Annotated in this window: 45 protein-coding genes; 38 read left to right on the forward strand and 7 right to left on the reverse strand. The window is 45.0% G+C overall.

Features of this window, described 5'->3' with window-relative positions; genetic code table 11:
* From CSQ88_RS11860 to cpsG, 27 genes are all read left to right on the forward strand, one after another.
* A partial coding sequence (locus tag CSQ88_RS11860; RefSeq protein WP_143449471.1) for an IS3 family transposase occupies positions 1 to 203 on the forward strand: 203 nt, incomplete at its 5' end.
* Between the two features lie 121 nt (positions 204 to 324).
* Positions 325 to 516, forward strand: a complete 192-nt coding sequence (locus CSQ88_RS11865) for a hypothetical protein (protein ID WP_099398308.1) — start codon at positions 325 to 327, stop codon at positions 514 to 516.
* Positions 517 to 677: 161 nt separating this feature from the next.
* Positions 678 to 1,850, forward strand: a complete 1,173-nt coding sequence (locus CSQ88_RS11870; RefSeq protein ID WP_099398309.1) for an outer membrane beta-barrel protein — start codon at positions 678 to 680, stop codon at positions 1,848 to 1,850.
* 169 nt (positions 1,851 to 2,019) lie between these two features.
* A complete protein-coding gene (locus tag CSQ88_RS11875; RefSeq protein WP_099398348.1) occupies positions 2,020 to 3,471 on the forward strand; it encodes an undecaprenyl-phosphate glucose phosphotransferase in 1,452 nt (483 codons plus the stop codon).
* Between the two features lie 34 nt (positions 3,472 to 3,505).
* Positions 3,506 to 4,402, forward strand: a complete 897-nt coding sequence (locus CSQ88_RS11880) for an EpsD family peptidyl-prolyl cis-trans isomerase (protein WP_099398310.1) — start codon at positions 3,506 to 3,508, stop codon at positions 4,400 to 4,402.
* Positions 4,402 to 5,187, forward strand: coding sequence for a polysaccharide biosynthesis/export family protein (locus tag CSQ88_RS11885; RefSeq protein ID WP_099398311.1), 786 nt, complete (start codon positions 4,402 to 4,404; stop codon positions 5,185 to 5,187). Before CSQ88_RS11880 ends, CSQ88_RS11885 begins: the two co-directional genes overlap by 1 nt.
* Before the next feature lie 106 nt (positions 5,188 to 5,293).
* Positions 5,294 to 6,691, forward strand: a complete 1,398-nt coding sequence (gene epsF / locus CSQ88_RS11890; protein WP_099398312.1) for a chain length determinant protein EpsF — start codon at positions 5,294 to 5,296, stop codon at positions 6,689 to 6,691.
* A complete protein-coding gene (locus tag CSQ88_RS11895) occupies positions 6,688 to 7,542 on the forward strand; it encodes a polysaccharide biosynthesis tyrosine autokinase (RefSeq protein WP_099398313.1) in 855 nt (284 codons plus the stop codon). The genes epsF and CSQ88_RS11895 overlap by 4 nt, the downstream gene beginning before the upstream one ends.
* Before the next feature lie 3 nt (positions 7,543 to 7,545).
* Positions 7,546 to 8,421 carry an exosortase B gene (gene xrtB / locus CSQ88_RS11900; protein ID WP_099398314.1) on the forward strand — a complete coding sequence of 292 codons (876 nt, stop codon included), beginning with the start codon at positions 7,546 to 7,548 and terminating at the stop codon, positions 8,419 to 8,421.
* Positions 8,421 to 9,092, forward strand: coding sequence for an exosortase-associated protein EpsI, B-type (gene epsI, locus CSQ88_RS11905; protein WP_099398315.1), 672 nt, complete (start codon positions 8,421 to 8,423; stop codon positions 9,090 to 9,092). The genes xrtB and epsI overlap by 1 nt, the downstream gene beginning before the upstream one ends.
* 24 nt (positions 9,093 to 9,116) lie before the next feature.
* Positions 9,117 to 10,244 carry a GDP-mannose 4,6-dehydratase gene (gene gmd, locus CSQ88_RS11910; RefSeq protein ID WP_099398316.1) on the forward strand — a complete coding sequence of 376 codons (1,128 nt, stop codon included), beginning with the start codon at positions 9,117 to 9,119 and terminating at the stop codon, positions 10,242 to 10,244.
* A 55-nt stretch (positions 10,245 to 10,299) separates the two neighbouring features.
* Positions 10,300 to 11,271 (forward strand): GDP-L-fucose synthase, encoded by a 972-nt coding sequence (locus CSQ88_RS11915; protein ID WP_099398317.1) that lies wholly within the window; start codon positions 10,300 to 10,302, stop codon positions 11,269 to 11,271.
* Between the two features lie 19 nt (positions 11,272 to 11,290).
* Positions 11,291 to 12,760 carry a lipopolysaccharide biosynthesis protein gene (locus tag CSQ88_RS11920; RefSeq protein WP_099398318.1) on the forward strand — a complete coding sequence of 490 codons (1,470 nt, stop codon included), beginning with the start codon at positions 11,291 to 11,293 and terminating at the stop codon, positions 12,758 to 12,760.
* A 9-nt stretch (positions 12,761 to 12,769) separates the two neighbouring features.
* Positions 12,770 to 13,960, forward strand: a complete 1,191-nt coding sequence (locus CSQ88_RS11925) for a glycosyltransferase family 4 protein (protein WP_180273640.1) — start codon at positions 12,770 to 12,772, stop codon at positions 13,958 to 13,960.
* Positions 13,957 to 15,048: a glycosyltransferase gene (locus CSQ88_RS11930; RefSeq protein WP_099398320.1), complete on the forward strand. Its 1,092-nt coding sequence runs from the start codon at positions 13,957 to 13,959 to the stop codon at positions 15,046 to 15,048. Before CSQ88_RS11925 ends, CSQ88_RS11930 begins: the two co-directional genes overlap by 4 nt.
* 45 nt (positions 15,049 to 15,093) lie before the next feature.
* Complete coding sequence (locus tag CSQ88_RS11935) at positions 15,094 to 17,106, forward strand: right-handed parallel beta-helix repeat-containing protein (protein WP_099398321.1); 2,013 nt, start codon at positions 15,094 to 15,096, stop codon at positions 17,104 to 17,106.
* Positions 17,107 to 17,136: 30 nt separating this feature from the next.
* Positions 17,137 to 18,012 carry a glycosyltransferase family 2 protein gene (locus CSQ88_RS11940; protein ID WP_099398322.1) on the forward strand — a complete coding sequence of 292 codons (876 nt, stop codon included), beginning with the start codon at positions 17,137 to 17,139 and terminating at the stop codon, positions 18,010 to 18,012.
* A 27-nt stretch (positions 18,013 to 18,039) separates the two neighbouring features.
* Entirely contained in the window at positions 18,040 to 19,251 is a 1,212-nt protein-coding gene (locus CSQ88_RS11945; RefSeq protein ID WP_099398323.1) for an EpsG family protein, read from the forward strand.
* 24 nt (positions 19,252 to 19,275) lie between these two features.
* Positions 19,276 to 19,989 carry a polysaccharide deacetylase family protein gene (locus CSQ88_RS11950; RefSeq protein ID WP_099398324.1) on the forward strand — a complete coding sequence of 238 codons (714 nt, stop codon included), beginning with the start codon at positions 19,276 to 19,278 and terminating at the stop codon, positions 19,987 to 19,989.
* A 42-nt stretch (positions 19,990 to 20,031) separates the two neighbouring features.
* The gene (locus CSQ88_RS11955; RefSeq protein WP_099398325.1) at positions 20,032 to 21,186 is read left to right on the forward strand and encodes a glycosyltransferase family 4 protein; all 1,155 of its coding nucleotides are present in this window, start codon (positions 20,032 to 20,034) and stop codon (positions 21,184 to 21,186) included.
* Positions 21,186 to 22,361, forward strand: coding sequence for a glycosyltransferase (locus CSQ88_RS11960; protein WP_099398326.1), 1,176 nt, complete (start codon positions 21,186 to 21,188; stop codon positions 22,359 to 22,361). Before CSQ88_RS11955 ends, CSQ88_RS11960 begins: the two co-directional genes overlap by 1 nt.
* A gap of 106 nt (positions 22,362 to 22,467) precedes the next feature.
* Entirely contained in the window at positions 22,468 to 23,622 is a 1,155-nt protein-coding gene (locus CSQ88_RS11965) for a glycosyltransferase family 4 protein (protein WP_099398327.1), read from the forward strand.
* A complete protein-coding gene (locus CSQ88_RS11970; RefSeq protein ID WP_099398328.1) occupies positions 23,610 to 24,395 on the forward strand; it encodes a WecB/TagA/CpsF family glycosyltransferase in 786 nt (261 codons plus the stop codon). Before CSQ88_RS11965 ends, CSQ88_RS11970 begins: the two co-directional genes overlap by 13 nt.
* Positions 24,396 to 24,414: 19 nt before the next feature.
* A complete protein-coding gene (locus CSQ88_RS11975; RefSeq protein ID WP_099398329.1) occupies positions 24,415 to 25,749 on the forward strand; it encodes a UDP-glucose/GDP-mannose dehydrogenase family protein in 1,335 nt (444 codons plus the stop codon).
* A gap of 225 nt (positions 25,750 to 25,974) precedes the next feature.
* Positions 25,975 to 27,393, forward strand: coding sequence for a mannose-1-phosphate guanylyltransferase/mannose-6-phosphate isomerase (locus tag CSQ88_RS11980; protein ID WP_099398330.1), 1,419 nt, complete (start codon positions 25,975 to 25,977; stop codon positions 27,391 to 27,393).
* Positions 27,377 to 27,862, forward strand: coding sequence for a GDP-mannose mannosyl hydrolase (locus tag CSQ88_RS11985; RefSeq protein WP_099398331.1), 486 nt, complete (start codon positions 27,377 to 27,379; stop codon positions 27,860 to 27,862). Before CSQ88_RS11980 ends, CSQ88_RS11985 begins: the two co-directional genes overlap by 17 nt.
* A gap of 248 nt (positions 27,863 to 28,110) precedes the next feature.
* On the forward strand, positions 28,111 to 29,475 hold the full coding sequence (cpsG, locus tag CSQ88_RS11990; RefSeq protein ID WP_099398332.1) for a phosphomannomutase CpsG: 1,365 nt from the start codon (positions 28,111 to 28,113) through the stop codon (positions 29,473 to 29,475).
* Positions 29,476 to 29,533: 58 nt separating this feature from the next.
* Here the strand turns inward: cpsG and CSQ88_RS11995 are convergent, their stop codons facing one another.
* A complete protein-coding gene (locus CSQ88_RS11995; protein WP_099398333.1) occupies positions 29,534 to 30,277 on the reverse strand; it encodes a molybdopterin-binding protein in 744 nt (247 codons plus the stop codon).
* Between the two features lie 264 nt (positions 30,278 to 30,541).
* On the opposite strand from CSQ88_RS11995, the gene CSQ88_RS12000 reads away from it, so the two are divergent.
* The 5 genes from CSQ88_RS12000 (at position 30,542) to CSQ88_RS12020 (ending at position 35,345) form a co-directional block, all read left to right on the forward strand.
* A complete protein-coding gene (locus tag CSQ88_RS12000) occupies positions 30,542 to 31,036 on the forward strand; it encodes an adenylyltransferase/cytidyltransferase family protein (RefSeq protein ID WP_099398334.1) in 495 nt (164 codons plus the stop codon).
* Entirely contained in the window at positions 31,033 to 32,346 is a 1,314-nt protein-coding gene (locus CSQ88_RS12005) for a mechanosensitive ion channel family protein (protein WP_099398335.1), read from the forward strand. The genes CSQ88_RS12000 and CSQ88_RS12005 overlap by 4 nt, the downstream gene beginning before the upstream one ends.
* A 72-nt stretch (positions 32,347 to 32,418) precedes the next feature.
* Positions 32,419 to 33,606, forward strand: a complete 1,188-nt coding sequence (locus tag CSQ88_RS12010) for a fatty acid desaturase (protein ID WP_099398336.1) — start codon at positions 32,419 to 32,421, stop codon at positions 33,604 to 33,606.
* Between the two features lie 279 nt (positions 33,607 to 33,885).
* On the forward strand, positions 33,886 to 34,236 hold the full coding sequence (locus CSQ88_RS12015; RefSeq protein WP_099398337.1) for a RidA family protein: 351 nt from the start codon (positions 33,886 to 33,888) through the stop codon (positions 34,234 to 34,236).
* Between the two features lie 56 nt (positions 34,237 to 34,292).
* Positions 34,293 to 35,345 carry a glycoside hydrolase family 18 protein gene (locus CSQ88_RS12020; RefSeq protein ID WP_099398338.1) on the forward strand — a complete coding sequence of 351 codons (1,053 nt, stop codon included), beginning with the start codon at positions 34,293 to 34,295 and terminating at the stop codon, positions 35,343 to 35,345.
* A 206-nt stretch (positions 35,346 to 35,551) separates the two neighbouring features.
* On the opposite strand, the gene CSQ88_RS12025 is transcribed toward CSQ88_RS12020, so the two are convergent.
* Positions 35,552 to 36,409, reverse strand: coding sequence for a PIG-L deacetylase family protein (locus tag CSQ88_RS12025; protein ID WP_099398339.1), 858 nt, complete (start codon positions 36,407 to 36,409; stop codon positions 35,552 to 35,554).
* 157 nt (positions 36,410 to 36,566) lie between these two features.
* Positions 36,567 to 37,931 carry a UDP-N-acetylmuramate:L-alanyl-gamma-D-glutamyl-meso-diaminopimelate ligase gene (gene mpl, locus CSQ88_RS12030; protein ID WP_099398340.1) on the reverse strand — a complete coding sequence of 455 codons (1,365 nt, stop codon included), beginning with the start codon at positions 37,929 to 37,931 and terminating at the stop codon, positions 36,567 to 36,569.
* Between the two features lie 36 nt (positions 37,932 to 37,967).
* Between mpl and CSQ88_RS12035 the strand changes: the two genes are divergently transcribed.
* Positions 37,968 to 39,017 carry a GGDEF domain-containing protein gene (locus CSQ88_RS12035; protein WP_099398341.1) on the forward strand — a complete coding sequence of 350 codons (1,050 nt, stop codon included), beginning with the start codon at positions 37,968 to 37,970 and terminating at the stop codon, positions 39,015 to 39,017.
* Between the two features lie 9 nt (positions 39,018 to 39,026).
* Here the strand turns inward: CSQ88_RS12035 and CSQ88_RS12040 are convergent, their stop codons facing one another.
* Positions 39,027 to 40,418, reverse strand: a complete 1,392-nt coding sequence (locus CSQ88_RS12040; protein WP_099398342.1) for a diguanylate cyclase — start codon at positions 40,416 to 40,418, stop codon at positions 39,027 to 39,029.
* A 121-nt stretch (positions 40,419 to 40,539) separates the two neighbouring features.
* The gene (locus CSQ88_RS23400) at positions 40,540 to 41,847 is read right to left on the reverse strand and encodes a M3 family metallopeptidase (protein ID WP_257212577.1); all 1,308 of its coding nucleotides are present in this window, start codon (positions 41,845 to 41,847) and stop codon (positions 40,540 to 40,542) included.
* Between the two features lie 1,174 nt (positions 41,848 to 43,021).
* Between CSQ88_RS23400 and CSQ88_RS12050 the strand changes: the two genes are divergently transcribed.
* From CSQ88_RS12050 to CSQ88_RS23170, 5 genes are all read left to right on the forward strand, one after another.
* Complete coding sequence (locus CSQ88_RS12050) at positions 43,022 to 44,818, forward strand: monovalent cation:proton antiporter-2 (CPA2) family protein (protein WP_099398343.1); 1,797 nt, start codon at positions 43,022 to 43,024, stop codon at positions 44,816 to 44,818.
* Positions 44,818 to 45,960 carry an elongation factor P maturation arginine rhamnosyltransferase EarP gene (earP, locus tag CSQ88_RS12055; RefSeq protein ID WP_099398344.1) on the forward strand — a complete coding sequence of 381 codons (1,143 nt, stop codon included), beginning with the start codon at positions 44,818 to 44,820 and terminating at the stop codon, positions 45,958 to 45,960. The genes CSQ88_RS12050 and earP overlap by 1 nt, the downstream gene beginning before the upstream one ends.
* A 36-nt stretch (positions 45,961 to 45,996) precedes the next feature.
* The gene (efp, locus tag CSQ88_RS12060) at positions 45,997 to 46,557 is read left to right on the forward strand and encodes an elongation factor P (protein WP_099398349.1); all 561 of its coding nucleotides are present in this window, start codon (positions 45,997 to 45,999) and stop codon (positions 46,555 to 46,557) included.
* A 140-nt stretch (positions 46,558 to 46,697) separates the two neighbouring features.
* Positions 46,698 to 47,888, forward strand: coding sequence for a GAF domain-containing protein (locus CSQ88_RS23165; RefSeq protein ID WP_099398345.1), 1,191 nt, complete (start codon positions 46,698 to 46,700; stop codon positions 47,886 to 47,888).
* Positions 47,786 to 48,619 (forward strand): sensor domain-containing diguanylate cyclase, encoded by an 834-nt coding sequence (locus CSQ88_RS23170; RefSeq protein ID WP_099398346.1) that lies wholly within the window; start codon positions 47,786 to 47,788, stop codon positions 48,617 to 48,619. Before CSQ88_RS23165 ends, CSQ88_RS23170 begins: the two co-directional genes overlap by 103 nt.
* Positions 48,620 to 48,703: 84 nt before the next feature.
* On the opposite strand, the gene CSQ88_RS12075 is transcribed toward CSQ88_RS23170, so the two are convergent.
* Positions 48,704 to 50,776: a prolyl oligopeptidase family protein gene (locus CSQ88_RS12075; protein ID WP_099398347.1), complete on the reverse strand. Its 2,073-nt coding sequence runs from the start codon at positions 50,774 to 50,776 to the stop codon at positions 48,704 to 48,706.
* A gap of 162 nt (positions 50,777 to 50,938) precedes the next feature.
* The coding region (locus CSQ88_RS23175) for a hypothetical protein (protein ID WP_218963074.1) at positions 50,939 to 51,135 on the reverse strand (197 nt) is incomplete at its 5' end.

The raw sequence follows: 51,135 nt of genomic DNA on the forward strand, positions 1-51,135 counted from the left end.
ACAATGCGCCAATGGAAAGTTTTTGGGGCTCATTGAAGAATGAATTGGTTCATCATCGTAGCTATAAAACACGAGCAGAAGCGCAGGAAGAAATCACCGAATACATTGAAATATTTTACAATCGGATCCGTCGCCATTCGCGTCTGAACGACGAAGCACCAGCGGTATTTGCTAAGCAGTTTGAGCTAGCAAATCAAGAATAAACCCAAAGCGTGGTGTCCGTGATTGACGCAGCCCTCATATTTCTTGCCTGCTGCTATCTTATCGCATCCTTTACATCTATCAGCGCTCTGCAGCACGCCCATGTGGCAGAGGCAATGATCAATGGCCCTGCAAGAACTAAACAGATTACAGATCGAAACGGATGCCTCCGGCAGGCGGATTGTAAGCCTTCCTGCGGCACAAATGCATGCATTAGACGTGGCCGCCGCCTTTTTGATTGTTTCTTTAGAGCTTTTAAATGGCAACCAGCGGACCTGCATAACAAAAACAAGCACAGTAAGGATTTATATATAAGCATTTTGTAATATTAAGCAACAATGCAGTAAGTTCAAAATAAAGGTAAACTCCTTGTCATGACATGTAGAAAATATGTCATATAAGCTTCCAGTAGGAAGTTTGAAATACAAATCAGGTATCTTCTTAGCCGTAAAAGCTCAATAAGTAAGGATTTTGTGATGTGGTTTCGCGTTTGCCTGCTGGGTTTGTGTTCTTTGGATTATGCACAAGCTGCTTATGGGCCAGAAGACACATTAAAATTAAATGCCAATTTAGCTTCTCAGTTTGATAGCAATTTATTTAAGTTGGATGAAGATTCAGAAAACACACAAACAAGAAAACATGGGCATAAAGCAGATCTGAATTTAGAAACAAAAGTAAGCGGGAGTTTGGATTTAAAGCTGTCGCGTCAGCTATTGCACCTGAATGCGGATGTGAGCCAGATTAATTATCATCATTTCAGCGAGCTCGATCACCAAGAGTGGAATGCTGGCCTGGCATGGGACTGGTTTATAGGCAGCCGTTTCAGTGGACAGCTTAGTGCAACGACAGCAAGCAAAATGTCGTCTTTTGAAGATAATCTTTTTGCGGGCGAAGGAAATAGTGCGCTGGATATGCAGCGCCAGAACAGTATTGCATGGCAAGGCGTGTTGCAATTAAAAAGCACAATTGCAATTATTGCATCTGCGGGAATCAGCACTGAAGAGCATGATTTAAAAAAATATATAGATGCCAAAAATAATACGGCAAGTTTAGGCCTGCGTTATCAGACAACGAAGGGTAATTATATTTCGATCCGGCATGGCTGGCGAAAATACACCTATGATATTGATTTGCCTTTCAGGGCTGGTTTTACCGAGCAAACCAGCTCAATTGATCTGGGCTATTCCCCAAGTTATAAGCTGATGCTCAGCACCTCAGTGGGGCTGAGCCGCTGGGTCTCTGCATTTAATGATCAAAGCCAGAATACGCCGCAATGGGATCTTGGGCTGACATGGCAAGCTACAGATAAAACAACTCTAAAAATGGGCTATGGGCAAAGCTTTTCAGAATTCACCAGCGGAGCAGGGCGTAATTTAGATCAGCATTTTAATGCCAATGCAAAATGGCTGATGACAGATAAGGTGGCCTGGAATATTGAAGCCAACAGGCGTGAGCGCAGTTTTGAAGTGGCCAGCGGTAATGTGCAGAAAAATGAGAATATCAGCAGCTTACGTCTTGGATTAAATTATAAAGCGCTGCAACCTTTAACCATTTCAGGCTATGCTCAGGCAGAGCAAAGAAATAGTGAAGTGATCAATAGTAATTATAAAGACTATCAGTTGGGCCTGAATGTGAGGTTTGATTATTGATCAGCGATAAAACATAAGTAGTGCGTCACTGAAAAATACATTTTTTTTGTGAAAAGCAGTGTTTTTTTGGCGCATTATTTATGCTTTAAAACTTGCATATATTTGAAACAGTTTGCCTCCAGAGGCTTTGAATATTTTGAATGATTCAGTAAAAAATATCGATCAATATATGGATAAAAATACTTTAGAAGCAAGTCTTGTTTCTGCCCCCAGCTTGCTTGCGGATCGTTTTCGTGAATTTTCTAATGCAGCGCCTTTTATTAGTTTTTTTAAGCTTTTTATTGACCCTATTATCGTTGTAGCATCACTATACTTACTGTCTGTCCCTTTTAATGTGGCGATGGATGGTTATGAGTTTGTTCTTGCAACGCTGTCTTTTTTGCTCACAGCCTTATTGCTGGATGGTATGTTTTTATTTATGCCGGGGTATTCAAGATCCTGGCTGGGGCTCGGGCGGTTTATTACCGAGTGGCTGGCAGTTGTTGTTGCTTTGGTTCTGATTGGCAGAATTTCAGGATTTATAGATTATTATTATCCGCCATTTATTATTACCTGGTTTATTGTTTCACCCTTAGTATTAATTCTGGTTCATGTGGCGATACGGGTTTATGTATTAAGGGTAGATTCGGGCGAAAATGCAGAACGCAGTAAAGTAGTCGTAGTCGGAATTAATCAGCCCAGCCAGATTCTGGTTAAGAATATTTATGATGAGCCATTTTTAAAAATGGATTTCATGGGCTATTTTGACGACAGAGCAACCAGCCGCTTACCAAAAAGTGCTGCTCAGCACTTAAAAGGCTGCCTTGATATGCTGCCAAAATATATTAAAGAGCACGGCATAAAAAAAATATTTATCTCATTGCCCATGAGCTCTCAGCCCAGAGTGCTTGAATTAATTGATGAATTAAAAGACAGTACTGCTTCAATATATTTTATTCCGGATTTGTTTGTTTTCGATTTAATTAATGCCCGGTTTGATAACGTGGCAGGAATGCCTATTGTTGCTATTTGCGAGAGCCCGTTTATGGGCCTGAATGGGGTAATAAAAAGAATCAGTGATATTTTATTATCACTGCTCATTTTATCCATGATCTGGCCCGTTCTGTTCATGATTGCTTTAGCTGTAAAACTAACCTCTGCCGGCCCTGTATTTTTTAAGCAGCGCCGTTATGGCGAGAATGGCGACAGCGTACTTGTATATAAATTCCGATCCATGACTGTAATGGAAGATGGCGATCAGGTTGTACAGGCCACCAAAAATGATCAGCGCTTAACGCCAATTGGCAGTTTCTTACGTAAATCATCATTGGATGAGCTGCCGCAGTTTATTAATGTATTGCAGGGAAAAATGAGCATCGTTGGTCCGCGGCCACACGCCAATGCACATAATGAGCAATACAGAAAACTGATCAAAGGCTATATGATCCGCCATAAAGTAAAGCCGGGTATTACCGGCTGGGCACAGGTCAATGGTTTCAGGGGAGAGACAGATACCCTGGAAAAAATGCAAAACAGAATTAAATATGATTTAGACTATCTGCGTAATTGGTCTGTCTGGCTGGATTTAAAAATCATTATATTAACGGTTGCTGTTATTTTTCGTGACAGAAACGCATACTAAAACTCACCTCAAAATAATTCTTAGGGGATTCACCGTGTTTAAAACAAAAATGAAACCACTGGTTTTAACGATTACAGCTGTAGCATTATTGGCAGGATGTGGTGATAAAGAAGAAAAAAAATCCCCAAGCCAAGTCTTGGCAACCGTTAATAAAACAGAAATTACAGTGCATCAGTTAAATACATTACTGGGGCGTGTACAGGCAGCAACACCGGCAATGAAACAGCAGATGCTGGATCAGCTGATTGATCAGGAATTACTGGTGCAAAAAGCCGCCGAGCTTAAATTAGACAGAGAGCCTAATGTTTTGCAATCGATAGAATCAGCAAAACGCCAGATTCTTGCTCAGGCCGCGGCAGAGCGTGTATTGGGTAAGCCAGAGGCTTTAAAGCCGGCTGATATTGATAAATTTTATAATGATAATCCTGCCCTTTTTGCAGAACGCAAAAACTACGAATTTGTAGTATTTAGCGTAGATAAAAAATCATATAACGAAGATTTAACCAGGCAGCTGGATAAGGCGGGTAATGCACAGCAGGTTAAAAGTATTTTTACCTCTGCACAGATTAAGTTCAGTGAAAACGAAGTAAAACGGACCGCCGAGCAATTACCTCTTACTTTATTGCCAAAATTTTCAGCGATGAAAACAGGCGATATCATCACAATGCCGGAAGGCGATAAAGTTGTTTTACTCTTATTAAAAGAAAGCGTTTTAGCACCGGTGCCTAAAGAGAACGCTTCACCATTGATTCAGCGCTATTTGCAAAATGATAAAGTGCAAACCGACGCTAAAATTAAAATTAAAGCATTGCGCGATGCTGCAAAAATTGAATACACACAAAAATTTTCAGAGCAGGCACCCGGCGCGAGCAGCCCTGCAGCAGCTGCTGCTGATGATGGCATCAAAGCGGGATTGAAAGGACTTAAATAATGAAAGTTACCCGAGTAATTGTTTTTGTCTGGGGTTTATTCATCAGTTTTTTTGCAATGGCCACGCCTAATGCAGAGTACCGTCTTGGGCCGGGTGATATTGTAAAAATAAGTATCTATGATCACCCCGATTTAAGTACTGAATTGCAGCTTAATGATAAGGGAGCTGTTTCATTTCCTTTATTAGGCGATATCAAGCTTTTAGGCTTGCAGTACACAGAGGCAGAGGCTCTTATTGCGGGTAATTTAAAAAAAGGCGGGTTTGTAAATAACCCTAATGTCAGCGTAATGATTTCTCAATACCGCAGCCAGCGAATAGCGGTGATTGGTGAGGTCAATCGGGCCGGCCGCTATGCACTTGAAGGTGCGACTGGCCTCGTTGATTTAATTGCAATTGCAGGGGGGCTGAATTCGAATGCCGGCGATACCATCGTGATTTTGCGCGGATCAGACCGGATTGAATATAGCTTAAGCCAGTCGATGAAATCATCCGACGAAACAAAGCGCAATATGGCGGTGGTTAATGGCGATGTTATTTATGTGCCGCGTGCTCAGCAATTTTATATCTATGGTGAGATTAATCGCCCTGGTGCATTTCGCATGGAGCCTAAAATGACAGTCATGCAGGGGCTGGCTCTGGCGGGGGGCTTTAATCCCCGTGCATCGCAGCGTAATTTAGAAATTCACCGGGTAGATCAATTTGGTGTAATGACCACAATAGAAGCAAAACTGACAGATTTTTTGCAGGAAAACGACACTATTTTCGTTCAGGAAAGTCTTTTTTAATGAAACAGCTCTTCGCAATTTTAAAATCGCCACCGATTACCGGCCAGGGTGAATGGCGTGAATTCAAAAGCAAATATGTACTTATTATTAAAGAGCTTAATTTAATATGACACTTGAACAATTTATCAATATTTTGCGAGCCAGAAAAATAACAGGTATCAGCATATTTTTCGCTATTATTTTGGCCACTCTGGTCATTAGTTTTCTATTACCGAAGCAATATACTTCAGATGCCGCGCTGGCCGTGGATGTTAAAGCAACAGACCCTGTTACTGGCCAGCAGGTTGCAGGTTTTTTAGCGCCTAGTTTTATGGCAACGCAAGTTGAAATGATTGCCAGCCAGAATGGTGCACTTAAAGTTGTGGATGCTTTGGGACTGGCCAAATTGCCAGAAGCACAGGCGCAATTTATGGAAGCCACCAAAGGAAGGGGCGATATTCGTAATTGGTTTGCCGAGTCTTTATTAAAAGGTTTAGAAGTAAAGCCCAGCCGTGAAAGTAATGTGATTAATTTATCATACACAGCAACTGATCCACAATTTGCAGCAGCTTTGGCCAATGCTTTTACTCAGGCCTATATCCGGACTACGGTCGATATTAAAATGGCATCTGCTCAGCAAAATAATATTTTCTTTCAAGAGCAGTTAAAAACATTGCAGGCTAATTTAGAAAAAACGCAGCAAAAGTTATCTGAATATCAGCAGGAAAAAGGCATTGTAGCGACGGATGAGCGGCTCGATATTGAAATGCAGCGCTTAAACGAAATATCCAGCCAATTAGTTGGGGCACAAGCACAAACTTTTGATGCACAAGCGCGCGCCCGTGGCGGGCAGACGGCCCCTGATGTATTAAATAACCCTCTGATTTTGCAATTAAAGGGCCAGCTTTCTGCACAGGAAGCAAAGTTAAAAGAACTGGCTGTTAAAAATGGCCCCAATCATCCGCATTACCGGCAGGCTTTGGCAGAAGTCACTGCAACACAGAATCAGCTGAATGAATTAATGCTGCAATATTCAGGCGGATTAAGCGGTGTGGCGGGGAATTCTCAATCACGGCAAGCTGCTTTAAATCAGGCGATGAAAGCGCAAAAAGAGCGGGTACTGGAGCTTAAATCAGGCCGCGCCAATATCGATGTATTGCAGCGCAATGTGGATAACGCTCAGCGCAGCTACGATCAGGCACTGCAGCGCTTTAGCCAGACCATGCTGGAAAGCCGTGCGGATCAAAGTAATATCACCATTTTGAAATCGGCAATTGCGCCACTCACTCATTCAAAACCAAGAACTTCATTAAATATGCTGCTGGCAGTTTTTGTTGGTGCATTACTTGCTGTGGCATCGATATTAGCGCTTGAATTTTTAAACAGAAGAATACGTACTAAAGTCGATATTGAAAGCTATTTAGGCCTGCATGTATTGGCAGAGCTGGGTAAGGAAGATGCAAAAAAATTATTCGGTAATCAATACCAGGGTAAAAGAAGAGCAACTGCAGGAGATATCGCATGATGGCTGCTCAGATTGAAAAAACAAATTCAAACAGTAATATTGGTAAATTATTATTAGATAACGGTAAGCTGGATAGTACTCAGGCGGAGAAAGTTCTTCTATTGCAAAAAGAAGAAGGAATTCGTTTTGGTGAGGCAGCAATTCGTTTAGGTTATATCAGTGAAGCTGATATTCAGCAGGTTTTGGCTTTACAGTTTTCATATCCTTATTTGCAAAAAGGGCAATCAAAGCTGAGCCCCAGCCTTGTTGCCGCATATGATCCTTTTGATAAAATTGTTGAAGAAGTACGTTGTTTGCGCAGTCAGATTTTATTACGTTGGATTAGTCTTGGGCATAAAAGTGTTTTACTTGCATCGTGTGGTGAAGTGGCTGGTGAATTAATTGCTAATTTAGCCATTGTATTTTCGCAATTGGGTGAAAAAACTTTACTTGTCGATGCAAATTTACGCCAGCCGCATCAGCATGATTTATTTGGTCTGCAAAATCGTCAGGGCTTCAGTGAGGTTTTGGCAGGACGCGTATCTATAAAAGCGGCTATTCAGCATGTTGATGGCTTATTGGATTTAAGCGTATTAACTGCAGGAACTAAAGCACCTAATCCCCAAGAGCTATTATCAAAAGGGGATATGGGGGAGTTTACGGCCGAATTAGAATCTATTTATGATGTGATTTTATATGATGCGCCACCCAGCGCAAAAGCTGCCGATGTGCAATTGCTGGCTGCAAGAACAAAAGGCGTTATTTTAGTGGCAGTACGTCATAAAACATCACTCAAAGATTTAGCTCAGTTGCGTGATCAGTGTGAAATGGCGGGTGCCGAGGTATTAGGCTGCGTTTTATTAGGATCATAAAAGATGAGTTCTTTGCTTGCCCGTTATATTCCGGAATCAATTGTGCAGTTTATCCGGCAGAATTATTTGCTCATCTTAGGTTTTTCTATTCTTTGCATACCTACTATCGCAGATTTAAGTCAGGATTTATGGCAAACCCCTGAGCAGGGGCATGGCCCATTTATTCTGGCGATTATTCTGTGGCTTTTCTATAAGACCAATACAGAAGGCCAGCCAGCAGAGGTGCGAAGCAATAATATTTCGGGAGCCATTCTATTTTTTGCGGGGGCTTTGTCTTATATTCTCGGCAGGTCACAGGAAATCTGGTTGTTTGAGGTTGGGGCCTTCATTCCCATGCTCTGCGGGCTGATCTTACTTATGGCCGGAAGTGCAGCTTTAAAGAAATACTTTTTTGCTATTTCATTTATTATTTTTTTAATTCCATTACCAGGCGTAGTGGTCGATGCATTAACCAGCGGCTTAAAAAGCCAGGTTTCGCATTGGGCAGAGGTTTTGCTTTATGCGGCTAATTATCCGGTTGCCCGCTCAGGGGTCATGCTGGTGGTAGGGCAATACCAGCTGTTAGTTGCAGATGCATGCTCGGGTATGAATTCTTTATTCAGCCTGTTTGCACTGGGATTGTTATATATCCACATTGGCGGATATGGTTTTAGCTGGCGCGGTATTGTGCTGTTTTTATGTGTTGTGCCGATTGCATTTATAGCCAATGTAATCCGCGTGATGATTTTAATATTGGTGACGTATCATTTTGGCGATGCGGCAGGCCAGGGCTTTATACATGGCTTTGCAGGTATGGTGGTTTTTGCGGTTGCTTTGATTGCTTTTTTTATAACAGATTTTTTACTAGGGCTGATCTTCGTTAAAAAGGTCGCAAAATAATGGTAAACAAAAGAATTATCCTTTTTGTCCTGATGGGCTTAACAGCACTCTTTACGTATATGGTTACCCCCAGAATTGTGATGGCGGATATTCATCATATTGATTTAGAGAAAATGGTTCCGCTCAGCTTTGATGGATGGAAAAAAGAAGATGCAGCCGTTGCATTGGTGCAGGCTCCTGATGTTGAAGCGGCTTTAAGTAAACTGTATTCAAATTTATTAATGCGCACCTATGTAAACAGCAAGGGCGAGCGGATGATGCTCTCAATTGCCTATGGCCCGGATCAGAGAGATAACGGCGGCAGACAGGTCCACAGGCCTGAAGTTTGTTATCCCGCTCAGGGTTTTAATATTTCACAAAATAAAGAGGCTGTTTTTAGCTCGCAATATGGTGATATTCCTGTCCGCCATTTAATTGCCAGGCAAAACCAGAGAGTAGAGCCCATCACCTACTGGCTGACTGTTGGATTAAAAGCGGTAAACAATACAAGCAGCTTTAAATTGAATCAATTATCCTATGGGGTTAAGGGCTATATCCCTGATGGCATGCTCATTCGTGTTTCAAGTATTGATGAAAACGTCGATGATGCATATAAAAAGCAGGAAGTCTTCTTGAAGAGTTTTGGTGCAGCAATCTCTGAAAAGAATAGAAAAAATTTTGGATTTAATTGAAATATACTGACTGGGATTTTCTTGATGGCTCAAAAAAAAGTTGCACTGATTACAGGCGTTACCGGCCAGGATGGTTCTTATCTTGCTGAGTTTCTTTTAGAAAAAGGCTATGAAGTGCATGGCATTAAACGCCGTGCTTCATCGTTTAATACCCAGCGCGTTGATCATATTTATCAGGATCCGCACCATGGCAATAACAGCTTTAAATTGCACTACGGTGATTTAAGCGATTCATCTAATTTAACCCGCATTCTGCAGGAAGTGCAGCCGGATGAGGTTTATAACCTTGGCGCGCAATCGCATGTGGCAGTGAGCTTTGAATCGCCTGAATATACGGCCGATGTGGATGCAATGGGTACATTGCGCCTGTTAGAAGCCATTCGCTTTTTAGGCATGGAAAAGAAAACCCGTTTTTATCAGGCATCTACTTCAGAGCTGTATGGATTAGTGCAAGAGACTCCGCAAAAAGAAACGACGCCATTTCATCCGCGCAGCCCCTATGCTGTGGCAAAGATGTATGCCTATTGGATTGTGGTGAATTATCGCGAAGCCTATGGCATTTATGCATGTAATGGCATTTTGTTTAATCATGAAAGCCCGCGTCGTGGCGAAACATTCGTAACACGCAAAATTACCCGTGGTCTCGCTAATATCGCCCAGGGATTAGAAAAATGCCTGTTTATGGGCAATATTGATTCCCTGCGTGATTGGGGCCATGCCCGTGACTACGTCAAAATGCAATGGATGATGTTGCAGCAGGAAACGCCGGATGATTTTGTAATTGCCACAGGTGTGCAATACAGCGTACGCGATTTTATTCGCATGGCGGCTGCCGAGCTGGGAATAACGCTTTCTTTTGAGGGAAATGGCGTTGATGAAAAAGGCATTATTGCCAGTATTGAAGGCGATAAAGCACCGGCTTTAAAAGTGGGCGATATCATTATGCAAGTAGACCCGCGCTATTTCCGCCCGGCAGAGGTTGAAACACTCTTGGGTGATCCGACAAAAGCCAAAGAAAAATTAGGCTGGACGCCAGAAACAACCTTGCCGGAATTAGTTAAAGAAATGGTCGCACATGATTTAGTGCAGGCACGCCAGCATGCTCTGCTTAAAACGCATGGCTATTCTGTAGCTGTTTCTACAGAGCAGTAAAATTAACCCGGGCGATTATGCCCGGTTTTTCACCTTGATAAATTGAATAAATAAAATGTCCTATATTTTACCTGAACATAAAATCTATATTGCCGGTCATCGTGGCATGGTGGGATCTGCCATTGTGCGTGAATTAAATAAGCAGGGGCTGAGCAATATTGTTACACGCACGCATGCAGAATTAGACCTTACCAATCAGGCTGCAGTTGAAGCATTTTTTGCTGCAGAGAAACCTGATTTTGTCTTTTTAGCTGCAGCAAAAGTAGGAGGCATTCACGCTAATAATGTTTATCGTGGCGATTTTATTTATCAAAACTTAATGATACAAAATAATGTGATTCATGCGGCCTATCAGCATGGCGTTAATCGCCTGATGTTTTTGGGCTCCAGCTGCATTTACCCAAAAGATTGTCCGCAACCGATTAAAGAAGAATATCTCTTAACAGGCCCGTTAGAGCAAACTAACCAGCCCTATGCCCTGGCTAAAATTGCCGGTATTGAAATGTGCTGGAGCTATAACCGTCAGTATGGCACCCAATATCTGGCCGTTATGCCAACCAATCTTTATGGCCCGGGGGACAATTACCATCCGGAAAACAGCCATGTAATTCCTGCCCTTATTCGCAAAGCACACGAAGCAAAAAAAAGTGGTGCAAAAGAAATGATGGTATGGGGCAGCGGCACTCCGCGCCGCGAGTTTTTATATTGCGAAGATATGGCAGAGGCCTGCGTTTATTTACTGAATTTGCCCGATACTGAATATACAAAGCAGTTAAATGATCAGCACCCGCCCCTGATTAATATTGGCACGGGTGATGATATGACCATCCGTGAATTAGCCAGTACGATTTGTGATGTGGTGGGCTTTAAGGGCGAGTTGGTATTTGATGCAAGTAAGCCTGATGGCACGATGCGTAAATTGCAGGATGTGAGCCGCTTAAATGCCATGGGCTGGAAAGATAAAATGGAATTTAAGCAAGGCTTAGCCATTGCTTACCAAGAGTTTATGAACAGATCAGGCATTTAGTACTTTAAAGGTATATTTAATGTCTGATTTAAGTAAAGTAAAGTTGGGAATGAGTTGGGGGACCGCTTCGACTGTAGCAGTGGCAGGCTTTCAAATTATTTTTATGGCCGTTTTAGCCAGATTAATTGATCCTGCCGCATTTGGATTAGTTGCTCTTGCAAATATAGGCTTGAGGTTTTTAAGCTATTTTGCTCAGCTGGGTATTGGCCCGGCGATTATTCAGCGCCAGGAAATTGACGATAAAGATATTGCTGCAGCACTTTATGTTTCATTGAGTGTGGCTTTGTTTTTTTCTTTATTGGCTATACTTCTGGCGCCATTATTTTCATTATTCTTTGCCATGCCAAAATTAACCCTGGTATTGCAATGCCTTGCTTTAAATTTTGTTGTGGCTGGTTTTTCTGTCGTTGCACAAAGTTTGCTGCGAAGAGAAACCCGGTTTAAAGCGATATCGATTATCGATGCAGTGTCTTATATTGTATCGTACGGTGTGGTCGGCTTATCAATGGCCTATCTGGGTATGGGCGTGTGGTCTTTAGTTGCTGCAGTCAGCACACAAATTTGGATGAGCGCTGTTTTATCTTATGCACTGACCCGGCACCCTGTTATCAAAGTGATCGATTTTGAGCGTTGCAAAAGTTTTTTACTGTTTGGTTCAAAGTATTCTCTGATTGGTTTTGTAGAGTTTTTTTCTTTGAATTCAGATTCACTTTTAGTGGGTAAATTACTGGGCGACTCTATTGCCGGACAATATAACCGTGGCCAGCTTATTGCACATCTGCCGGTGCAGAATGTCGTCAATATTTATTCAAAAATAATGTTTCCAATTATGTCCAGAGCCAGAAATGCCGGGGCAGATATTGCTGATTATTTTTTATTAAGTATTCTGGCAGTCGGAATTTATGCGTTTCCTGTTGGTTTCTTTATATCTGTTTATTCCAGTGATATTGTATTTATTTTACTTGGGAAAAACTGGCAATATGCCGGGATGGTGACTGCATGGTTCAGTTGCATTGTTGGCTTTGTGTATTTAAATCAGATTTGTGGTATGACTCTGGATTCATTAAGTGAAATAAATGTAAAGATGAAAATACAAATATCGATGTTTGTATTTTTACTGATTTTGTTTTTACTGCTATATCCTCATTTTGGCCTGCAGGGTTTAATCGCTTCTTTTTTTGTCACAGAAGTAATCAGGTTTTTTACTTTTACGCGCGTTCTGCAGCCCAGATTAAATATTAAAGCAGCACTCAATCTGCGCTTAATCAGCTATATTGCTGCAGTTTCATTATTTTGTGGCGCTTTTTCATTCTTTACTAAAGCACTTTTCTTAGAAGGCTTTACGCCATTAATTAGGGTTCTGATTGCTGGTTCCGGATTTGTACTGGTGTATCTTTTTTCATTGTTTATCTTTATATCATTGATAAAAAATATACCATGTATCCTGCTTGCCAAGAGCAAAGTCAAACTCTTAAACCGGTATATATAGGAAATGGCTATGCATATAGGCATTGTGGGCCCTATATCTTTTACAGATATTGCTTATTTGCTGCCTGATGCAAGTGAGCAGGCAGCAAAAGAAATGCAGGGCTCTTCCTTATTGATCAGCCTGATTGATGAGTTACTTAATCTGGGATACCAGGTTTCTGCCTTTACTACGGAGCCAGGTTTAGATCCAAATGCTGCAGAGTTTGTACTGACAAAGCATGGGCAATTTTCTTTATACCAGGTTCCTTTACGCCGCAAAGGATTCAGATCAGATCGCGGATTGCATGGGCGAATGCTGGATTTATTTGCGCTGGAGCGCCGTTGCCTGCTTAAAGCCATTCAGGCAAGTGGTGTGGATATTTTGCATGCTCACTGGACATATGAATTTGCATGGGCAGCCCAAAATTCAAATATTCCGGTGCTGATTACTTGCCATGATGCGCCATGGCAAATTATAAAATTAATGCCTGATCTGTACCGACTGGGGCGATTACTGATGGCTCACCGTGTTTTAATGCGGGCACAATATCTTTCAGCGGTTTCTCCATATATTGTGGAAAAAATCAGCTGGATGCATCGTGCAAGTATGGTCGTTATTCCAAACCCTTTACCTGCAGATTTGTTTACGGCGGCTGCCGCAGAAAAAACAGAAATAGTCATCGGCATGATTATTAATAACTGGTCCAGGCTAAAAAATGCGGCAGCAGGAATGGCTGCATTATCAGCGCTTAAAAAAATACGGCCAGATATCGCTATGCATTTATACGGGCCAGGAATGGGGCAGGGAGAAGCCGCCTGGCAATGGGCTGAGCAACATGATTGCCTTGATTCATTTCACTTTTTTGGTGCCCAGCCGTATCAGGCCATTAAAGATGCAATTAAAAACTTTACGATTTTACTGCACCCCTCACTAGAAGAATCTTTTGGTATGACTTTAGCTGAAGCAATGGCCGTTGGCGTGCCTGTTGTTGCCGGAAAAAATAGCGGGGCAGTGCCTTGGGTTGTTGAAGAGGCCGGCATATTAGTGGATGTGCAAAGTGTGGATGAAATATTAAAGGCTCTTAATTATTTATTAAGTGATAAAGAAAAATACCAGTATTGTGCTGATGCAGGACTGAGAAGGGCAAAGAATTATTTTTCAGTACAGGCAGTAACAAAACAGTATATAGAGCAATATAAAAAGATAGTGGCCTTTAAATGAAAAATAAACGTGTTCTGCATATTCTCAATGAGCTAAAGCCTTCTGGCGCAGAAACAATGCTCTTGCATGCCGCCCCCTATTGGGCTGATTTGGGGGTTGAATGCGATATTCTGGCCACTGGTGAAAATATTGGCAGCTATGCTCCACAATTAAAAAATGCAGGCTACGGTGTTTTTCATCTCCATAATAATAAGCGGCCCGGATTTTTTTTAAAACTGAATCAATTTGTTCGTGATGGAAAGTATGATGTGATTCATCAGCATGCAGAAGGCGCAAGCTATTGGACAATACTTTCGCTATTGACGCTGAAAAAGAAAATAATAAGAACAGTACATAGTAATTTTATATTTGATGGATTATTACTTCTTAAAAGAAAATTTCAGCGGAAGCACTTAAGCCAGCTTGGCGTTCAGTTTGTGTCAATTTCAGACAGCGTTGCTAAAAATGAGTTTCAGCGATTCGGAATTGAAACGAAGCTGATTTATAATTGGGCCGCTTTAGATTATTTTAAAGTACCCTCGGTGCAGGAAAAAAACCTTGCCCGTGCAGCATTTGGCCTGGATGATGATGATATTGTAATGGTCAGTGTCGGTAATTGTGCATATGCAAAAAATCATGAAGCAGTTTTATATGCAATCGCCAGATTATCGTTTGATAAATTAAAATATCTTCATATTGGTCATGAAGCTGAAAATGGAAATGAAAAATTACTGACAGAAAAACTGGGCATTAATAAAAAAGTTATATTTGCAGGCAGGCAGGACCCTTTAACAGCATTGCACGCAGCTGATTTTTATGTGATGCCCTCCAGGTTTGAAGGGTTTGGGATCGCTGCATTAGAAGCGCTTTCAACTAATTTGCCGTCAGTTTTTAGTGATTGCCCTGGCTTGTCGGATTTTAAATCATTTTTTCCTGATTTGTTATATACAGACGCCTATGCTGAAAACTTACATACTGTGATTGAAAAATTTATTAACAACAGAGATATGTATGTATTAAGTGCAGCTTCTTACCATGATATAGCTGCAAAGCACTTTTCGATACAGAAAGGAGTTTCAGCTTACTCCGCTCTCTATAACGCCGTGTAATTGGTTGTTTATTGAAGTGTATCTTACATAAATGCAGGTGGTCTGATGAAATATTTTTTATTTGCTATCTGTTTATATTTTTTTCAGTCAGCCAGTTTCGCTGGCGCTGAGATGAAAATGTTGCTTGTTCAGGATACCGAAAGCAAGAATATGAACATTCCGGTTTGTAATTTTGAGTATCACCAGGAGTGCTCTGTTCGTTTTAATGATTTAGATAAACTAATTTCAAATCCATATTTTTTTGAAATGGTTATTAAAGAAAATGCTTCGGTTAATATTGAGTTCAGCGAAGGTATTTATCGTTTAAATAAAGCAATAAATATTGTCTGGCCGGCAAAATCTGCGGCTAATTCTTTATCGATTACTGCCTCTGGAAATGTAGTTATTTCTGGCGCACAAAAAATATCAAAATTTTATCCTGTTGATACCCATGCTGATGCGCGCTTTCAACCAGGGCTGGATAAAAAAGTTTTTGCGGCTGTGGTGAAAAATATATTGCCGAGTACAGCGCCTGTCCGGGAAAAAGGTTTTGGCTGGCCAACCCGGCCTGTAACAACTGAGCTATTTATTGATAATAAGCCAATGACGCTTGCCCGCTGGCCCAATAAGGGGTTTTCAAAGATTATTCGCTCACGCCTACTTCCTGTGGCGGATAAAACACATTTTTCAGCGGAGGGCCAAAGGCTTTCAAGATGGTTAAAAGAGCCGTTTATGAATGCTTTTGCATACTGGCAATATGACTGGGCGTCTGAAACTTTACCTGTTAAAAAAATTGATATTGTAAATGGCATGATGGAGCTGGGCGGAAAAGGGGCTCTGTATGGAATTATTGGCGGGCAAAGGGTTTTTGTTGAAAACGCCATTTCTGAACTGGATGATTACAGTGAATGGTATTTAACCGCAGATACAGGCGTAATTTATTTTATTCCTTCTGAAAATGCTAATCTGGAAAATGTTGAAGTTTCAGTTGCAGAGAATATATTTACAATTACTAATTCTGCTTTTGTTCATGTAACGGACATTAATTTAGAAAAATCAAGAGGCGATGCGGTTGTTTGCGAAGCTTGCTCGCAAGTTGTGTTTGACCATACAACAACCAGATTAACGGGTAACACGGCTTTTGTTTTCAGAAATTCTGTTAAATCGGGTTTGATTAATTCCAAAATTAATGACACTGGAGAAGGTGCTGTGTCATTGGGAGGGGGGAATCGTCAGACTTTAGAAGCAGCTGGCAATTTTGTTAAAAGCTCGCAGATCAAAAATTTTAATCGTTTTGGGCAATCTTATCGCTATGCGGTATCTCTGGGCGGAGTTGGGCAAATTGTATCTGCCAACGCTATTTCTGAAGGATCGCATTCTGCAATTTTCTTTCTGGGTAATGATCATCTGATCGAGAATAACTATATTTCAGATGTAGTCTTGGATACCAGTGATGCAGGGGCTATTTATACTGGGCAGGATCTGACTTCCAGAGGGACGATGATCAGCAATAACTTTTTTACCCGAATTGGCCCTGTGAATAAGCAATTCGAAGTAAAAGGGGTATATTTAGATGATCTTGCCAGCGGTATCTTTGTTGTAAAAAATACATTTTTAAATGTTCCTCAACCTGTTTTTATTGGTGGTGGCCGGGATAATATTGTTGAGGATAATTTATTTATCAATAGTGCTCCCCCGATTCATCTGGATGCAAGGGGGCTGGGCAGTAAGCCTACGGCTGAACAATTAAGAACACTGACCGCAGTTCCATATAATCAATCGCCTTATACCGAGCGTTATGTTAATTTAAAAAATATATTGCAAGATGAGTTTGCTAAGCCAAAGTATAATGTTGCTAATAGAAATATTGTGCTTGGTTTTGCTAATGCAGATATCTCACAGGATGCACGCTCAGGCATTGTCCTGAGTGAATTTTACAGAGAGAGTGATGTTGTTTTTTTAAATAACAGTATTCTTCAAAAAAACAGCCCTCAGGATTATATTTTGTCCCCTGCATCTCCTGCTATTAAGAAGGGTTTTTATCAGGGCGATCTGACTTTAATTCCAGGTCCTTACTGACTTTTTGCGTTAAATTGATTGAGATAAATAATGAGTGTTGATGTTATTGCAGTGCTTACCGCTTTTAACAGAAAAGAAAAAACAATTAAATCTTTAGCATTATTCGAGCGTGCAGCAAAAGCGGCAGGGCTGACATATAGTGCAGTTTTGGTGGATGATGAAAGTACTGATGGTACCGCCCAGGCCGTTGAGCAATCCTACACTTGGGTAAAAGTGATTCGTGGTAAAGGAGATTTATATTGGTGCCGTGGTATGGCTTTAGCCGTCACAGAGGCGTTAAAAGAAGAGTCTGCGCATATTTTATGGCTTAATGACGATACTGATTTGAATGAAAATGCTTTAAGAATAATGAGTGGTGCAGGTATTGAATTAAAAAATATATATGGAAAAAGTGGAATTATAGTCGGATGCACTACTTCAGATGGAGGTGATGTTTCGTATGGCGGCTTGAAAAGTATCAGCTCATTCAGAAAATTTTCATATCAGAGAGTCTTTCAGGAGCATCAGTCAATAGAATGCGATGCAATGAATGGCAATGCCGTTTTAATTACCAGGGAGGATGTGCAAAAAATTGGTAATTTAGACGTTAAGTATGAGCATGCAATGGGTGATATTGATTATGCTTTAATGGCTAAAAAGCTGGGAATAAAGATTTTTACTGCTCCTGAAATTGTGGGGATATGCGGCCAAAACTCGGATAAGGGCACATCTAAAGATGTATCACTGGGGCTGCTGACACGCTGGGATAAGATGTTAAGCCGGAAAGAGCTGCCTCCTAAATCATGGTTTCATTTTACATTCAAGCACGGCGGTGTGTTGGCTCCTCTTTATTTTATATGGCCGTATATTAAATTCTGGGGGCAAGCCTTTAAATCGTGTCGAAAGAAAATGAGTGATTGTGATTAATCTGGCAGTGGATTTGGAAGGCAGTTAATGGAATTTCTTATACATAAATGGAAATATTTAAAAACGACTGAAATAATAAATGTAATGGTTATGTTTTTTTCAGTTTTGTTTTTTTATTTTTTTTCACCTTTCTTGTCTGTTTTAGCAGCGTTATTTTTTTTATCGCTGGTGTTTGAAAGTGATAAAGTCAGGATTTTCATCCTAACTTTTATATTCCTTTCAGTTTATTCAATGATTATTTTTTTTAAACCTGTTTCAGGTGACTGGAATTGGTATACCCAGCATTACCGTGCACTACAATCGATCGATTTTTTATCTTATTATGGCCATGCCTACGGGCCGTTTACTATTAAATATGCAGAGCCTGTTTACTATTTTTTGTCATTTGTTTTGTCGAGAGCAACCGGGGCTAATGTCACTGTATTGGCCCTGCTGGTATCAACTATTTTTTATGGTGTATTTACTTTTTCATTATTTAAGTTAAGTAAATACTTCTCTGTAGTATCCTGGCAGCAGAATATTGTAGTGATTGCCGCTGTTCTGCTGAGTGTTACCCCCAGCCTGGTTTTACATCTTGTCCGGCAGGAAATGGCCTCTGTTTTTTTGTTTTGCGGTATAGTTTTATTACTGGCCAGAAATAAACGCTCCGCAATCTGTTTTTTAATTCTTTCTGTGTTTACGCATCAGTCTGCTGCTATTGTGCTGGGTATTTATGTTTTTTCTTATTTATTATCCAGGGCTTCATTCAGAGGCAGCTGGCTTCTTGCATTTGTTTTTTCTCTGTTTATCGGCTTGTTTTATGTAAAGTCGGGCTATTTTATCAGTGAGGATAATGCGGGCAAGGGCGATGGTACGGTTAACCCGCTGGTTTATCTCTACGATGCAATTTTATTATTCTCTTTTTTATTTTCTGTATACTCGATTAAGCTAAAGCCAGCTGTAAAAAATATTTTTTACATTTTTGTTGCATCTTATATGGGGTTTCTGCTTGGGGTTTCTCCTGAGCCTTTGCCTTTGCTGCGCATGTATTTTTATGTTGAGTGGTTTCGTGCTTTTTTTATTGTTGTTGTGTTAAGCCGCATGGTTTCTTTTGTTTATTTCAATGCCCTTTCTGTTTTTATTATATTACTGGGCGGCTTTTATACTAATTATAGAATTTCATCCTCTGACCTGGGTTTTCCCTTAACTATTTATTCTTTTGTTAACAGGACCATTCAATCCTGGATGTATCTTTTTTGATTCTTTGCTTTGTGCGGGGGCTTTATGTTGTTTTTAACATCCTGGGATGATGGTCATCCCTCAGACCTGCGCCTTGCGGATATGCTGAGTAAATATAATTTAAAGGGTACATTTTTTGTGCCGGCATTTAATAAAGAAGGGCGGGAAGTTTTAGCTAAAGAGCAGCTGAGGCGGCTGGATCAGAATTTTGAAATAGGCGGGCATACACTTACCCATTGCTATTTAAATGGTTTGCCTGATGATGTTTTAAAGCATGAAATTTGTGCTGGTAAGGCTGCGCTTGAAGATGATTTAGGTCATGCAGTTAATGGCTTTTGTTATCCTGGTGGCGTTTTTGATTCGCGCACGATTCAAGCTGTGCAGGCTGCTGGTTTTGACTATGCCAGAACGGTTGAAAATTTATGTTTTGATTTAGGCAAATCAGCATGGCTTATGCCGACTAGTTTCCAGTTTTATCCGCACAGTGCATTTGTATTGGCTAAAAACGCAATAAAATATCCGCGCATATCAAAATTTAATATTGTCAGGATGCGCTGGAGCGAGAAAGAGTTTATGCGTTTTATGGAAGCACAGCTTGCTGCCGCTCATCATCATTCTTCTGTTTTTCATCTTTGGGGGCATAGCTGGGAGCTGGATGAGCATGATTTATGGGGCAAACTTGAGTCATTTTTTAAGCTGACAGCACATTATCCCATTCAGGCTTTAACTTTGTTTGAAGCTCATCAACTAAAAAATTAGTGTTTAATCAGAATTATTCATATTTCTTTTCACCATAAAATCATGACAAATAAAAATTTTAATAATGATTTTCCAACCGTCCTCTTTGTGCAAAGACGCTTGCCACATTATCGTGTTCCTTTTTTTGAAGCATTAAAGCGCGAGCTGATAAGCAGGGGCTGTAATTTACGTGTACTGCATGGTTTACCGAATCAGGAAGAGCTGCTTAAGAATGATTCAGGCGTTTTAGCATGGGCAGAGTCTTTACCTAATCACTATTTTTTGGGTGGAAAAATATGCTGGCAGTCATTTCATCACCAGTCAAAAGAGGCTGACTTAGTTATTTGCAGCCATGAAAATAAGCTGGTATTTAATCTATTCTTTCAATACTTTTATAAGAAGACAAAATTTGCTTTGCTGGGCCATGGGGCTAATTTGCAAGGAGATGCAAATAGCCTGCGGGAAAAATTTAAACGCCGTGCGGCAAAAAAAGCAGATTGGTGGTTTGCATATACATCGATGAGTCTGCCGCTCATTACCGGGTTTGGCTTTCCTGAGGATAGAATTACCATTATCAATAACTCGATTGATACCCAGGTGCTTAATCTGCATATTGAGGCGATTGATGATATCCAATCCATAAAAAATGCATTAGGGCTGTCCGGCAGCCGGGTGGGCGTTTTTATGGGGTCTTTTTATCATGAAAAACGCATTGAATTTTTACTGGATTCCCTGCTTTTAATTAAAAATGAGATTGGTGATTTTGAAATGATTATTGCTGGTGATGGTGTTCAGCGGCATTTAGTTGAAGCTTTTTGTGCTCAATATCCATGGGCAAAATATGTGGGCCTAGTAAAAGGGGAGGAAAAAGCTGAAATTTTAGCTGCCGCCGATGTAATGCTGAATCCTGGTTTAATTGGCTTAAGTATTTTAGATGCGTTTGTAGGTGCTGCACCTGTATTAACCACGGATTGTGGTCTGCATAGCCCGGAGTTTGTTTATCTTAATCATGGAGTAAATGGAGTCGTTTCCATTGATTCATTACAAGATTATTCGGCTGCAGTGGTTGATTTATTGCGTGACAGCGATAGATTGGCGGCAATGAAAACGGCTTGTCTGCAAAGCTCAAAAGAATTTAGTGTAGAGAATATGGCAAGAAATTTTGCTGATGGAATCATGAATTGTCTGCACATGCCGCTTTTTAGGAAATTATATTAATGTTGCGCATTTTGCTTGTTCATAATTCTTATCAGCAAAGAGGAGGGGAGGATTCTGTTGTTGAAAATGAGCTTGCTTTGCTGAGGTCATATGGGCATCAGGTTGAACTTTATTTTCGGCATAATAATGAGTTGTCTGGATTAAACCGGCTTTCTATTTTTCAACAGGCTATATGGTCTGGTAAAACCTACTGCGAATTAAATGTTTTACTGCAGCGTTTTAAACCTGATGTGATTCATGTTCATAACACACTGTCTTTAATTTCCCCTTCATTGTATTGGGTTGCTGCTAAATTTAAAATTCCCGTAGTGCAAACTCTCCATAACTTCCGCTTATTATGCCCTCAGGCTATGTTTTTACGTAAAGGTCATATCTGTGAGCGCTGTGTGGGCCGTAATACATGGCGTAGTGTGATTCACCGTTGCTATCGTTCTTCTTTATCGCAGTCTGCTGTTGTTTCAGGAATGCTTCATTTACATCGTGGCCTCGGAACATATAAAAAGAATGTGAGTCGTTATATTGCTTTGAATGCATTTTGTAAAAATAAATTTATTGAAGGTGGTTTACCTGCCGAAAAAATACGTGTTAAACCCAATTTTATTCCGGATATAAATCCGGCTGTTGTTAAGCGTAATGGTTTTTTATTTGCCGGGCGTCTTTCTCCTGAAAAAGGCCTTCATATTTTAGTCCGGGCTTTTAATCATCAGGCCCATGGCCAATTAAGCGTAGCCGGCGAAGGGGAAGATTCGTTTCTGCTGGCACAGTATCCGGCGATAAAGAAGCTTGGCATCTTATCTGCCGGTGGTGTTCGTTCTGAAATGCAAAAAAGTGCGGCTTTGATTTTGCCAAGTATTTGGTATGAGAATATGCCTATGATTCTGCTTGAGGCTTTTATGAATGGTCTGCCAGTGATTGCGAGCAGAATTGGGGCATTGGCAGAGCTGGTTGAAGAAGGTGTGACGGGGCTGTTATTTAATGTTGGAGATTCTGCTGATTTAGCAAAAAAAATGCAGTGGGCCACTGAGCACCCTGATTTAATGCTGGAAATGGGAAGAAATGCCAGAGAGAAATACCTGAACTCTTATAGTTCTGAAGTAAATATTGATTTGCTTCTTGCCATATATAAAGAAGCCATTACAGACGTGAAATCCAGGCATTTACTGCAGCCTGTCTGATGTTTTCCTGGGAAATGGGTTTTTTCAGCTAAAATATTGTGTATTAAATGATATTTATATTAATGAAATGCTCTGATGTTATGTTTGATTTTTTTTGCGAGAACGAATGAGAAAGATTTTGATTGTGCATAATGTCTATCAGCAAAAAGGTGGTGAAGACTCCGTCGTTGCCAATGAGGCCGCATTGCTCAGAAAATTTGGCAATCAGGTCGAAGTCTTTTTACGCCATAATGATGATATTGTTGGGCAATCAAAAATAAGTCTGATGTCTCAGGCGGTTTACTCAAAAAAATCTTATTCAGATATAAGCGATAAGATTAAAGAATTTAAACCTGATATTGTTCATGTTCACAATACTCTTCCTCTGGTTTCTCCTTCTGTTTTTTGGGCGGCGCATCATTTTAAAGTGGCTGTTGTTCAGACTTTGCATAATTTCCGTTTGTTTTGCCCTCAGGCTACTTTTTTGCGTAATGGTAAAATTTGTGAAGATTGCTTAGGAAAAACTCCTTGGCGTGGTATTTTGCATCGTTGTTACAGACAATCATTTACACAGACTGCTGCGTTGACGGGTGTGCTGCTTGCTCATCGTGCACTGGGAACTTACCGGAAAAAAATTGATGCTTTTATTGCTTTGAATTCTTTTAGTAAAACTAAATATATTCAGGGTGGCATGCGTGCAGATAATATATTTATTAAACCTAATTTTGCAGAAGATTGGGGATTAACGACTCAGCCCCGTGCCGGTTTTTTGTATGTTGGCAGGCTTTCTGTTGAGAAGGGGGCAAGAATTTTTGCCGCTGCATTTAATGCAGAACAGCATGGTTTTTTAAATATAGTGGGTGATGGTGACGAGCGGATTTATTTAGAAAATATAAATCATCTTTCACTATTGGGCGCATTACCTCAGCAGAATGTGAGGCTGCTGATGCAATCGTGCCAGGCCTTGGTTTTACCCAGTATTTGTTATGAAAATATGCCGATGACTCTTGTTGAGGCGTATTCATGTGGCTTACCTGTGATTGCCAGCCGCCTTGGCTCTCTTTGTCATTTAGTTGAGGATGGGGTGACGGGGTTGTTGTTTAATGCGGGTGACGCCAATGATCTGGCAGAAAAAATGAGCTGGGCAAATGCTCACCCTGATTCTATGGCCGAGATGGGGCGTAATGCACGTGCCAAGTATTTAGCAGAATATACGCCTGAAAAAAATTATGAAATATTGATGAATATCTATGACGAGGCGTTACTTTCATGTCAGAAGTAGAAATAAATTTTACGTTTGCCAGAAAAACGGTGTCAGTTCTTGGTGCATTTATTGATGTGATTGATTGGGATCTTGCTTTACACAAAATTAAGGTTTGGGGTAATAAGCGGGACTCCCGGTATATTTGTATATGCAATGCGCATTCTGTGGTAACGGCAAGCAGTGATATTGAGTTTTATAATGTTATTCAAAATGCAGATATGGCAACATCGGACGGAGCACCGGTTGCCTGGTTAATGAGAAAATTAGGTTACACTCAGCAGCAAAGGATTAACGGGCCGGATTTAATGTGGAAATATTGTGCCGAGGCAAATAAATCGGCAGACTGGCCTTCGATTTATTTGTATGGCGCACGGGAAGAGACTTTAAGTGCTTTGCAGCTGCGATTGGCGGAGCAATTTCCTCATTTAAAAATTGCGGGTGCATATTCCCCCCCTTTTCGCGCATTATTTCCTCTGGAAGAAGTCAATATAATCAATAAGATTAATGATTCCGGGGCGGGTGTGGTCTGGGTCAGCTTAGGTTGCCCCAAGCAAGAGAAGTGGATGGCTGCGCAGCGTGGAAAAGTGATGGGTGTGATGATAGGCGTGGGCGCAGCTTTTGATTATCACGCTGGAACGGTTGTTCGTGCACCACTGTGGATGCAAAATTCAGGTTTAGAATGGCTGCATCGCCTGTGCTCGGAGCCGCGGCGCTTGTGGAAACGTTATTTGGTAACTAATACCCTTTTTATTGTTAAGGCGATTGGGCAGCTGATTCATAAAGATTATTAATTGTGGGAGTGTTTTTATAATGAAAATTACCGTTATTGGTTCTGGTTATGTGGGTTTGGTTACAGGTACGTGTCTGGCTGAGTATGGCAACGACGTAGTGTGTTTGGATGTGGATGCAAATAAGATTCGAATTTTGCAGGAAGGCGGGGTGCCGATTTTTGAGCCTGGCCTTGAGGAAATGATTAAACGTAATGTATCGGCAGGGCGTTTGCGTTTTACTACCGATATTAAAGAATCGGTTGATCACGGTACGATTCAGTTTATTGCTGTTGGTACGCCGCCGGATGAAGATGGCTCAGCAGATTTGAAATATGTAGTGGCCGCAGCGCGAAGCATTGGCCGCCATATGAATGGCTATAAGGTGATTGTGGATAAATCTACCGTGCCGGTTGGGACGGGAGATAAAGTGCGTGCGGCTATTTATGATGAGCTGCAGCAGCGTGGTGAGCAGACCAGTTTTGCGATTGTGTCTAATCCGGAATTCTTGAAAGAAGGCGCTGCGATTGAAGACTTTATGCGCCCGGATCGTATTGTGATTGGCACGGATGATGATACTGCTAAAGATTTAATGAGCTCTTTATACGCGCCATTTGTGCGTAATCATGATCGTATTTTATTTATGGATGTGCGTTCGGCTGAAATGACTAAATATGCAGCCAATGCCATGCTGGCCACGCGTATTTCATTTATGAATGAATTAGCTAATTTATCCGAGGTGATGGGGGCGGATATCGAGCTGGTGCGAAAAGGGATCGGTTCTGATCCGCGTATTGGTTACCACTTCCTTTACCCTGGTGTGGGTTACGGTGGCTCTTGTTTTCCTAAAGATGTACAAGCTTTACAGCGCACTGCAGAAGAGCACGGCATCAGCCTGAAAGTATTGGATGCGGTAGAAAAAGCCAACCATGCGCAAAAATCAGTGCTGGTTGATAAGATTGTGAAGCGTTTTGGTGATGATCTTAAAGGCAAGCATTTTGCTTTATGGGGTCTTGCTTTTAAGCCAAATACGGATGATATGCGCGATGCGCCAAGCCGGGTGATTATTGAGTATTTGCTGAATCATGGTGCCACAGTGGCTGCGCATGATCCTGTGTCTATTCATGAGGCACAGCGTGTGATGCCTGACTGGCAAGGATTAAGCTACGGGGATAGCCCAATGGCAGTATTACCTGGTGCTGATGCCTTAGTGATTGTGACAGAATGGAAAGCGTTCCGCAGCCCTGATTTTACTGAAGTTAAGGCTCAGCTAAAAAACGCATTGGTTTTTGATGGCCGGAATTTATTTGATCCAAAGCGTATGCAAAAAGAAGGCTTTGAGTATTACCCGATTGGCCGTCAGCAAGTAACAATTTAAACTCACTACAATGCAGCCCAATAAAGATTGAATAAATTTTTATTGGGCTTTTGTTTGTCATCATTCTTTGGATCTGCGAAAATAATTCCTGTGCTTATTTAGAAAACGCTTTATTAGAGAATACTGTTGAATAATTTTTTATTCATTATTTAATAAAAATAGAAATGTATTTTTCGTAATATCACATGTTTTTCAGACAGCTCAATTAAATTTTATGGATCGTTCATGTCAATAACTCCGGTAATTCTTTGTGGTGGTTCGGGTAGTCGTATGTGGCCGCTGTCCCGTGGCGGCTATCCTAAGCAGTTTTTAAAATTGCACGGTGATCAAAGCTTGCTGCAGCAAACAGCAACACGCTTGCAAGGAATGCCGGATGTTGTGGCGCCGCTGCTGATCAGTAATCAGGAGCACCGCTTTCTGGTGGCTGAGCAATTGCGTGCCGTGGGTATGGGCGATTCAAAGGTGGTTTTAGAACCGATGGGCCGTAATACGGCGCCTGCGGTAGCGGCAGCTGCATTGATTGCGCTGGAAGAAGATCCGGACGCCATGCTGTTGGTTTTGCCATCAGATCATGTGATTCAGTTTGGTGATGTATTTCAAGCCCTGGTGGCGCAGGCCGCAAGCGTGGCTGCAACAGGCAAGCTGGTTACTTTTGGCATTACGCCCACTGAGCCGCAAACCGGCTACGGTTATATCCGCCGTGGCGATAGCCTGTCTGGCGACGCCTATGCCGTTGCTGCCTTTGTAGAAAAGCCAAATCTTGAGCGTGCTGCACAGTTTTTAGCTTCGGGTGATTACTACTGGAATAGCGGCATGTTTATGTTCCGCGCCGATGCCTATGTGCGTGAAATGGCGACTTATCAGCCGGCCATGCTGCAAGCGGTACAGGTTGCGGTTGCCAAAGGCGTGCGCGATTTAGACTTCTTGCGCTTAGATAGCGATGCTTTTGCGGCGTGTGAATCAGATTCTATTGATTACGCGGTAATGGAAAAAACCGCCCATGCGGCAGTCATTGCAGCTGCTGGCCTGGGTTGGAGCGATATTGGCTCTTGGTCGGCTTTGCGTGATGTGACGCCGCAAGATGAAGCGGGCAATAGCGTGCTGGGCGATGTGATGCTGGACCGTGTAAGCGGCAGCTATATCCGCAGCGAAACCCGCATGATTGCAGCGATTGGTGTGCAGGATCTGGTGATTGTAGAGACCGCCGATGCGATTTTGGTGGCGCATAAAGACCATGTGCAGGACGTGAAAAAGATTGTGGAGCGCTTAAATAAAGCGGGCCGCAGCGAATCGGTTACGCATCGCCGCGTGTACCGCCCTTGGGGTAGCTATGAAGGCATCGACTCTGGCTCGCGCTTCCAGGTGAAGCGGATTGTGGTGAATCCGGGCGCATCGCTCAGCCTGCAAATGCATTACCACCGTGCCGAGCACTGGATCGTGGTGAAGGGTACGGCCAGGGTGGTGAATGGGGATCAGGAAATTCTCTTATCAGAAAACCAATCAACGTATATCCCTTTAGGCACAACTCACCGCTTGGAAAACCCGGGCAAGATGCCGCTGGAGCTGATCGAAGTGCAGTCTGGCTCCTATCTGGGTGAAGACGATATCGTACGTTTCGAAGATGTATATGGCCGCAGCAAGTAAGCCCGAAGCTGCCAGCCTGCTGCCGTTTGCTGATTTTTTGCAGGTGGTTGAGCGCGCGCCGCTGATCTCGATTGATCTGGTGGTACAAAACCCGGTAGGTGAAGCCCTGCTGGGCTGGCGCAACAACCAGCCCGCCTGTGATCACTGGTTTGTGCCGGGTGGGCGGGTACAAAAAAACGAAACGCTGGATGCGGCTTTTTTACGTCTGACAAAGGCTGAGCTGGGCGTGGCGCTGAACCGCTCTTCGGCCCAGTGGCTGGGCGTTTACGAGCACTTTTACGATAGCAATGCCGGGCGTGTGGATGGTTTTGGCACGCATTATGTGGTGCTTGCCTACACACTGCAGCTTGATGAATCCGATATGGCCCTGCCACTGGGCGAGCAGCATTCGCGTTATCGCTGGGCAAGCAAGGCAGAAATCGTGAAAGACGCTAGCGTGCATCTTCATTCCCGAGCTTATTTCGAGTAAGGCTTTAAAAAACCCAAATCTTAAAACACGGAGTTACGGAGAACACAGAGGGCCACGGAGAAAGGCAATACGAGTACGAAGCAGCTGTGGAGGGTGAAAGGCATGCACGGCGAAGCGCTCATAGGCGTTTGGGCCTTCACTCAGGTTTTCTCCGTGAAACTCCGTGCTCTCTGGGGCCTCCGTGGTTCAAGACTTGGGTTTTCTATTATCTCTATCGCTTATTTGCAATGCTTCTTTCGAGTAAACCAATGACAAGTTTAACGTGTTTTAAAGCCTACGATATCCGTGGCCAGCTGGGCACTGAGCTTAATACCGATATTGCTTATCGTATTGGCCGCGCTTACGGCCAGCTACTCAAACCGCAGCGCATGGCGCTGGGTGGCGATGTGCGCCTGACCAGTGAAGAATTAAAGCTGGCACTGGCCAATGGCCTGATGGATGCGGGTTGCAATGTCATCGATCTGGGCATGACCGGTACTGAGGAAGTCTATTTTGCTGCGTTTCATCTTGATGTGGATGGCGGGATTGAAGTGACTGCCAGCCATAATCCGCTGGATTACAACGGCATGAAGCTGGTGAAGCGCGGTGCGGTGCCGATTAGCGGCGACACTGGCCTGCGGGATATTCAGCAGCTGGCCGAATCGGCTGATTTTGCCCCGATTGCTCAGCGCGGCAGTATCAGTTCGCTGTCTGTCCTGGATGCTTATATCGGGCACCTGATGGGCTATGTGGATTTATCCGCTCTGCGCCCATTAAAAATTGTCCTGAACTCTGGCAATGGCGCGGCTGGGCATGTGGTGGATGCGCTGGAGGCCAAATTTAAAGCGGCAGCAGTGCCGGTTGAATTTATCAAAGTGTATAACCAGCCTGATGGCACTTTCCCACACGGCATCCCTAATCCACTCTTGCCTGAAAACCGTGCAGACACCGCCAATGCGGTGATTGCGAATGGCGCTGATTTAGGAATTGCTTGGGATGGCGATTTTGATCGTTGTTTCTTGTTTGACGAGCGTGGCGATTTTATTGAAGGCTATTACATCGTTGGCCTGCTGGCGGAAGCCTTCTTGCAAAAGAACCCAGGCCAGAAAATCATCCATGATCCGCGTTTAACCTGGAATACCGTCGATGTGGTGCAAGCTGCGGGCGGGGTAGCGATCCAAAGTAAAACCGGCCACGCCTTTATTAAAGAGCGGATGCGCCTCGAGGACGCGGTTTATGGCGGTGAAATGAGTGCCCATCATTATTTCCGCGATTTTGCCTATTGCGACAGCGGTATGATTCCGTGGCTGCTGGTGATCGAGCTGATGAGCCGCCGCGAGCAAAAATTGTCCGCCATGGTTGAGCAGCGCATTGCGGCTTATCCATCTTCAGGTGAGATTAACCGCAAGCTAACGGATGCTAAAGCTGCGATTGCTCGTGTTCGTGCTGTCTATGAAGGCGATGCTTTAATCGTTGATCTTACCGATGGCATCAGCATGGAATACGCCGATTGGCGTTTTAATCTGCGCTCGAGCAATACTGAGCCTGTAGTGCGTTTAAATGTGGAATCGCGTGCGGATATGGCTTTAATGCAAAAGCATACTGAGGCGATTTTGCAGCTGTTAGACGCATAAAGCTGCATTTGAATAAAAAAACGCCTCCGATGAGGCGTTTTTTTTGGGTGAATCAAATTTACTTGGCGGCCTGCGAATTCAGCACAGCATCTAAACTAGCCTGAAAATAGCTCATCGCCTCGGCGGCTAATTCTGGTTCTGCGGTAATGCTAAATTCAATATGCGGCTCAGGGTGAAGCTCGTTGCCATACGAGGGCAGGCTGCTAAAGCCAACCTGAGGATAGCGCGTGGTAAATGCCTGCATCACGCCAATCAGCTCGCCTTCGCGGGCATTGAGTAAGACGATGGATAGCGTGGCCTCAGGTGCCTCGTCGCTATAGTGCTGATCGAGTATCCAGTCGAGCATCGGCCATGCCATGCTGGGAAAACCTGGCACCAGATAATGATGCTGCATAAAGCAGCCAGCCACTTGATTAACCGGATTAGGGATCAGCCCGCTGCCCGTTGGAAAATACGCCATTTGAATGCGGTGCGGGTAAGCGGCTTCGGCAAAGCGGGTCGTAATGAGTTCAGCGGCCTCAGGGTGCAAGCTCAGCGGCAGCCCTAATGCCTTGGCAAATGCTAGGCGGGTGTGATCATCGGGTGTTGCGCCTATGCCACCACAAGAAATCACATGTTGACCTGCACTGAGGCTGCGTTTAAAGGCTTCAGTGAGCACGGCGCTATCGTCGGGTAAGTAGGATGCCGCGGCCACTTTATGGCCTCTTTTTTTAAGCGTTTCCAGAATATGGGCAAAGTGCTTATCCTGACGACGTCCGGACAGGATTTCGTCGCCAATAATAAATAAATGAAATGTAGCCATAACGCGCCTCTCTTTGTGAGCTTTAATCTAGGGCTGAATTGATTCAGACTTTTTGATTCGGGTGCATCAGCAGAGTATGTATCCGAACTGCGATTGTCCGGTATGTTTTTTGAATTTTATCATCGCAATCATTGGTTTTATATCCTTACGGCATATTGAACTTGTGCAGGTTTTATCTGCCAAAATGGGTAGTGGACAAATTAATACTTTGATCCGCTCAGATCCCTTGTTTATGATCAATCTTTTCAGCCTTCCCAATTCAAAATGTCCATATATCCCAGCCCTTTATTTGAACAAAAAATTTGCCCGCCCGAAGAATTAGCCGCAAGGCTGGCCAGCCTGCCTCGCCCTTTGGTTTTTACCAATGGCTGTTTTGATATTTTGCACCGTGGCCATGTGACTTGCCTGGCCCAGGCGCGTGAATTGGGGGCGGGTTTGGTGGTGGCGATTAATACTGATGCTTCGGTTAAACGCCTTGGCAAGGGGGAAGACAGGCCGGTGAATCATACTGAGCAGCGTGCCGCAGTGCTGGCTGCGCTGGAATGCGTGAGTCTTGTAACATGGTTTGATGCCGATACCCCGTTGGATGTCATTCTGGCGCTTCATCCTGATGTGCTGGTAAAAGGCGGCGACTGGGCGCCCGAGCATATTGTGGGCAGTAAGCAGGTTCTGGAGTGGGGCGGCAGCGTGCATTCTATTCCCTTCTTATTTGCGACTTCCACCACCGAAACAATTAAGCGGATTCGTCAAAGCTCATGAGCTCACGCAATAATTTATTAATTGATTTTGTAAACGAGCTGGGTGATCAGGGCTATTTGCATCCGCAGTTTTTTGCCCAGCTTGGCATGGTTTTACTGGCCTTAGGATTGTCCTGGTGGGTGAATCGCACCGTAAAGCGCAGAGTGAATCCAGATCAGAACAGCTGGCACTGGCGCATGGGGGGGGAAGGATTACTGCGGGCGTTTTTCCCTTTAAATGCATATTTATTAGTGGTTTTATCGGGCGTTATTCTTAAAGCTTGGTTTGTACCGCCCTTTAAGCTGATTGCTCTGGCGAGCGTGCTTCTGCTGGCCATGGCCAATATTCGTATCCTTGTTTATGTGATCCGCCGTGTTTTTGATGGCGCATCCTGGGTGATGCGCTGGGAGAAATATATCTCCGGATCGATCTGGTTTATCTATGCCCTGCATGTATTGGGTATTTCACCAGAAGTCGCTGAAATGCTCGACAGCATCAGCCTGCCGGTGGGCAAAGCACATATCTCGGTATTAACCATCGGGCAGGGCCTGTTGTCTGTTGCCGCGACCCTGCTGATTGCGATGTGGATAGGGCGGGAGTTAGAGCGGCGGCTGATGTCCAGCCAGATGATGGATATGAATGTTCGTGTGGTGCTGTCTAAGATATCCAGCGTGCTGTTGCTGATTTTTGCCATTGTGATTGCCCTGCCACTCGTGGGGATTGATTTAACGGTGCTGTCTGTTTTTGGTGGTGCGGTGGGGGTGGGCCTGGGTTTTGGCTTGCAGAAAATTGCATCTAATTATTTATCGGGCTTTATTATTTTGCTCGACCGCTCAATCAAAATTGGCGATTTGGTGCAGATTGATAATCGCCTTGGCACCATAAGCAGCATTACGGCGCGTTATGTGGTTTTAAAATCTGCGGATGGTACAGAAGCCTTAGTGCCTAATGACACGCTGATTACCTCCACGGTGGTCAATCAATCGTATAACGATAAATCGATCTGGACTTCACTGCCTGTTCAAGTGGCATATGGTACAGATCTGGATTTTGTATTGGATTTACTCCGCTCCGTGACCGAAGGCGAGGCGCGAATCTTAAGCACGCCAGCGCCCGGCGCCTTTGTCTCGGCCTTTGCGGATAGTGGTATTAATCTGGTATTGGGCTTTTGGCTGGCCGATCCAGAAAATGGTCAGCTTTCTTTGCGATCTGGTCTAAATCTAAAGATCTGGCGCTTGTTTCAAGAGCACAATATTGAGATCCCTTACCCCCGGCGTGAAGTTACCGTGCTGAATTCGACGGCATTAAAGCCGCCACTTGATGCTGCCTGATCGGCAAGTCTTGCGTAGAATCCGTGCTTACAAAAAATAAAACAGGCTGCTGGCCTGTGTGGAGATAAGAAAATGAACTGGCTTAATGGGCTGATCGACCTGCCTTGGTGGGCTTATATATTGGTGGCTTTGGTATTGACGCATATTACGATTGCATCAGTAACCATTTTTTTGCACCGGCATCAGGCGCACCGTGCGCTGGATTTGCACCCGATTGCAAGTCATTTTTTTCGCTTCTGGCTTTGGTTAACCACAGGGCAGATCACTAAGGAATGGGCATCTATTCACCGTAAACACCATGCCAAGTGTGAGACGGCGGAAGACCCGCACAGCCCGCAAATTTACGGGATTAAAAAAGTATTCTGGGAAGGCTACGAGCTGTATCGCGCCGAAGCCGCGAATAAAGAAACCATGCAAAAGTATGGTCATGGCACACCCGATGATTTTTTAGAGCGCCATCTGTATGGCAAATACAATACGCTTGGCCCTGTGCTGATGCTGCTGATCGATCTTTGCCTGTTTGGCGTTAATGGCATCTGGATTTGGGCCGTGCAAATGATCTGGATTCCTCTGACCGCTGCCGGCATTATTAATGGTATTGGCCACTACTGGGGCTATCGCAATTTTGAATGCGAAGATGCATCCACCAATATTGTTCCATGGGGAATTATTATTGGCGGTGAAGAATTGCATAATAATCACCATACTTTTGGCACATCGGCCAAGCTGTCTTATAAATGGTTTGAATTTGATATTGGCTGGATGTATATCCGCAGCCTGCAGATTTTTGGCCTGGCAAAGGTGCGTAAAATTGCGCCTAAAATGACTTTATCTGCAGCGGCAAAACGTGAATTGGATGAAGCCTCTTTACAAGCGATTATTGCAAACCGCTATGCGATTGCTGCCAATTATGCGCGAACCTTAAAAGGCACGGTAGGCGAAGAAGTAGAACGCATGCGCCATAGCGCCAGATTGCCGCAAATTGATTTTGATCCGGTACGACAAATGAAAATCTGGCTTAAGCAGGATGCCAAAGATACGCCTGAGCAGGATCAGAAAATCCTGGCGAAGGTGCTGGCAGAAAGCACTGTGCTGGAGCAAATTTATCAGATGCGCCAAGAGTTAACACGTTTGTGGGAGCGCTCAGCTTTATCCCGTCCTGAGCTGGTGAAACTGCTGCAGGACTGGTGTAACCGAGCTGAAGCCAGCGGTATTGCCGCATTGCAAGACTTCTCTTTCCGGCTGCGCACCGTGGTTTAATCATATAAAAGGCGAACGAGGGTTCGCCTTTTTTGTGTTTCCTATATACTTGAACAAAGATTTGCAGACACGGGGAAAGTGAAAGAGCACAGCGCGCGCAGAGAAAAATAAAGAAATTCATTGCCGCAGAATGCTGCTTACATAATGATAAAACCTGCAATTTATTCAAAACAAAAAAATTTATATTCATTCTGTTTTTCTCCGAGTGCGCTGTGTTCTTATTGATCTCTGTGCCTGCAGATTTTTTTAAGCTTTTCTTCAATTTAAAGGGAGTTCTAAATGTCTTCAATTCAGCGTTATCACGTCGGTCCGCGTTTATCTGAAATTGTGGTGCACAATAATACGGTTTATTTGGCCGGGCAAATTGCGGAAAATCTGGAAGCTGATGCAAAAAGCCAAACCGTTGAAGTATTGGGCTTTATTGATAAATTATTAGGTGAAATTGGCTCTGATAAACAAAAGATTCTTTCAGTTACAATTTATCTGGCGGATATGGCCGATTACGATGCAATGAATATCGCATGGTCTGAATGGGTGCCTGCCGGTCATACCCCTTGCCGCGCAACGGTAGAGGCTCGTCTGGCTGATCCGCGTTATAAAGTAGAAATGTCGGTGATTGCTGCCTTGTAAGCAGGGCGGTCTATGCCGCTTGGCGATGGGCAGGGTTGAGTGCAGATGAGGACGCTATGAAACATATTTTATTGGGCTATATCGCGGGCTGGACGGATTGGTCTGGTTTGCCGCTGGAGCGCGATGCCGCAAGGCTGACGCACATTTGCTATGCCTTTGCCAATATTCAGGATGGCGAAGTAGTGCTGTTTACGGAGCAAAGTAAAGATCAAAGCCAGCCTCGTGCGGTGGAGGGGATTGCTCATTTACGCGGTCTGCGCTCCAGGCATCCTCATCTTAAATTACTGATTTCAATTGGTGGCTGGGGAGCAGAAGGCTTCTCGGACGCGGCTTTAACGGCCCGCTCGCGCGAGCAGTTTGCGGCCTCTGCAATCCGCTTTATGCATCTGCATGGTTTTGATGGCATTGATCTGGATTGGGAATATCCGGCCAATGATATGGCAGGGATTAAGGCAAGGCCTGAAGACAAGCACAATTTTACGCTGCTGCTGGCCGAGCTGCGCCGCCAGCTGAATGCAGAATCCAAAGCGCATGGCGATTCTTATTTGCTGACTATCGCTGCCGGTGCGGGCCAGTATTATCTTGATGGCGTAGAGATGCCCGCAGTGGCCGAGCTATGCGATTTTATTAATTTAATGACTTACGATTTTTATAATGGCTGGGCGACTCGTGCTGGTCATCACAGCAATCTGTTTAACACCCCGGCAGATCCGGAAGGCGATAGCTGCGCCAAATCAGTGGCCTTACTGACGGCCAATGGCCTGCCTGCGCATAAACTGGTTTTAGGCTGTGCGTTTTATGGCCGCAGCCTGATTGCCCCTGCTTTGGGTGAGGCAGGGCTTGCAAAGAGTAATGGCAGCGCCAGCTATAGCCAGATTGTGCACGAGCTGATTCCGGCCGGCGCGGTAAAACACTGGGATGATGAAGCTAAAGCGCCCTGGCTGATGGCTGGGGAGCGCTTTGTCAGCTATGAAGACGAAACTTCTATTGCTCACAAAATGGCTTTTGTGAAGCAACAGGGCCTGGCAGGCGCTTTCTTTTGGGAATACTCAGAAGACCGGGACGGCGTACTGATGGATGCGCTGTGGGAAGGTTTGCAGTATGAGTAGGGCGGTCATAAGGCCGTGGCCGGATTCATCAACTTAAGCCACGGCATTGACCGGTACTTCTCTGGGGGTACAAGGACGCAGCTTTTGTGCTCAGAAAGCGGTGCACAAGAAAATCGACTTGCACACCCTGAGAAAATCGGCTTTTTAACGATCATTTTGTATTTAGTAATGCCCCAGGGGGCACAAGTTCGCGCACCCCTGAGTTATTACTTAAACAAACTGCCTATCCGCTGTTCTGCGGACAGAATGTATTTCTGGCCATTGTCTTGCAAGGCTTTGCCGTCAAAGCGATCAATGCGGTAGATCGTGCCAAAAGAGAACGTAGGCGCGGCAACACCGGCTCCACCCACTACTTCTGCCCCGCGGCGTACATTGTCGGCCATCCATGAGGTTAAGCGCAGGTGGTAAGGATTACGTTGCACTTCGCCCACGTGGCAAGCCAGCGCAGCGATCAGATCAGCGGTGTCAGCAATATTCGTTTCAATCAGCGCATTTGGTGTGGCCATTGCGCGCCAGAATTCAGATTGCACCACAAAGCAGGCATGGCCTAGCTTGGCCAGAGCATCCAGCAAGAGGAAATGCGTGCCGATATGCGCGGCGTGGCCGTCGTTGTCGTTAGGCACAACGCATACTGTGGGCTGGTATTGTTTGATCAGTGCGGCGATGGCATCTACTTTTTCTGCCCATGCGGCAGGATCGCTTTCGCGGGTCTTCGGGTTGACCGCCATCAGGCCGCCGGGAATCGTTTCCTGTAATTCAAAACCAAGTACCTGACAGGCACGATCCAGCTCGGCCAGCCGTTCTGGCTGGCGTGGCAAATTAGAGCCCAGTGTGACGGCCACATTGATGACGCGGTAGCCATCTTCGCGCGCCAGGCGCAGGGGTAAAGCACCAATAATGCATTCATCATCGGGGTGGGGCGCAAAAACCATGGCCACGGGAGAGGAGGTTTGCGCTTGCTTTGCCGCAATCGTCAGGCCATCTAAGGTCGTAAACAATGGTGCATGTTGTTTTTGTAACAGGGCGTCGTGGGCCTTAACCAGCTCGATATACGGATTGCTCATTGGCGTCTTCTCCAAGTCTTTTCGTTAAGTGAAATTACTTACGCAGTATATGCTTTTGCGTTAAGCGAGGGGAGGGGCCTGCCTTGATCTGGATCGTGATCTGGCGGGCTTTTAGCGCAGATATCCGCGTTGCCACTCCCCACCCGCTGATATTTTTCTATAAGGCGGCTAATAATTTGCCGTGCACACCACCAAAACCGCCGTTACTCATAATCAGAATATGGTCACCTGCTTGCGCGGCCAGGCGCACTGCTTCAATTAAGAGGCTGAGATCATCAAAGCTTTGCGCTTTGGTGCCCAGAGATGCAAGGGCTTCGCTGCTGCTCCAGCCAAGGTTGGCGCCATAGCAGAAAATCAGGTCCGCACCTTGCAGGCTGCCCGGCAGTGCTTCTTTCATGCTGCCCAGCTTCATGGTGTTGGATCGCGGCTCCAGTACGGCCAGAATGCGGGCATTGCCGACTTTTTTGCGTAAGCCCGCCACAGTTGTGGCAATGGCGGTTGGGTGGTGAGCAAAGTCGTCGTAAACCGTAATGCCCTTGCTATGACCTTTGATTTCCATGCGGCGCTTCACGTTTTTAAATTCTGCGAGTGCTTCAATGGCCACAGCAGGGCTTACGCCCACATGGCGGGCTGCTGCTATCGCGGCCAGCGCATTCATTTGATTGTGCTCGCCTATCAGATCCCAGTGCAATTGCCCCTGAGGCTGATCACCAAGCAGTACTTCAAAGCCATCGTCAAAGCAACGGCCCGCGCGCCAGCCGGATGCACCGCCAAAGTATTCCACTTCACTCCAGCAGCCTTTATCGAGGACTCGTTTTAAGCTGTCTTCCTTGCCATTCACCAGCAGCCGCCCAAGGCCCGGCACGGTGCGTACCAAATGGTGAAACTGGGTTTCAATGGCGGCCAGATCTGCAAAAATATCGGCGTGATCAAATTCAAGATTATTCAGCACGGCAGTGCGCGGGCGGTAATGTACAAATTTGCTGCGCTTATCAAAGAAAGCGGTATCGTATTCGTCGGCTTCAAGTACAAAAAATGGCGAGGTGGACGCGCTGTCCTGGCGTGGCACGCCAGGAGCACGGGCAGAGATGCCAAAGTTTTCCGGAATGCCGCCGATTAAAAAGCCTGGCGCTAAACCTGCGTATTCTAAAATCCACGCCAGCATCGAGCTGGTACTGGTTTTACCGTGAGTCCCTGCAACGCAGAGCACCCATTTATCGCGCAGCAGATTGTCGCCCAGCCATTGCGGGCCTGATGTGTAAGGCAGGCCGCGGTTCAGGATTTCTTCCATTAAAGGATTGCCGCGCGTAACCACATTACCGATCACATACAGATCTGCGCCCAAAGACAGCTGGTCTGAATCCCAGCCTTCGATCAGCTCAATCCCAAGTGCTTTCAGCTGAGTAGACATCGGTGGGTAAACATTGGCGTCGCAGCCGGTTACTGTATGGCCTGCTGTACGGGCAAGTGCAGCAATGCCACCCATAAATGTGCCGCAAATTCCGAGAATATGAATATGCATATCGGTTTAAATTCCTAGGGTAATAAGGGTATTGTCATGGATTCATCGCTCGTGTTTGCGTACAATCGTTCTTCTAAACTATTGTGCAATGGCTTTGTGTCACTTATGTCTAATGTAACTGTATCAGCGTCTGTCAATCCGGTAGAAATTGCCCGGATTGCACTTAAAAAGCTTTCGGAACGTGGATTAGCGCCTACACCTGAAAATTACACCAAATTTTACAACGCCATTGCCACGATTAAATCGCCAGATGCCAAAACATCGAACGAAACCTTACAAGCATGGCAGTTGCTTTACAAGGTGGAAGATATCCTTGGCGATATGGGCGAAACCACAGGGCAGTTATTAAGCGCTTTAGCCGGTGGCAACGAGGCCATGACCGCCAGTTTAGACCAGCTGCAAGATACCAGACGTGCACATTTAGAGCAGAGTGTCAGTGCTGACGATACGCACAGCAAGCTGGAAACCCTGCTCAATACCATCATTAATTCTACGTCTGAAATGCATTCATCCGTAACCGCATCGAAAACCGATTTGCTGGCTATCCGTGATTCTGTGCGCAGTATCGAAGAAAACCTCGCCATTAACCGGCAGATTTTAGAGCAAGACGCGCTGACAGGGGCAATGAATCGCCAGGGTTTTGATAATCGTTTAGTACGTGAAGCCAAGCTTGCCCAGCGGCACGGCCATAAATTATCGGTGGTGCTGTTTGATCTGGATGATTTCAAATTAGTGAATGATCGTTTTGGCCATGCCGTGGGCGACAACGTCCTAGTTCATATTGCTGGTCTCGCAAAATCAGTTTTAAGAGAGTCAGATATTCTTGTGCGCTATGGTGGTGAAGAATTTTTGATTTTGCTGGCCGAAACCGATATTCATGGTGCGCGCTATGTGCTTGAGCGTTTGCAGCAGGTGGCCCGCCGCAATCCATTTATGTATAAACAGCAGCGCCTAGATGTGACGTTTTCAACCGGGATTGCCATGTTGCGCGGGGATGAGAATGGCCGCGCGCTCGTGCTGCGCGCCGATGAAGCGCTGTATATTGCCAAACGCAATGGCCGTGGTCTGATTGAGTTGGCCCAATAGAGGCTGCGCTCAGCTAAAAATTGAAACCCGGTTTCTGCCATTATGCTTTGAGGCATAGAGTGCCAAATCGGCGTATTCAAGCAGTTTTTTAGAGCTTTCAGTGTGATTCGGGTAAACCGCGATGCCTGCAGAAAAAGTGATTTTTAAAGTACTGTTTTGATGGCGGATGGTGATTTTAGAAAAATCTTCACGGTATTTATCAATTTTAATTTGGGCGTTTTCGGCTGAAGCGCCCATCATCAGAATTAAAAACTCCTCTCCCCCAAGGCGGCAAACAATATCGCTGGTTCGGGCCTGAGCGCTTAAAAAGCGGGCCAGGCATTTCAGTGCTTCATCCCCAGCCGGGTGGCCATAGGTATCATTAACTGTTTTAAAGTGATCGATATCAATCATCACCGCGCTGAGCGGCATCTGATTGCGTGTGGCCTGGGCCAGCATAATATCTAATGTTTCTGCCAGATAACGGCGGTTGTATAAGCCGGTCAGCGAATCTCTTAAAGCGGCTTCCAGCAGTTTTTCCTGCAAAGAAATGATTTCTTCCAGCTTGTTTTCCAGCTTTAGTTTGGCTTCTTGTAAGGCATCAAAAGTGTGTTTTCTCTGGGTGATGTCTTCATAAGCCCCCACAATCCCAATGACAGAGCCATCGCTTTCCAGCAGCGGTACATGGTTCAGGCTGATATGGGTGAGCTTGCCATCGTGAGTGGTAATAGCCCCTTCCTGATTAAGCAGGCTTTGCCCGGTGCGGATCACAGTCTGGGCGAAGGCTTGCAGGGCATTAGCGCGCTCGGGCATCAGCTCAAAGTCTGTTCTGCCGATGATCTCCTCTGATGAGCTGACCCCATTGTCATTGGCAAAGTGCCGGTTACAGCCAATATAGCGGGAATCGGGGTCTTTCCAGAAAACACGGATGGGGATGGCATCGAGCACCGCATTCAGCAAGCGCTGGGATTTCTCTGCATCCTGTTCTTTTTGTTCTAATTCTTCAGTAAAGGCCAAGAGTTCATGATGCATTTTATTCTGAGCAATATGGGCACGCACCCTTACGCGCAAAATGGCACGGCTGATGGGCTTATTGACATAATCCACCGCACCCGCTGCAAAGCCCCGCTCTTCATCGGCGGCACTTAATAAGGCAGTAACAAAAATAAGTGGAATTTTCGCTGTACCAGGGTTGGCTTTGAGTTGCGCACAAACAGAGTAGCCATCCAGCTCCGGCATAATGACATCAAGCAGGATTAAATCCGGCAGATATTCTTTTGCTAGTTTTAATGCAGTGTGGCCATTGCTGGCGGTGAGCAGCTGGTACTCATCCTCAAGACAAGAAGAGAGGATGGCAATACTGTCTGGCATATCATCGACGATTAACACGATCGGCTTAGGTCTGGCAGTCGGTTTACTCATGGCCGGGCTCTTGATGTGTGTTTGCTGACAATAACAGTTCGCTTGCGTTCTGGTTTTAAGCTCCTGATGACGGCTTGCTCCATATACAAGCCGTCATCAGAGAAATGTGGCTTGTGTTTATTTAATTTAAGCCACGTTTGGCAAGCAGGGGAGCTACCTCTGCCGGACGGCCACGAAATGCCAGCCATGCACTGGCCGGATCAATAGAATTGCCCACGCTGTAAATCGTGCGGTACAGGCGCTCTGCCGTTGCCGGATCGAAAGGGTTGCCAGTTTCTGCAAAAGCATTAAAAGCATCTGCTTCTAAGACTTCGGCCCACATATATACGTAATAGCCTGCCGCATAACCATCGCTCGAAAACAGATGCCCGAAATGGGGCAGGCGGTGGTTAATTCCTGCAGCTTTGGGCAGGCCGATTTTTTCCAGCGTGGCCGCTTCAAAAGCACTGATATCCTGCACTTTTTCAGTTAAATCTAAATGGATTTGTAAATCAAGCAGGGCTGAACCCAGATAACGCACGGTTTCAAAACCCTGATTAAAAAAGCGCGCATTTTTGATTTTGGCAAGCAGGGTGTCGGGAATCGCTTCGCCGGTTTTAATATGCAAGGCGTGCTTTTTGAGCACTTCGTCCTGCTCGGCCCAGTTCTCAAAGAGCTGTGAGGGCAGCTCTACATAATCTCGTGCCACAGCCGGGCCTGCCAGCAGACTGTATTCAACATCCGACAGCAGCCCGTGCAAACCATGACCAAACTCGTGGAATAAAGTACGCACATCATCAAACGACAACAGCGTAGCCTGGCCTGCCGGGGCTTTAGAGAAATTATTATTGTTGATCACAATAGGCACAATCCGCTTGCCTTCACTGCGGCTCTGGCTGCGAAACTCATGCATCCACGCCCCGCCTTGCTTGCTGGTGCGGGAGAAATTATCTCCAATAAAGAGGCCGATCACTTCCCCTTCGCGGCTGACTTCCCAAAGCCGTGCATCGGGGTGATAAAGCGGCAGATCAAAGCGTTCTTTAAAGCTCAGGCCAAATAAGCGATGCGCGCAATCAAAAGCGGCGGTAATCATATTTTCCAGAGCAAAGTAAGGCTTGATTTCGGCATCGTCTAAATCAAATCGCGCTAGGCGTTGTTGCTCGGCCAGATAAAACCAATCCCAAGGCTCAATATCCAGTGGCTCGCCCAGCTCAGCGGCCAGGGTTTGCAAATCGGCTTGCTCTTCGAGTACGCGTTTAAGTGCCGGTGTCCACACTTTTTGCAGTAAATCCAAAGCAGCTTGTGGCGTGCCTGCCATGCGGTCATTTAAGGCGTAATCCGCAAAATTGGCGTAACCCAGCAATTGGGCCTGCTCTTGCCGTAGCGCCAGAATTTGCGGGGTGATGGGGCGGTTATCTGTTTTACCTGCTGTGCACCGCGGCTTTTCCATGCTTTGTGCGCTGTTTCGCGTAAATCGCGGCGGCTGGAATAAGTAAGAAATGGCACAACGGAAGAGCGGCTGAGCGTAATAACATAGCCCTCTGTACCTCGGTCTGCCGCAGCCTGTCTTGCTGATTCTCTGATGGAGTCCGGCAGGCCGGCCAAATCATTTTCATCATTAAGCTGCAGGCGGTATTCCGCCTCATCGCTGCGTACATTTTGTGAGAACTGTGTGCAGAGTGTGGCCAGCGCGGCCACGATTTCAGAAAAGCGCTGTTTTGATTCGCCTGTCAGCTCGGCGCCATTTCTTACAAAATTTAAGTGAATACGCTCTAAGAGTCGCAGTTTTTCTGTGCTTAAGCCCAAATCTTTGCGCTGCTGATAAAGGGCATTAATACGTGTAAAAACGCCTTCCTGCTGATAAACAATATTATTGTGGGCAGCAAGTTGCGGTGCGAGTGTGAGCTCGATCGCCTCAAGCTCCGGGTTTGTTTCAGAAGCCGTCAGGTTTTCAAACAGGCCATTGATGCGCGCAAGTAATGAGCCGGCAAGGGCAAAGCGTTCTACACTATTCGCAAAATCAGGCAGGCTGGTTTGTTCGGCAATTGCATTTAATTCGGCGCGATGCTGCGCCATCGCAAAAGCAAAAGCAGGGGGGAAATGCCCGGGCATAATTTGATCAAATGGTGGCAGGCCAAAAGGGCTTTGCCATTCTTGCAATAAAGGATTGTGCTCTGTGTGCATGATTGACGCCTGAGACTTTGGAATATTTATTTTATTGCATTGGCATAGTGTTGGCTATTGGTGAAATCAATACTAAACATTTAATGCTAAATTATTATTTAATCATTACTCTGTTAAATGCGTATTTTAAGAAAATTGTCATATTTTACTGAAAAAGCGTGGTATTAATCTGAACGTGTATAGGGTGAAGATGGCGTGACCCATGCCACTGTTTTGATTGAAAATCAGTCCCAACCCCGGTATTTGTGAATAATTTGGGAATTTTTCAAATTGAATATTGCCGCAGAGTGCTATAAACAGCGTCGATGTTTTTATCATCAATTCAGAAAATGATGATGTAATAAAATGATGACAGGCATGAGTAAGGTCAAAAATGAGTGGCGATGCTGTGAGTGATTTACAGATTACGTCGTAATGCAAAAATAGCTTAGGAGAAAGCGTTGGAGAATAATCAGCTATTACACACTTCTGTTGTTTTACTGGCAGCAGCGGTGATTGCAGTTCCGATTTTTAAGCGTTTTAATTTGGGGTCAATCCTCGGCTACTTAGTGGCCGGAGTGATTGTGGGGCCCTATTTTTTGGGGTTTATTGAAGACCCTGTTGCCGTGCTGGATTTTGCAGAAATAGGCGTGGTGCTTTTATTATTTGTTTTGGGATTAGAATTAAACCCCAAATCACTTTGGCAGATGCGTAAAAAAATTATTGGTCTGGGCGGCGCTCAATTATTGCTCTGCGGCCTGGCGCTTGCTGGTTTATCTGTCGTTTCTTTAAGCCTTGAATTTAAAGCGTCGCTCATGGTTGGCGTAACGCTGGCTTTGTCTTCTACGGCATTTGCTGTTCAGCTGCTAAAAGAGCGCAGTATGCTTAACCAGCCAATTGGCCGGATTGGTTTTGCAATTTTGCTGATGCAGGATTTGGCGGTTATTCCTGTATTACTAAGTTTACAAGCGATGGCGCCCGATCCAAGCGGCCATATTGTGCCATGGTGGCTGGGTTTGCTTGCCGTAGTGATTACACTTTTTATTGGCACCTATTTGTTAAGCCCGCTGCTTAAAATTGTGGCGAAGTATGGCAACTCAGAAGTCATGACTGCAGCAGCGTTACTGATTGTATTAGGCGCTGCTTTAGGTTTTGATTATGCCGGCTTATCCATGGCCATGGGGGCGTTTATTGCAGGGATTATGCTGGCTAATTCCAGCTTCAGACATCAGCTTGAGGCAGATATTGAGCCATTTAAAGGCTTATTATTAGGTTTGTTTTTTATTACTATCGGCACCAGCATCAATTTAAAATTGTTACTGGCAGATCCGTGGTTTTTATTCGCAGGCGCTTTATTACTGCTTCTGGTAAAAAGCTCGGTTATTGCGGCTTTAATTGCGGGCACAACAGGGCAATCAAAGTTAAATAGTTTTAGGCTGGGGCTGATGCTGGCACAGGGTGGTGAATTTGCTTTTGTGGTGATGGCACAGGCTTTATCTTTGCATATCCTAGATAAGCAGATTACCGAAGAAGTTACCATTGTGGTGGGATTATCAATGGCCTTAAATGCGCCCCTGCTTATGATCTTTGAGCGTTTAATTCAGCGCAAAGGCAAAGAAAAAACTGTTGATTACAGTAATGTCAAATTTGACAGCAATAAAGTCATCATTGCCGGGTTCGGGCGGTTTGGCCAGGCAACCGGGCGTTTATTATCGGCAAAAGGAATGCAATTTACCGCGCTGGATAAAGACCCTGAGCATATTGAGTTTTTAAAGAAAGTAGGGCATAAAATTTATTTTGGCGATGCAACCCGCCATGATTTACTCAGAAAAGCAGGGGCAAAGCAGGCCTCGGTATTACTAATTGCCATTGATAATATCAGCGATTCACTGCATTTAGCGCAGATGGCAAAGCGCAAGTTTCCGCATCTGCGTATTATTGCGCGCGCGCATAATCGCACCCATGCTTTATCTTTAATGGATTTAGATGTGGATGTGGTGATTCGTGAAGTATGGGAAAGCAGCTTAACGGCTGCCGAGCATACTTTATTGGCGCTTGGATATTCACCTGCCCATGCAGAGCGAATGATTGATATTTTTCAGCGCCACGATGAAGCATCATTATTAGAGCAATTAGAGCATAAAGATGATATGGAAGCATTAATTGCCCTTGCTAAAGAAAACCGCCAGCAAATGAGTGATTTATTCGTGGCAGACAGAAATGTTTATGCTGCAGAAGAAAAGAAAGTGATTGATTAATGAATAAAACAATTCGTTGGGATATCTTTTGCCGTGTGGTTGATAATTACGGAGATATTGGTGTCTGCTGGCGCCTGGCGCGGCAATTGTCGCGTGAATATGATTTAACGGTAAGGCTGTGGGCAGACGATTTAATCAGCTTCCAGCGAATTCAGGCGGATATTCGCAGTGATTTGTCTTCGCAGGTTTGCTATGGAGTGGAGGTGAGGCATTGGTGCCATCCTTTGTCTGATGCAGAGCCTGCCGATGTGGTGATCGAGGCTTTTGCCTGTGATTTGCCTGCAAGTTATATTGCCGCCATGAAATCTGATCCGCGTGAGCGGGTTTGGTTGAATCTGGAATATCTCTCTGCAGAAGATTGGGTACCGGGCTGCCACGGCCTGCCATCGCCTGCCCAGGGCCTGCCTAAATTTTTTTTCTTTCCCGGTTTTGTGGATGGCACAGGCGGTTTACTGGGCGAGCAGGCTCAGCTTAGTGCCAAAGCGGCATGGTCGCAGGCGAACAGCGATGCGTATCTGGGGCAATGGCAGGCTGTACAGGCCAATAGCATTAAGGTGTCTCTTTTTGCCTATGCCAATCTGGGGCTGGCTGATTTACTGAGCTGCTGGCAGCAATCAGACCGCCCTGTGCAGGTGTTTATGCCCGAGGGCCTGTTGCTGCCTTTGGCCGAAGCCGCTCTAGGGCAGGCGTTGCCAGTGGGCACAACGATTTGCCGTGGTGCGCTCAGCCTGTCTGTGCTGCCGATGCAATCGCAGGATGATTACGACCGGCTGCTTTGGTGTTGTGATCTTAATTTTGTACGGGGTGAGGATTCATTTGTGCGGGCGCAGTGGGCTGCTTTACCTCTGATCTGGCATATTTATCCGCAGGATGATGATGCACATCGTGCCAAACTGGATGCATTTTTGGCACTTTATCTGGCCGCTTGTCCCGGTAAATCTGCACAGGTATTTAATGATTTTTGGCAGGTATGGAATCACGGAGGGGATCTCAAAGCCGCATGGCATAAGCTTTTGCCAGAGATTTCAGCCTTAAAGCGCCATGCTGTGGCATGGCAGGAAAATTTGATTAAACGCGGGGATCTCGCCACTAATCTGGTCAGATTCGTAAATAGCAAGGTAAAATGGCGAGTTAAATTTTAACCATCACTTAAGCTCTAGGTAAACACCGCAATGGCAATCAAAACCGCACAAGAAGTTCGCGTTGGTAACGTAATCATGGTTGATGCTCAACCTTGGGTCGTTCAAAAAACCGAATACAGCAAATCTGGCCGTAACTCTTCTGTTGTAAAGATGAAAGCAAAAAGCTTGCTGGGTACATCTTCTTCAGAAAACGTTTACAAAGCTGACGAAAAATTTGAAGTAGTTACATTAGATCGCAAAGAATGTACTTATTCTTACTTTGCTGATCCTATGTATGTATTTATGGATGCTGAGTTTAACCAGTACGAAATCGAAAAAGACAATCTGGGCGATTCCCTGAACTTTATCGAAGACGGCATGGAAGATCAGTGCGAAGTAACTTTCTACGAAGGTAAAGCTATTTCTGTTGAAATGCCTACCACCATCGTACGTGAAGTGGTTTACACCGAGCCAGCAGTTCGCGGCGATACTTCAGGCAAGGTAATGAAGCCCGCCCGCCTCTCCAATGGTTACGAATTGCCAGTTGCTGCCTTTATTGAAATCGGTGACAAAATCGAAATCGATACACGCTTCAACGAATTCAAAAAACGCGCTTAATCGCCGTTCAGAATTAAATGAGCCACCTTTACGAAGGTGGCTTTTTTTATGTTTGAATAACATTAATTTAAACATAAAGCATCTGAGGAATTGGTTTGCTATAGCTATAGTGGTATCAGCCTTATTGGATATCACTCTTTATGACCATGCCCCCTGTCCCCCCTGACGAAACCGAGCGCTTGCATCTTTTACATGCTTTGGAGCTGCTTGACAGCGAGGCGGAGCCCGCTTTTGATCTGATTACACGCTTAGTTTCTCAAATCCTGCATGTGCCTGTTGCCTTGGTTTCTTTGGTTGATGAGAACCGGCAGTGGTTTAAATCCAGGGTAGGGCTGGATGCCACAGAAACCCCGCGTGAATTCGCTTTTTGCGCTCATACCATTATGAATAGAGAGCCTATGCTTGTGCAGGATGCCACGCAAGACGAGCGCTTTGCGGATAATCCTCTGGTCACTGGTCAGCCCAATATTCGTTTCTATGCAGGAGTCCCGATTCGAAGCACGAGGGGGTTAGCTCTTGGTATGCTTTGTGCCATTGATTCAAAGCCACGCCTTCTCACGCAGGATGAAGTGAGTATTTTGATTGCTCTTACTGACTTGATTAATAAAGAAGTACAAATGCGTGAAGCAGTGCTGCTGACACGCAGCCAGATGAGTTATTCAGAGAAAAAAATTCAGGAGGGTGAGGCACGGTTCCGCACTGTATTTGAGCGGGCGGGGGTGGGTATTGCCTTGGTTGCGCCAGATGGCAGTTGGATTAGTGTGAATGAAGCGCTTTGTCAGATCGTTGGTTATAGCAAGGCTGAATTACTCCAGCTCACATTTCAGGATATTACCTGTCCCGAGGATCTTGATGCTGATCTCCATCTTTTACAGCAGCTGGTAGCTGATCAAATTGATCGTTACCAGCTTGAAAAGCGCTATATCCGTAAAAACGGCAGTACGGTATGGGTGAATTTGGTGGTGACCAAGTATGTGGGCGAGAAGGGGGAGCTTGATTATTTTGTGTCGATTATTAAAAACATCCAAGACAGGAAAGAGGCAGAAGAATCACTGGCTGCTTTACGGCTTTCTTTGGAAGAGCGTGTGCTGTCCCGTACTCATGATTTACAAGAGGCGAATGAAAAGCTTTCTTTTGCCATGGCTCAGCAGCTGCAATCCGCGTTGGCTTTGCGTAAACGTGAAGCAGAATTAAGCATGGTGATTGAAAATGCCAATGATGCCTATGTATGCATGATCAGGCTGGTGTCATCATTGAGTGGAATCATCAGGCCGAGCAGACTTTTGGCTGGAGTGCTTCAGAAGCCATTGGCTGTGCCCTGGATGAATTGATTATTCCCTTGGAAATGCGTGAGGCGCACCGGGCAGGGATAAAGCGTTATAAAGCTTCTGGTGAGCATAAGGTGCTTAATCAGCGGCTGGAGTTGCTTGCTTTGCGGCGCGATGGGAGTGTGTTGCCTGCAGAGGTAAGAATTCGTGCTTTACATATTGAAGGGCACGTTATTTTTAGTGCTTTTTTGCATGATATTACTGAGCGCAAACAGGCGGAATTAAAGCGCGAACATGAGGCTGGGCATGATGCGCTGACGGGTCTGCCTAATCGGCGAACGTTGTTTGAGCTGATTACACAAGCGATCGCAAGGGCAAATCGTCAGCGAATTCCTTTGGCCATTGTATTTCTTGATTTAGATGGCTTTAAAGCTGTAAACGACACTCAGGGGCATGAAGCGGGCGATGCTGTTTTATGTGCCGTTGCTCAGCGTTTGCGCCAAAGTGTGCGGGATACTGATACCGTTGTACGCTTGGCAGGGGATGAATTTACGCTGATTTTAGAGTTTTTAGGCGGGGGTATTCAGGATGCGTGGCAATTGGCAGAAAAGCTGCTATTGCGTATTCAGGAGCCCATTTTCATCGGAGAAAATACCGCACATGTGAGTGCCAGTATTGGTCTTACACTTTATTTGCCAGGCTCTGAAACAACACCGAACCAATTAGTCAGCACCGCTGATGCCGCAATGTACGAAGCCAAGCGGGCGGGCAAATCGAGAGTATGTGTGCAATAGCTATTTGTAAAAGATCATGGCTTAGTCTTTAGTCGCGAAGCTGCAGGTGAGGGCTAAAAACGCCCCCACCCTAAGCCGCCATGATTACTTCAACATCTTCCACAAAAAGCTGTATTCCAGCGCAGTCATATCAGCTTTCTGGCTGTTGTCTGCCGCACCTGCATGGCCGCCTTCCATGTTTTCATAGTACCAAACCGATTTAACGCCCTCGCTTTGCATCTTTGCCATCATCTTACGCGCGTGGCCCGGGTGGACACGGTCGTCGCGGGTGGAGGTGGTAAAGAGGATGTTCGGGTATTGCGTTTTGGCCTTGAGATTGTGATACGGCGAGTATTTGCTGATGTAATCCCACTCTGCGGGCACATCCGGATTGCCGTATTCGCCCATCCACGAAGCCCCTGCCAGCAGCTGATTAAAGCGGCGCATATCTAAGAGCGGCACCTGGCAAACCACCGCGCCAAATAAATCCGGGCGTTGGGTCATCATTACGCCCATCAACAGGCCGCCATTGCTGCCGCCCATAATGCCGAGCTTTTTAGGCTGGGTGATTTTCTTGGCCACTAAGTCTTCCGCCACGGCAATAAAATCATCATAGGCTTTCTGGCGGTTTTCTTTCAGCGCGGCCTGATGCCAGCGCGGGCCAAATTCACCACCGCCACGGATATTGGCCAGCACATACACGCCGCCTTTTTCCAGCCATGCCTTACCTGCACCTGCCGAATAATACGGCGTGAGGCTGACTTCAAAGCCGCCATAGCCATAGAGCAGCGTAGGGGTATTGGCATCGGTTTTTAAGTTTTTAGGCTTAACGATAAAGTAGGGAATGCGCGTGCCATCTTTAGAAACGGCTTCGTTTTGCGCGATTTCCATGCTGTTTGCGTCAAAGAAAGCGGGGCGCTGCTTTAGTAGCTCCCGTTCATCGTTGCCTGCATGGGCCAGATAGAGCGAATCCGGTGTCAGGAAATCGGCGTGGGTGAAGAAGTAATCATCCGAGGCATCCGGATCAATCGCCGTCGCTCCGATCGTGCCAAAAGCAGGGGCATTAATCGCGCGTTGCGACCATTTTCCTTCTTTAAAGCGCCATTCTGTCAGGCGGCCTTTTACATTATCGAGCGCTTCAACAATCAGGAAGTTTTTTGTGGCGGTGGTGCCATTCAGTGCGGTGGTTGGGCTGGGGTTAAAGAGCTGAGTAAATTGGCGCTCACCTGCCTGGAATTTCTCAAAATCGCTGGCGATCAGGCTGCCGCTGGGCCAGGTTTTGCCGCCGATAGTCCATGCGGATTTAAGTGTGATCAGGATTTGCGGGCCAAAGAAGCTGATATTGGCATCATCCGGCACGGCAATGCGGCTGAGTTTTTCGCCGCTGCGCAAATAGGTTTCATTGGTATAAAAGGTAACGCCACGGCGGATAATCTCGCGTCGGTAGCCTGCATCTTCGGCCACCATGGCAGAGACAGAAATATCTGTTTTTTGCCCTTCATAAATAGTTTTAGCGGCGCTAAGCGGCGTGCCGCGCTGCCAAAGCTTAACAATGCGCGGATAGCCCGAATCAGTCTGGCTGTCTTTGCCAAAATCGCTGGCCACAAACACGCTATCTTTACCTTGCCAGCTGACATCTGATTTAGCTTCAGGCAGGCTAAAGCCATCTTTTACAAAGGCTTTTTTATTTAAATCAAATTCACGCACTTCCACCGCATCGGCACCGCCACGGGAAAGGCTGATTAAGCATCTGTCGTACTGGGGATAGCGGCAGTCTGCGCCCTTATAAACCCAATTGGCGTTTTCAGCTTTGGCCAATGCATCTAAATCTAATACGGTTTCCCAATCTGGATTCGCTGTTTTATAGCTGGCCAGGGTAGTGCGCCGCCAAATACCACGCTGATGATCGCCATCGCGCCAGAAATTATAAAAATAGCCGCCCATTTTATTCACATAGGCAATACGCTCTTTTGAATTAAGAATATCCAGCACTTGATTTTTAAGCGGATTAAAACCTGCTTCTTTTTCCAGCATGCTGTGGCTAATGGCATTTTGCGCCTTTACCCAATCTAATGATTTTTTACCCGCTACATCTTCAAGCCATTCAAATTGATCGCTGGCGGCATGGGCCAGCAGGCTGGCGCTGGCCAGAGCCATTGAAAGTAATACTTTTTGCATATTCTTCCTTTCTGAAATCAATGATTAAACAGATGGGCAGGCGAACATTTGCACATATGCCATATGGGTCGGAAAATATAGCATATTTGCCTGAGGCAGGAGAGGATTAAGCAATAAGTGTGATGGGGGCGGTGTTTAAATTCCAGCACTTATTTGCAGGAATTACATCATTTCTAGCTTACTCATATGTTTGATGTACTTGTCCCCCCTTTGAAAATGGGGGGCTAGGGGGATGCTGTTCACTTTATAGTCAAATGATGGATAATTGATAGATAATTTCTTTTTTTCATTAATCATGAAGTATGGCGAGCAGAGCTGCACATTTGGAAGATTCGATTCGAATATCTGACTACTTAAGT

Origin of the sequence: Iodobacter sp. BJB302 (genome assembly GCF_002735645.1) — a bacterium.
In the GTDB taxonomy this organism is placed as follows: Bacteria; Pseudomonadota; Gammaproteobacteria; order Burkholderiales; family Chitinibacteraceae; genus Iodobacter.

Bases quoted from the DNA above. Each gene is read 5' to 3' on its own strand.
- CSQ88_RS11945 (WP_099398323.1), top strand. From the start codon at position 18,040: ATGGAATTTCTTATACATAAATGGAAATATTTAAAAACGACTGAAATA.
- CSQ88_RS11970 (WP_099398328.1), top strand. From the start codon at position 23,610: ATGTCAGAAGTAGAAATAAATTTTACGTTTGCCAGAAAAACGGTGTCA.
- gmd (WP_099398316.1), top strand. From the start codon at position 9,117: ATGGCTCAAAAAAAAGTTGCACTGATTACAGGCGTTACCGGCCAGGAT.
- CSQ88_RS11865 (WP_099398308.1), top strand. From the start codon at position 325: ATGGCCCTGCAAGAACTAAACAGATTACAGATCGAAACGGATGCCTCC.
- CSQ88_RS11980 (WP_099398330.1), top strand. From the start codon at position 25,975: ATGTCAATAACTCCGGTAATTCTTTGTGGTGGTTCGGGTAGTCGTATG.
- CSQ88_RS11925 (WP_180273640.1), top strand. From the start codon at position 12,770: ATGCATATAGGCATTGTGGGCCCTATATCTTTTACAGATATTGCTTAT.
- CSQ88_RS12075 (WP_099398347.1), bottom strand. From the start codon at position 50,776: ATGCAAAAAGTATTACTTTCAATGGCTCTGGCCAGCGCCAGCCTGCTG.
- CSQ88_RS11955 (WP_099398325.1), top strand. From the start codon at position 20,032: ATGACAAATAAAAATTTTAATAATGATTTTCCAACCGTCCTCTTTGTG.
- CSQ88_RS11985 (WP_099398331.1), top strand. From the start codon at position 27,377: ATGGCCGCAGCAAGTAAGCCCGAAGCTGCCAGCCTGCTGCCGTTTGCT.
- CSQ88_RS11995 (WP_099398333.1), bottom strand. From the start codon at position 30,277: ATGGCTACATTTCATTTATTTATTATTGGCGACGAAATCCTGTCCGGA.
- CSQ88_RS11915 (WP_099398317.1), top strand. From the start codon at position 10,300: ATGTCCTATATTTTACCTGAACATAAAATCTATATTGCCGGTCATCGT.
- CSQ88_RS11870 (WP_099398309.1), top strand. From the start codon at position 678: ATGTGGTTTCGCGTTTGCCTGCTGGGTTTGTGTTCTTTGGATTATGCA.
- CSQ88_RS12035 (WP_099398341.1), top strand. From the start codon at position 37,968: ATGGATTCATCGCTCGTGTTTGCGTACAATCGTTCTTCTAAACTATTG.
- CSQ88_RS12025 (WP_099398339.1), bottom strand. From the start codon at position 36,409: ATGAGCAATCCGTATATCGAGCTGGTTAAGGCCCACGACGCCCTGTTA.
- CSQ88_RS23170 (WP_099398346.1), top strand. From the start codon at position 47,786: ATGCATGATCAGGCTGGTGTCATCATTGAGTGGAATCATCAGGCCGAG.
- mpl (WP_099398340.1), bottom strand. From the start codon at position 37,931: ATGCATATTCATATTCTCGGAATTTGCGGCACATTTATGGGTGGCATT.
- CSQ88_RS11930 (WP_099398320.1), top strand. From the start codon at position 13,957: ATGAAAAATAAACGTGTTCTGCATATTCTCAATGAGCTAAAGCCTTCT.
- CSQ88_RS12005 (WP_099398335.1), top strand. From the start codon at position 31,033: ATGAGCTCACGCAATAATTTATTAATTGATTTTGTAAACGAGCTGGGT.
- CSQ88_RS12010 (WP_099398336.1), top strand. From the start codon at position 32,419: ATGAACTGGCTTAATGGGCTGATCGACCTGCCTTGGTGGGCTTATATA.
- CSQ88_RS11965 (WP_099398327.1), top strand. From the start codon at position 22,468: ATGAGAAAGATTTTGATTGTGCATAATGTCTATCAGCAAAAAGGTGGT.
- CSQ88_RS11885 (WP_099398311.1), top strand. From the start codon at position 4,402: ATGAAAGTTACCCGAGTAATTGTTTTTGTCTGGGGTTTATTCATCAGT.
- CSQ88_RS11935 (WP_099398321.1), top strand. From the start codon at position 15,094: ATGAAATATTTTTTATTTGCTATCTGTTTATATTTTTTTCAGTCAGCC.
- cpsG (WP_099398332.1), top strand. From the start codon at position 28,111: ATGACAAGTTTAACGTGTTTTAAAGCCTACGATATCCGTGGCCAGCTG.
- CSQ88_RS11895 (WP_099398313.1), top strand. From the start codon at position 6,688: ATGATGGCTGCTCAGATTGAAAAAACAAATTCAAACAGTAATATTGGT.
- CSQ88_RS11975 (WP_099398329.1), top strand. From the start codon at position 24,415: ATGAAAATTACCGTTATTGGTTCTGGTTATGTGGGTTTGGTTACAGGT.
- CSQ88_RS12015 (WP_099398337.1), top strand. From the start codon at position 33,886: ATGTCTTCAATTCAGCGTTATCACGTCGGTCCGCGTTTATCTGAAATT.
- xrtB (WP_099398314.1), top strand. From the start codon at position 7,546: ATGAGTTCTTTGCTTGCCCGTTATATTCCGGAATCAATTGTGCAGTTT.
- CSQ88_RS23400 (WP_257212577.1), bottom strand. From the start codon at position 41,847: ATGGAAAAGCCGCGGTGCACAGCAGGTAAAACAGATAACCGCCCCATC.
- CSQ88_RS11940 (WP_099398322.1), top strand. From the start codon at position 17,137: ATGAGTGTTGATGTTATTGCAGTGCTTACCGCTTTTAACAGAAAAGAA.
- CSQ88_RS12000 (WP_099398334.1), top strand. From the start codon at position 30,542: ATGTCCATATATCCCAGCCCTTTATTTGAACAAAAAATTTGCCCGCCC.
- epsF (WP_099398312.1), top strand. From the start codon at position 5,294: ATGACACTTGAACAATTTATCAATATTTTGCGAGCCAGAAAAATAACA.
- epsI (WP_099398315.1), top strand. From the start codon at position 8,421: ATGGTAAACAAAAGAATTATCCTTTTTGTCCTGATGGGCTTAACAGCA.
- earP (WP_099398344.1), top strand. From the start codon at position 44,818: ATGAATAAAACAATTCGTTGGGATATCTTTTGCCGTGTGGTTGATAAT.
- CSQ88_RS11920 (WP_099398318.1), top strand. From the start codon at position 11,291: ATGTCTGATTTAAGTAAAGTAAAGTTGGGAATGAGTTGGGGGACCGCT.
- CSQ88_RS11960 (WP_099398326.1), top strand. From the start codon at position 21,186: ATGTTGCGCATTTTGCTTGTTCATAATTCTTATCAGCAAAGAGGAGGG.
- CSQ88_RS11875 (WP_099398348.1), top strand. From the start codon at position 2,020: ATGGATAAAAATACTTTAGAAGCAAGTCTTGTTTCTGCCCCCAGCTTG.
- CSQ88_RS23165 (WP_099398345.1), top strand. From the start codon at position 46,698: ATGACCATGCCCCCTGTCCCCCCTGACGAAACCGAGCGCTTGCATCTT.
- CSQ88_RS12020 (WP_099398338.1), top strand. From the start codon at position 34,293: ATGAAACATATTTTATTGGGCTATATCGCGGGCTGGACGGATTGGTCT.
- CSQ88_RS12040 (WP_099398342.1), bottom strand. From the start codon at position 40,418: ATGAGTAAACCGACTGCCAGACCTAAGCCGATCGTGTTAATCGTCGAT.
- CSQ88_RS11950 (WP_099398324.1), top strand. From the start codon at position 19,276: ATGTTGTTTTTAACATCCTGGGATGATGGTCATCCCTCAGACCTGCGC.